Origin of the sequence: Bacillus sp. AM 13(2015) (genome assembly GCF_001518755.1) — a bacterium.
GTDB lineage: Bacteria > Bacillota > Bacilli > Bacillales > Bacillaceae > Bacillus > Bacillus safensis.
The window spans coordinates 115,344-173,014 of the sequence record NZ_LKCP01000070.1; the positions used below are offsets into that span (position 1 = coordinate 115,344).

Annotated in this window: 54 protein-coding genes and 1 pseudogene (2 of these 55 cut by a window edge); 48 read left to right on the top strand and 7 right to left on the bottom strand. The window is 39.8% G+C overall.

The features are described from left to right. A protein-coding gene (locus AOQ70_RS11955) for a CDP-glycerol glycerophosphotransferase family protein (protein ID WP_059376462.1) crosses the window boundary here: on the bottom strand, nucleotides 1-2,800 show its 5' portion. The gene continues 206 nt to the left of window position 1, outside the view; the window shows 2,800 of its 3,006 coding nt (coding positions 1-2,800); its start codon is at nucleotides 2,798-2,800; its stop codon lies off the left edge, out of view. Between the two features lie 309 nt (nucleotides 2,801-3,109). On the opposite strand from AOQ70_RS11955, the gene AOQ70_RS11960 reads away from it, so the two are divergent. Both AOQ70_RS11960 and tagH read left to right on the top strand, forming a co-directional pair. Continuing rightward, the gene (locus AOQ70_RS11960) at nucleotides 3,110-3,937 is read left to right on the top strand and encodes an ABC transporter permease (protein ID WP_059376465.1); all 828 of its coding nucleotides are present in this window, start codon (nucleotides 3,110-3,112) and stop codon (nucleotides 3,935-3,937) included. Nucleotides 3,938-3,956: 19 nt separating this feature from the next. Further along, on the top strand, nucleotides 3,957-5,558 hold the full coding sequence (gene tagH / locus AOQ70_RS11965; RefSeq protein ID WP_059376467.1) for a teichoic acids export ABC transporter ATP-binding subunit TagH: 1,602 nt from the start codon (nucleotides 3,957-3,959) through the stop codon (nucleotides 5,556-5,558). A 225-nt stretch (nucleotides 5,559-5,783) separates the two neighbouring features. On the opposite strand, the gene galU is transcribed toward tagH, so the two are convergent. Next, complete coding sequence (gene galU / locus AOQ70_RS11970; RefSeq protein ID WP_008343198.1) at nucleotides 5,784-6,665, bottom strand: UTP--glucose-1-phosphate uridylyltransferase GalU; 882 nt, start codon at nucleotides 6,663-6,665, stop codon at nucleotides 5,784-5,786. Nucleotides 6,666-6,935: 270 nt separating this feature from the next. Here galU and wecB point away from each other — a divergent pair, with 270 nt between their 5' ends. Then, a complete protein-coding gene (gene wecB, locus AOQ70_RS11975; protein ID WP_059376470.1) occupies nucleotides 6,936-8,075 on the top strand; it encodes a non-hydrolyzing UDP-N-acetylglucosamine 2-epimerase in 1,140 nt (379 codons plus the stop codon). A 33-nt stretch (nucleotides 8,076-8,108) separates the two neighbouring features. On the opposite strand, the gene tagU is transcribed toward wecB, so the two are convergent. Then, nucleotides 8,109-9,029 (bottom strand): polyisoprenyl-teichoic acid--peptidoglycan teichoic acid transferase TagU, encoded by a 921-nt coding sequence (gene tagU, locus AOQ70_RS11980; RefSeq protein WP_041087989.1) that lies wholly within the window; start codon nucleotides 9,027-9,029, stop codon nucleotides 8,109-8,111. 182 nt (nucleotides 9,030-9,211) lie between these two features. Here tagU and AOQ70_RS11985 point away from each other — a divergent pair, with 182 nt between their 5' ends. From AOQ70_RS11985 to AOQ70_RS12050, 14 genes are all read left to right on the top strand, one after another. Then, nucleotides 9,212-9,535: a hypothetical protein gene (locus tag AOQ70_RS11985; protein ID WP_059376471.1), complete on the top strand. Its 324-nt coding sequence runs from the start codon at nucleotides 9,212-9,214 to the stop codon at nucleotides 9,533-9,535. Nucleotides 9,536-9,559: 24 nt separating this feature from the next. Next, nucleotides 9,560-11,668, top strand: a complete 2,109-nt coding sequence (locus tag AOQ70_RS11990) for a SpoIID/LytB domain-containing protein (RefSeq protein WP_034281125.1) — start codon at nucleotides 9,560-9,562, stop codon at nucleotides 11,666-11,668. A gap of 23 nt (nucleotides 11,669-11,691) precedes the next feature. Next, nucleotides 11,692-13,182 (top strand): N-acetylmuramoyl-L-alanine amidase, encoded by a 1,491-nt coding sequence (locus AOQ70_RS11995; RefSeq protein ID WP_059376473.1) that lies wholly within the window; start codon nucleotides 11,692-11,694, stop codon nucleotides 13,180-13,182. Nucleotides 13,183-13,384: 202 nt separating this feature from the next. After that, nucleotides 13,385-13,984, top strand: a complete 600-nt coding sequence (locus tag AOQ70_RS12000) for a hypothetical protein (RefSeq protein WP_228280141.1) — start codon at nucleotides 13,385-13,387, stop codon at nucleotides 13,982-13,984. A 199-nt stretch (nucleotides 13,985-14,183) separates the two neighbouring features. Beyond that, nucleotides 14,184-14,843: a sugar transferase gene (locus tag AOQ70_RS12005; protein WP_034281119.1), complete on the top strand. Its 660-nt coding sequence runs from the start codon at nucleotides 14,184-14,186 to the stop codon at nucleotides 14,841-14,843. Between the two features lie 18 nt (nucleotides 14,844-14,861). Next, nucleotides 14,862-16,313 carry a teichuronic acid biosynthesis protein TuaB gene (gene tuaB, locus AOQ70_RS12010; protein WP_059376475.1) on the top strand — a complete coding sequence of 484 codons (1,452 nt, stop codon included), beginning with the start codon at nucleotides 14,862-14,864 and terminating at the stop codon, nucleotides 16,311-16,313. Then, nucleotides 16,310-17,494, top strand: coding sequence for a teichuronic acid biosynthesis protein TuaC (gene tuaC, locus AOQ70_RS12015; protein WP_059376478.1), 1,185 nt, complete (start codon nucleotides 16,310-16,312; stop codon nucleotides 17,492-17,494). The genes tuaB and tuaC overlap by 4 nt, the downstream gene beginning before the upstream one ends. 79 nt (nucleotides 17,495-17,573) lie before the next feature. Next, nucleotides 17,574-18,911 carry a UDP-glucose 6-dehydrogenase TuaD gene (gene tuaD / locus AOQ70_RS12020; RefSeq protein ID WP_039181836.1) on the top strand — a complete coding sequence of 446 codons (1,338 nt, stop codon included), beginning with the start codon at nucleotides 17,574-17,576 and terminating at the stop codon, nucleotides 18,909-18,911. Between the two features lie 14 nt (nucleotides 18,912-18,925). Then, on the top strand, nucleotides 18,926-19,855 hold the full coding sequence (locus tag AOQ70_RS12025) for an NAD-dependent epimerase/dehydratase family protein (RefSeq protein ID WP_059376479.1): 930 nt from the start codon (nucleotides 18,926-18,928) through the stop codon (nucleotides 19,853-19,855). A gap of 39 nt (nucleotides 19,856-19,894) precedes the next feature. Then, nucleotides 19,895-21,352, top strand: coding sequence for a teichuronic acid biosynthesis protein TuaE (tuaE, locus tag AOQ70_RS12030; protein ID WP_058837532.1), 1,458 nt, complete (start codon nucleotides 19,895-19,897; stop codon nucleotides 21,350-21,352). A gap of 72 nt (nucleotides 21,353-21,424) precedes the next feature. After that, on the top strand, nucleotides 21,425-22,102 hold the full coding sequence (gene tuaF, locus AOQ70_RS12035) for a teichuronic acid biosynthesis protein TuaF (protein ID WP_058837533.1): 678 nt from the start codon (nucleotides 21,425-21,427) through the stop codon (nucleotides 22,100-22,102). A 24-nt stretch (nucleotides 22,103-22,126) separates the two neighbouring features. Then, nucleotides 22,127-22,882: a teichuronic acid biosynthesis protein TuaG gene (gene tuaG / locus AOQ70_RS12040; RefSeq protein WP_058837534.1), complete on the top strand. Its 756-nt coding sequence runs from the start codon at nucleotides 22,127-22,129 to the stop codon at nucleotides 22,880-22,882. A 16-nt stretch (nucleotides 22,883-22,898) separates the two neighbouring features. Then, the gene (tuaH, locus tag AOQ70_RS12045; protein ID WP_156414531.1) at nucleotides 22,899-24,098 is read left to right on the top strand and encodes a teichuronic acid biosynthesis protein TuaH; all 1,200 of its coding nucleotides are present in this window, start codon (nucleotides 22,899-22,901) and stop codon (nucleotides 24,096-24,098) included. Nucleotides 24,099-24,232: 134 nt separating this feature from the next. Continuing rightward, on the top strand, nucleotides 24,233-25,300 hold the full coding sequence (locus tag AOQ70_RS12050; RefSeq protein ID WP_034660156.1) for a glycosyltransferase family 4 protein: 1,068 nt from the start codon (nucleotides 24,233-24,235) through the stop codon (nucleotides 25,298-25,300). 35 nt (nucleotides 25,301-25,335) lie between these two features. Here AOQ70_RS12050 and AOQ70_RS12055 read toward each other — a convergent pair whose 3' ends face one another. Continuing rightward, complete coding sequence (locus AOQ70_RS12055) at nucleotides 25,336-26,427, bottom strand: LCP family protein (RefSeq protein ID WP_059376481.1); 1,092 nt, start codon at nucleotides 26,425-26,427, stop codon at nucleotides 25,336-25,338. Beyond that, nucleotides 26,412-27,080 carry a YigZ family protein gene (locus tag AOQ70_RS12060; RefSeq protein ID WP_012011434.1) on the bottom strand — a complete coding sequence of 223 codons (669 nt, stop codon included), beginning with the start codon at nucleotides 27,078-27,080 and terminating at the stop codon, nucleotides 26,412-26,414. Before AOQ70_RS12060 ends, AOQ70_RS12055 begins: the two co-directional genes overlap by 16 nt. 221 nt (nucleotides 27,081-27,301) lie before the next feature. Between AOQ70_RS12060 and AOQ70_RS12065 the strand changes: the two genes are divergently transcribed. The 24 genes and pseudogenes from AOQ70_RS12065 (at nucleotide 27,302) to AOQ70_RS12180 (ending at nucleotide 49,401) form a co-directional block, all read left to right on the top strand. Further along, a complete protein-coding gene (locus AOQ70_RS12065) occupies nucleotides 27,302-28,477 on the top strand; it encodes a sensor histidine kinase (protein ID WP_003213166.1) in 1,176 nt (391 codons plus the stop codon). A 64-nt stretch (nucleotides 28,478-28,541) separates the two neighbouring features. Beyond that, nucleotides 28,542-29,231, top strand: a complete 690-nt coding sequence (gene degU, locus AOQ70_RS12070) for a two-component system response regulator DegU (protein WP_008348273.1) — start codon at nucleotides 28,542-28,544, stop codon at nucleotides 29,229-29,231. Nucleotides 29,232-29,447: 216 nt separating this feature from the next. Then, nucleotides 29,448-30,291, top strand: a pseudogene (locus AOQ70_RS12075) (DegV family protein). 120 nt (nucleotides 30,292-30,411) lie between these two features. Then, on the top strand, nucleotides 30,412-31,809 hold the full coding sequence (locus AOQ70_RS12080; RefSeq protein ID WP_142352185.1) for a DEAD/DEAH box helicase: 1,398 nt from the start codon (nucleotides 30,412-30,414) through the stop codon (nucleotides 31,807-31,809). A 49-nt stretch (nucleotides 31,810-31,858) separates the two neighbouring features. Further along, nucleotides 31,859-32,152 (top strand): late competence development ComFB family protein, encoded by a 294-nt coding sequence (locus AOQ70_RS12085; RefSeq protein ID WP_059376485.1) that lies wholly within the window; start codon nucleotides 31,859-31,861, stop codon nucleotides 32,150-32,152. A 26-nt stretch (nucleotides 32,153-32,178) separates the two neighbouring features. Continuing rightward, nucleotides 32,179-32,835, top strand: coding sequence for a ComF family protein (locus AOQ70_RS12090; protein ID WP_231730869.1), 657 nt, complete (start codon nucleotides 32,179-32,181; stop codon nucleotides 32,833-32,835). A 56-nt stretch (nucleotides 32,836-32,891) separates the two neighbouring features. Then, nucleotides 32,892-33,311, top strand: coding sequence for a TIGR03826 family flagellar region protein (locus AOQ70_RS12095; protein WP_039181808.1), 420 nt, complete (start codon nucleotides 32,892-32,894; stop codon nucleotides 33,309-33,311). Nucleotides 33,312-33,390: 79 nt separating this feature from the next. Continuing rightward, the gene (gene flgM / locus AOQ70_RS12100; RefSeq protein ID WP_024423620.1) at nucleotides 33,391-33,654 is read left to right on the top strand and encodes a flagellar biosynthesis anti-sigma factor FlgM; all 264 of its coding nucleotides are present in this window, start codon (nucleotides 33,391-33,393) and stop codon (nucleotides 33,652-33,654) included. A gap of 18 nt (nucleotides 33,655-33,672) precedes the next feature. Beyond that, nucleotides 33,673-34,155: a flagellar protein FlgN gene (locus tag AOQ70_RS12105; protein ID WP_059376486.1), complete on the top strand. Its 483-nt coding sequence runs from the start codon at nucleotides 33,673-33,675 to the stop codon at nucleotides 34,153-34,155. 15 nt (nucleotides 34,156-34,170) lie between these two features. Next, on the top strand, nucleotides 34,171-35,691 hold the full coding sequence (gene flgK / locus AOQ70_RS12110) for a flagellar hook-associated protein FlgK (RefSeq protein WP_058837539.1): 1,521 nt from the start codon (nucleotides 34,171-34,173) through the stop codon (nucleotides 35,689-35,691). A gap of 9 nt (nucleotides 35,692-35,700) precedes the next feature. Then, entirely contained in the window at nucleotides 35,701-36,609 is a 909-nt protein-coding gene (gene flgL, locus AOQ70_RS12115) for a flagellar hook-associated protein FlgL (RefSeq protein WP_058837540.1), read from the top strand. A 46-nt stretch (nucleotides 36,610-36,655) separates the two neighbouring features. Continuing rightward, nucleotides 36,656-37,234, top strand: a complete 579-nt coding sequence (locus tag AOQ70_RS12120; protein ID WP_041088049.1) for a DUF6470 family protein — start codon at nucleotides 36,656-36,658, stop codon at nucleotides 37,232-37,234. A gap of 28 nt (nucleotides 37,235-37,262) precedes the next feature. After that, entirely contained in the window at nucleotides 37,263-37,697 is a 435-nt protein-coding gene (fliW, locus tag AOQ70_RS12125; protein WP_041088051.1) for a flagellar assembly protein FliW, read from the top strand. Continuing rightward, nucleotides 37,691-37,915 carry a carbon storage regulator CsrA gene (gene csrA, locus AOQ70_RS12130; protein ID WP_008360181.1) on the top strand — a complete coding sequence of 75 codons (225 nt, stop codon included), beginning with the start codon at nucleotides 37,691-37,693 and terminating at the stop codon, nucleotides 37,913-37,915. The genes fliW and csrA overlap by 7 nt, the downstream gene beginning before the upstream one ends. 158 nt (nucleotides 37,916-38,073) lie before the next feature. Further along, nucleotides 38,074-38,415, top strand: a complete 342-nt coding sequence (flaG, locus tag AOQ70_RS12135) for a flagellar protein FlaG (RefSeq protein WP_039181788.1) — start codon at nucleotides 38,074-38,076, stop codon at nucleotides 38,413-38,415. A 20-nt stretch (nucleotides 38,416-38,435) separates the two neighbouring features. Beyond that, complete coding sequence (locus tag AOQ70_RS12140; protein ID WP_059376489.1) at nucleotides 38,436-39,965, top strand: flagellar hook-associated protein 2; 1,530 nt, start codon at nucleotides 38,436-38,438, stop codon at nucleotides 39,963-39,965. 17 nt (nucleotides 39,966-39,982) lie between these two features. Further along, entirely contained in the window at nucleotides 39,983-40,387 is a 405-nt protein-coding gene (gene fliS, locus AOQ70_RS12145; RefSeq protein WP_039181781.1) for a flagellar export chaperone FliS, read from the top strand. Further along, nucleotides 40,384-40,725, top strand: coding sequence for a flagellar protein FliT (locus AOQ70_RS12150; protein ID WP_059376491.1), 342 nt, complete (start codon nucleotides 40,384-40,386; stop codon nucleotides 40,723-40,725). The genes fliS and AOQ70_RS12150 overlap by 4 nt, the downstream gene beginning before the upstream one ends. Nucleotides 40,726-40,738: 13 nt before the next feature. Further along, nucleotides 40,739-41,119 (top strand): hypothetical protein, encoded by a 381-nt coding sequence (locus tag AOQ70_RS12155; RefSeq protein WP_039181775.1) that lies wholly within the window; start codon nucleotides 40,739-40,741, stop codon nucleotides 41,117-41,119. 33 nt (nucleotides 41,120-41,152) lie between these two features. Then, entirely contained in the window at nucleotides 41,153-42,838 is a 1,686-nt protein-coding gene (locus AOQ70_RS12160) for a methyl-accepting chemotaxis protein (protein WP_047201869.1), read from the top strand. Between the two features lie 188 nt (nucleotides 42,839-43,026). Beyond that, nucleotides 43,027-43,590: a ribosome hibernation-promoting factor, HPF/YfiA family gene (gene hpf / locus AOQ70_RS12165; protein WP_024423608.1), complete on the top strand. Its 564-nt coding sequence runs from the start codon at nucleotides 43,027-43,029 to the stop codon at nucleotides 43,588-43,590. A 198-nt stretch (nucleotides 43,591-43,788) separates the two neighbouring features. Beyond that, the gene (gene secA, locus AOQ70_RS12170) at nucleotides 43,789-46,314 is read left to right on the top strand and encodes a preprotein translocase subunit SecA (RefSeq protein WP_034281086.1); all 2,526 of its coding nucleotides are present in this window, start codon (nucleotides 43,789-43,791) and stop codon (nucleotides 46,312-46,314) included. Between the two features lie 67 nt (nucleotides 46,315-46,381). Next, nucleotides 46,382-47,483 (top strand): peptide chain release factor 2 gene (prfB, locus tag AOQ70_RS12175; RefSeq protein ID WP_098677688.1). Its coding sequence is split into 2 segments (ribosomal slippage): nucleotides 46,382-46,453 and nucleotides 46,455-47,483, totalling 1,101 coding nucleotides; the frame shifts between segments, so codons are not numbered across the junction. A gap of 124 nt (nucleotides 47,484-47,607) precedes the next feature. Next, nucleotides 47,608-49,401: a M3 family oligoendopeptidase gene (locus AOQ70_RS12180; RefSeq protein WP_059376492.1), complete on the top strand. Its 1,794-nt coding sequence runs from the start codon at nucleotides 47,608-47,610 to the stop codon at nucleotides 49,399-49,401. A gap of 16 nt (nucleotides 49,402-49,417) precedes the next feature. Here the strand turns inward: AOQ70_RS12180 and AOQ70_RS12185 are convergent, their stop codons facing one another. Further along, nucleotides 49,418-50,152, bottom strand: coding sequence for an alpha/beta family hydrolase (locus AOQ70_RS12185; RefSeq protein WP_059376496.1), 735 nt, complete (start codon nucleotides 50,150-50,152; stop codon nucleotides 49,418-49,420). 189 nt (nucleotides 50,153-50,341) lie between these two features. Here AOQ70_RS12185 and AOQ70_RS12190 point away from each other — a divergent pair, with 189 nt between their 5' ends. The 5 genes from AOQ70_RS12190 (at nucleotide 50,342) to AOQ70_RS12210 (ending at nucleotide 54,892) form a co-directional block, all read left to right on the top strand. Beyond that, on the top strand, nucleotides 50,342-51,190 hold the full coding sequence (locus AOQ70_RS12190) for a YitT family protein (protein ID WP_059376498.1): 849 nt from the start codon (nucleotides 50,342-50,344) through the stop codon (nucleotides 51,188-51,190). A 48-nt stretch (nucleotides 51,191-51,238) separates the two neighbouring features. Then, on the top strand, nucleotides 51,239-51,568 hold the full coding sequence (gene cccB, locus AOQ70_RS12195) for a cytochrome c551 (RefSeq protein ID WP_039181758.1): 330 nt from the start codon (nucleotides 51,239-51,241) through the stop codon (nucleotides 51,566-51,568). Between the two features lie 381 nt (nucleotides 51,569-51,949). Further along, nucleotides 51,950-52,636, top strand: coding sequence for a cell division ATP-binding protein FtsE (gene ftsE / locus AOQ70_RS12200; protein WP_024423601.1), 687 nt, complete (start codon nucleotides 51,950-51,952; stop codon nucleotides 52,634-52,636). Beyond that, entirely contained in the window at nucleotides 52,629-53,519 is an 891-nt protein-coding gene (gene ftsX, locus AOQ70_RS12205; RefSeq protein WP_039181755.1) for a permease-like cell division protein FtsX, read from the top strand. Before ftsE ends, ftsX begins: the two co-directional genes overlap by 8 nt. A 110-nt stretch (nucleotides 53,520-53,629) precedes the next feature. Next, on the top strand, nucleotides 53,630-54,892 hold the full coding sequence (locus AOQ70_RS12210; RefSeq protein WP_059376501.1) for a murein hydrolase activator EnvC family protein: 1,263 nt from the start codon (nucleotides 53,630-53,632) through the stop codon (nucleotides 54,890-54,892). Between the two features lie 49 nt (nucleotides 54,893-54,941). Here AOQ70_RS12210 and AOQ70_RS12215 read toward each other — a convergent pair whose 3' ends face one another. Further along, nucleotides 54,942-55,682, bottom strand: a complete 741-nt coding sequence (locus tag AOQ70_RS12215; RefSeq protein WP_024423598.1) for a sulfite exporter TauE/SafE family protein — start codon at nucleotides 55,680-55,682, stop codon at nucleotides 54,942-54,944. Between the two features lie 153 nt (nucleotides 55,683-55,835). On the opposite strand from AOQ70_RS12215, the gene ctpB reads away from it, so the two are divergent. Both ctpB and AOQ70_RS12225 read left to right on the top strand, forming a co-directional pair. After that, nucleotides 55,836-57,284 (top strand): carboxy-terminal processing protease CtpB, encoded by a 1,449-nt coding sequence (gene ctpB / locus AOQ70_RS12220; protein ID WP_059376506.1) that lies wholly within the window; start codon nucleotides 55,836-55,838, stop codon nucleotides 57,282-57,284. 344 nt (nucleotides 57,285-57,628) lie between these two features. Next, the coding region annotated (locus AOQ70_RS12225) for a swarming motility protein SwrAA (RefSeq protein ID WP_059376508.1) crosses the window boundary (this coding region is incomplete at its 3' end): on the top strand, nucleotides 57,629-57,671 show 43 of its 305 nt. 262 nt of the annotated region lie beyond the right edge of the window.

A 57,671-nucleotide genomic window follows, 5' to 3' on the forward strand; every position in this document is an offset into this window, starting at 1 on the left:
TGAGTGAAAAATCATCATCTTTTAAAGAAGATATTTCATTGAAAATTCTTTCGCAGTTTTTGTTATCAGTATACGTTAGAATTAAATCTCTTCTTTCTTCGACAAATAATTTCTCCCGGAAACCATTATGAATCGTATGAATCATCTCATTCACTAAGCTTGTTTGATCTTCTACAATTTCACCTAGGAAAGTTTCTTCCTTACTTCTTAAAATACCCTTATTGAAAAATTCTTCAAAATCAAAATGATAATATATAACTGGTTTTTTCATAAAACTTACATCAAATGAAACACTAGAATAATCGGTAATAAGGAGAGAGGCTCTCATTAATAATTCTTGAACGTTTACTTCACCCAATTCCAAAATAGACACTACATCACTCTTATATTTGTTGAAATAAGAGATATATGGCTGCATTCGATAATGTGGATAAAATAAGAGTTTCACTCTATGTTTTTTTAATTCTTGAAGCAGTTTTTCATCTTTTAGAATCGAAATATATTTCTCGTAATAATCCGATTTTAAGAAAGTTTCTTCTGTATTTAGCCATTCTCTCCATGTTGGCATGATTAAAATCTCTCTATCACCATTATGATCGGTTGTTTTAGAATTAGCTAAATGATCAAATCTTGATAAGCCAGTCACCTTAACCTCTGATTCTTTGTAACCAAAATGATCCATCATCATTTTCTTTTCATAAACCGAGCTGACACAAACTATATGAAAAGGATATTGATAGAAAAATCGATGATATTCAGCTGATTTTCTTCCCATTACACCGTGTTGAAGAAAGATTCTTTTTGCTTTCTTCGTATGTTGATATTGTGGTATTTTAAATGGAAGGAAATATTCTAGATCATGAGAACCGATAAAGTGTGTAGCTTGTAGTGTTTTTTCAATATGTTCAGGTGAGCCAATGATCAGTACGTTTCCAAGATGTTCGATATTTCGAATATCTTTACTTCCTTCTTCAATAGCATAATAAACTTCCTTATCAGGATGCTTTTCTCTGCAATATTTGAAAAAGTGATAACCTGTATCTTGAGCAGTATCTGGTCTTTCTCCTATAATCCAAACTTCTTCTCTGCTTTCACTAATTTGATCCTCAGAAATAGAAGATTTAAAGGGAAGTACTTCTAGTTTCAAATTTCCCTTTGGTGTCGTTGATGAAAAGTTAAAAATCTTATTATTATCGTTGCCTTTATATTTGATAATAGAAAGATACTTGTCTTTCTTATAAGTATACTTAACAAATCCTAGACGTCTATTAAATGAAAATTTTTCTGTATCGAATCTTATAAAGAAATCCCAAACGCCTTTTTCTTCAGGAAGTGTGGATGTATCAAATAACACTTTGAACCCACAGTACGTATAGTCTTTCTTGTCCCGTTTATAATGATAAGCAAAAGTTAAGTCTCTTTTATTTTGTACGGGAATGGTTATTTCTTTTAAAGATGCGCGTTCTTTTAGGACTAATGAGCGCTTAACAGAATCTGAATGAGGCATTTCTAAGCCTCTTAAGATAGCAGCGCCTTCAACTTTTAAGTAGTGACCGCGTATTTTTTTAACTTGATAGAGATTTCTTACGGTTCTTGCTTTTCTAACTGTAAAACTCAAGTTTTGACTGGCGGTTCGATGTAGTCCTACTTCAAAAGGCACTTTCTCAAATATATTAAGAACGTTATTTTCATCAAAAGTCAAAGAGTGATTTGTGACTTTGGCGAAAATAGTCTTCTGGCTTTTTTTATTTGTTAATAAAAAGAGCCAGTCAGATTGTTTCTGACTACCTTCTTGTAAGGCTTCAATGATGCGTTTAAAAGGTATCTTTAAAATAAAATCTTCATCATTTATACGTTTCATTCTAGTTAACACAGTACTCTCTGTGTCTTTGTTATTCATCATGTGAATTTCAGAAACATGATGATCTATTAATGCTAATTGTTCACTTGCTATAGATATTTTTGCAGTCATCGTTTGATTTTGAATATAGCTCTCTTTAAAAGAAACAAGTAGACTCTCTTGTTTGACATATAATATCAATCCACTATTCTTCTTTTTAAATTGACATTGAAAGAGATGATCAGCAGTCTTAAATGAATTTGTAGAAACCAATTTTTTTCTGTCTTTTATAAACGATCCTAGTAACTTACCCTCTACTTCTTCATAAAAATGAATTTGCCAGATACCCTCATATAAATTATGAAGGCCAAGTGAACTTAAATCTACGTGTGCAGACCAAATTCCATCTTCTGAAATTGAATCAACAGGAAATAATATTTTATCCTTTGAAGGTACTCTATGAAATGAAATAAAGAATTTCCTTTGATCTAATGGAGCATCAATGTCTAAAATGTTTGAAACACCATTTATTGTGAGAGTATAATTTTCAAGCATGAAATCAATCAAATTGGTTTTGTATAAGTTTGTTCTTTTTTTAGCATTTAAAATTTCGAATGTTATTTTTGTTTGTAAGTTTTCATTGCTTGTTCTTTTAATTAGTACAGCCAATTCTCTATGCAGAATCTTTCTTTGCCATTTGTGATGAACGGCATATTGTAGCGGAGTGAGCATTCCAACTTGATCTGCTACGAAGATACTGAAAGAGGAACCTTTTAGAGGGAGAATGTCTTTAGCACGTATTTCTGCTACGTAAAAACCATCTTTATTCTGCTGTAGAGGAAAATCAAATGTTTGATTATCACGAATGAAATTTATTGTTTTTAGGTCTTTTTTATCATATGAATGTATGAACAAAGATAAGATAGAGTTACTAGTTAAAATACTTTCTAAAGAAACCATAGTCTCTCTCCTTAAAATCTAGTTAATAATCTATTTATAATGAGTAAAAATAATACTGAATAACTATAATATGGATATTCAATTAATATAGTCTGATTATATAGTCAAGATAGTTTAACATACATTATTCTGAAATGTAAATATCATCCCAAATTTGCTTATAACCTATGATCAAGCAAATAATTCCTATACTTATGAAGGATAGCATCTTTGTTTTGTCTTTAAAGTGAAAAAATAAACAACATCTGTTACAATTATGAGCGGTGCTTTTAATTTTGGTACTCAAAACTTTTGTTAAGGAAGATAACAATGAACGCAATGTTGACGATACTAAAGGAGCAAATTAGCTCATTTCCGCTGATTATGCGACTTGCTGTTTATGAAACAAAATCAAAATATCAGATGAATTATTTAGGTGTTTTATGGCAGTTTTTAAATCCATTGATTCAAATGCTGGCTTACTGGTTTGTTTTTGGTATGGGTATTCGAGGAGGGCAGCCAATTGTCATTGGCGGCGTGGAGGTTCCATTTATCATCTGGATGCTTGCCGGTTTAATCCCTTGGTTCTTCATTAGTCCGACCATTCTTGATGGATCAAACAGTGTGTTTAAACGCATTAATATGGTATCGAAAATGAATTTTCCGATTAGTGCGCTGCCGTCTGTGGTGATTATGTCCAACTTGTTCAGCTACTTTGTCATGATGGGCGTCTATTTAATCGTGCTGATTTCCTATGGCATCTACCCTGACGCGCATTGGCTGCAATATATATACTATTTTATTTGTATGATCGCGTTTATGTTTTCGTTTAGTTTGTTTAATTCCACGATTAGCGTACTCGTGAGAGACTATCAATTTCTTTTACAATCCGTGACACGATTACTATTCTTTTTGCTGCCGATTTTTTGGAATATCTCAGAAAAGCTCACTGGAGACAAAGCGTGGATTGGGGACATATTAAGATTGAACCCTCTTTTCTACATTATTGATGGTTTTAGAAATAGTTTGTTAAAGGGAGAATGGTTCTTCCATGATGTCAAATACACACTTTATTTTTGGCTGATCACGCTTCTTCTTTTAACAGCCGGTTCATTGCTTCATATGAAATTTAGGGATAAATTTGTCGATTTTCTTTAAAAAGTAAGGAGATTATACGATGAAACTAAAGGTTTCGTTTCGAAACGTATCCAAGCAATACGTCCTATATAAAAAGCAGTCAGATAAGATTAAAGGGCTGTTTTTTCCTAATAAAAATGAAAAAGGTTTTTTTGCTGTCCGTGATGTGTCCTTTGATGTATATGAAGGCGAGACGATTGGTTTTGTGGGGATTAACGGATCTGGAAAATCGACAATGTCGAACCTTCTAGCGAAAATCATTCCACCGACAAGTGGTGAAATTGATATGGACGGCCAGCCATCGCTAATTGCCATTGCTGCAGGGCTGAACAACCAATTAAGCGGAAAAGACAACATTCGTTTAAAGTGCTTAATGATGGGACTGACGAATAAAGAGATAGACGAGCTTTATGAAAAAATCGTAGAGTTTGCGGATATTGGTGACTTTATTGACCAGCCTGTAAAGAGCTATTCAAGCGGAATGAAATCCCGTCTTGGTTTTGCCATTTCAGCACATATCGATCCAGATATCCTTATTATTGATGAAGCACTGTCTGTTGGAGACCAAACCTTCTATCAAAAATGTGTGGACCGCATTACAGAATTCAAAGAACAAGGAAAGACGATCTTTTTTGTCAGTCATTCTATTAGCCAAATCCAAAAAATCTGTGATCGGGTGGCTTGGATGCATTATGGTGAACTTCGTATGTTTGATGATACGAAAAAGGTCGTGAAAGAGTATAAGGAGTTTGTTGATTGGTTTAACAAGCTTTCCAAGAAAGAGAAACAAAAATATCAAATGGAACATAAGGAAGGCAGAAAAGGCGTACAAAAGACAGAAAAGGTGTCTCGTTATCAAGATAACGGAAAACGGCGCTCATTGTTCGGACCCGCATTTCAAGTGACAGTTTTAGCGGCCTTAACGATTTTGCTTGCCTTATCAATGTTTTCGGATCGCCCGCTTCGTACACTGGCGACATTTGGTGCAATTCCATCAGATAAGATAGAAGCGCCTCAGTCGAAGAACCCGGAAACGAAGGGGGCGCCCGATATGAAAAAGGTGGATCAACAGATGATTGTCACGGCTGATCCACTCAAGGTTTACAAAGACCAAGCCATGAAAAAAAAGGCTGATGTCACTTTGCCATTTGGACAAGAAGTACAGGCTGTGGCTGAAAATAAACAAACCGTTCAAATTAAAATAGCGTCAGAAACGTATTTTGTTAAACCTGATGCGCTTCAAAATGCAGAGGATTTAAAGTCATTATCCATTGGACCAGGACAGTTTAATTCCTATGTATCGCCTGCATCAGCAGGTTCATATGAGTATTTACTTTCTTTCCTTGGAAAAGAAGAGTCTGTGCTAAAGCAAAGAATGCAGACGCTGAGCTCGATCAAAAGTGATCAAGGAGATACGATTGAGCGTTTGACCACAGAGAAAACTGACTATGTTATTCAAAATGGTCAGGCAAACACCATTGTGTTTCGAGAGGTGATGTCCATCTCTCCTTCAACACTTGGGCTGACAGAACAGAATGTCTGGATGAATGAGAAACAAACGAAATTCGCAGTGAAGGGCGAAAACAATCTGTTTGTCATTGATAATGAACAGCATACACTGACTATTTCAGTCATGAATTAAAAAAGCTGCCGATGCCGGCAACTTTCAGCGTGTAGGCAAACCCTCGCATTCGGTGTCAGGTCTGCGCTCCGGTGCTCACGAATGTCAAATTCGCTCTGCTCCTGTGCTCGTCCTTCCTAGACTGCAAAGGTTTTCTATCACGCTGAAAAGAAGACAAAGGGCTAAAATAAAGATCATTTTAGCCCTTTGTCAATAATTTGAAAGCTGCCGATACCGGCAGCTTTTTTAGTTCACTTCTTCTTTTTCGAGAAGCTGTTTCATAAATGGAATGAGTTTCTTTTTCAATTCTTCATCCTGAAGAGCAAACTCAAGCGTCGTTTCGATGAAGCCTTGCTTCTCGCCGACATCGTATCGTTTCCCTTCGAAATCATAGGCAAATACGCGCTGAATGTCATTCAGCTTTTGAATGGCATCTGTCAGCTGAATTTCTCCGCCTGCACCAATTTCTTGCTGATCGAGGTACATAAAGATCTCTGGCGTAAAAATGTAGCGCCCTAAGATGGCTAGGTTCGATGGTGCTGTTCCTTGCGGCGGTTTTTCAACAAAGTTTTTGACTTGATAGCGGCGTCCTTCTTGTGTAAGTGGGTCGATGATCCCGTAGCGATGCGTATCGCTGTCTGCTACTTGCTGAACCCCGATGACTGATGAAAGAGTTTTTTCATATTCATCCATTAGCTGACGCAGTCCAGGTGTTTCGGCTTGAACAATGTCATCACCTAATAAAACAGCAAAAGGTTCATCACCGATAAAGTTACGTGCACACCAAACAGCATGTCCGAGTCCTTTTGGCTCTTTTTGACGTATGTAATGGATGTCAGCAATGTTAGAGGATTTTCTCACTTTCTCTAAAAGCTCGCTCTTTCCCTTTTCCTCAAGATTGCGCTCTAACTCTGGTGCAAAATCAAAATGATCCTCAATAGCTCTTTTCCCTTTTCCAGTGACGATAATAATGTCTTCGATTCCTGATTCAACAGCTTCTTCAATAATATATTGAATGGTTGGTTTATCAACGATTGGAAGCATTTCTTTAGGCATTGCTTTTGTTGCAGGGAGGAAACGTGTTCCGAGACCTGCAGCTGGTATAATGGCTTTACGTACTTTTTTCAATGAACTTTGCACCTTCCTTACATATAGAAAAAATGATTTGACTTCATTTTTCATCTTTCATAAAGTGTAACTTACAAATGATAGAAATGACAAATGATTTACGATAAATGCATGATTCTGATTCAATATCTATTGTAAAGAGTTTTTGTAAATTTTTATGTTGAAAAGAGTAAAGGGGATGTAAAAATTGAAAATAGAATGATTAGGATTCGTTTCTATTCTTTTGTATAATACACTTATGATAAATGAGAAGGAAAGAGGCATCGACTATTGAAAACATTACATGTAATGACTGTATTCGGGACGAGGCCTGAAGCGATTAAAATGGCACCCCTTGTCCTTGAGCTAAAAAAACATCCGCAAATCAAATCCTCAGTCACTGTGACTGCACAGCATCGGCAAATGCTTGATCAAGTGTTGAAAGCCTTTAACATTCAACCAGATCATGATTTAAATATTATGAAAGAACGCCAGACATTATCTGAAATCACATCAAATGCACTATTGAAACTAGATCAATTATTCCAAGAGGAAAAACCTGATATTGTCCTTGTTCATGGAGACACAACTACAACCTTTGCAGGAAGCTTGGCCGCATTCTACCACCAAATTTCTGTCGGTCACGTTGAAGCGGGTTTAAGAACACACAATAAATACTCGCCGTTCCCTGAGGAATTGAACCGACAAATGACAGGCACAATTGCTGATATTCATTTTGCTCCTACAAAAGAGGCAAAGCAGAATCTTTTAATTGAAAATAAAAAAGAAGAGACGATTTGTGTGACGGGGAATACTGCGATTGATGCATTGCAAACAACGGTTACAGAGCAGTATCAACACCCTATTTTAGAGAAAATAGGCACAGATAAAATGATTTTGTTAACGGCTCATCGCAGAGAAAATCTCGGCCAGCCGATGAAAAACATGTTTAGAGCGATTAGACGTATTGTAGAAGAGTTTGAAGATGTTCAGGTTGTCTACCCTGTACATTTAAACCCTGCTGTTCGTGATGCGGCTCAGACAGAATTCAGTGATCTTGATCGTGTGCACTTAATTGAGCCGCTTGAAGTTGTTGATTTCCATAACTTCGCTGCTGCCTCACACTTTATATTAACGGATTCTGGCGGTGTACAAGAGGAGGCGCCTTCTCTAGGGAAGCCAGTACTAGTGCTGCGCGATACAACAGAACGCCCTGAAGGTGTGAAAGCTGGTACGCTTAAGCTCGCGGGTACAGATGAAGAGACCATTTACAACATGGCAAAACAGCTGCTAGTCGATCAGAAAGAGTATGACAACATGTCGAAGGCGTCTAATCCATATGGTGATGGACAAGCGTCAAAACGAATTGTCGAAGAGCTTCTCCATCGTTTTGGATTAAGCGAAGAAAAACCAGTTCCATTTCAATCATAAAAAAAGAAGACTACATTTCTGTAGTCTTCTTTTTTACTGCTCTAGACTTTCCTTCAATTCCTTCTTCACTTTAGCCAGACTGCTGTCATCAAGCTGGTAGTAATAAATGTTATTGATACGTGCGCCTGATCCTTTCAACTCGTGCTGCTCCACATGCTGTCTTGCATCACGATAATCATTCATCATCGTCCACATATCGTCAAATGACATGTTTGTCTTCATATTATTTTCCACGACTTTGAACATATCGCCGAATTTCGTAATAGATGAAATGTTGGCACCTTTTGCAATGATGCCTTCAATAACTTGGCGCTGTCTTTGCTGACGTCCGAAATCACCTTTTGGATCTTGCTTTCTCATTCTCGTATAGGCAAGGGCTTGATCCCCGTTCAGGTTAATCTCTCCTGTACCAAATGAATGGCCATCATAGCTAAATGCAAATGTGCTGTTCACCGTAATGCCGCCAAGTGTATCGACAATATCCTTAAAGCTTTCCATATTGACTTTAACGAAGTAATCAACAGGTACATCAAGCAGTTCCTCTACAGTATCTGCTGCCATTTGTGTACCGCCGAATGCGTAGGAATGGTTGATTTTATCCATTGTGCCTTTTCCGACAATTTTCGTATACGTATCACGCGGGATGCTCACCATTTCGGTCGTTTTCGTTTTCGGATTTACTGTCATGTATATTAATGTGTCTGCACGACCTCGGTCATTTTTTCGTTCATCGACACCCATGACTAAAATAGAAATCGGGTCTTTCTTATTTAAATCGACATCTTTGTCACGCTTATCTGACTTCTTTAAATTCTCCTGAATGCCTGCGACGGTCGATGCTGCTGTGTTCCAAAGATGATATGCGTATCCGCCAGTTGCTAATACGAATAAGCCAATAATCGATAAAACAATCCAAAGAACCTTTTTCTTCTTTCTTTTTCTTTCAGCTCTCATAATGTCCCTCACCTTTTCTATGATTCTTCCATGATTATAGGTTTACGAATCTTGATAAACAAGTTATTTTTTTACTCTGAACCTAGATATAGACGTTGTAACAAAAAAAAGGTTTCAAAAAACCTTAAATTTACCTTAAAATAATAAGTTATAAGACGATACAAAGACATGAGGTGAAAAAAATGAAGAAAATCGTCGTTTTACCGTTCTTAATACTGCTACTAGGTATCGTGCTCACAGCATGTGGAACGGCTGAGCAGTACACAGGAGAAAACAAGACAAGCAGTTCAACTCCTCAGGTGCTGGAAGAGAAAGCTGAATTTATTGGAATGGCTGATGCACATACAGTCGAAGTGAAAAAAGTGAATACGACCTTAAGCTATGAATTTACGGATAATTTTAAAGATGTGTTAAATGAATTTAAACCTGGAGACACAGTAGAAATCTCTTACTTTATTAATGACAGTGGTCAAAAGGAAATCCAGAAGATTGAAAAACAGAAGTAAAAAAGATGGGCGGGATGAACAAAATTGAAGAAAACAGGCGTTACACTAATCGTTCTCATGATACTGACTCTACTAGTTGCACCCTTTCAGTCTGCCATGGCAAGCTCGGCAATTTCAGTGAAATTGTCTAATTATATCGGAAACAAAACAAGCATGGATATCTCAACAACTGGGGAATACAAGCTATCAGGATCAAATGTTGCTGTGACGAAAAGATATGACGGCAAAAATCGCTATGAAGTAGCCAATAGCATTGCATCTGCTGGCTGGAAAAATCCTTCAACTGTTGTCATTGTCAGTCGTGATGCATTTGATCATGCAATTTCTGTATCACCGTTAGCATACAAACTGGGCGCACCTATTTTGTATACGAATATTGAAAAACTGACGAAAACAACAGAAAACCAGCTGAAGAAAATGAAGCCGGATAACATTCTGATTGTCGGAAATACGAAAAGCATTTCAACAGCTGCTGAGAAATCTATTAAAAAGTATGGCAAAGTCAGACGTATTAGTGGAAAAGACAAGTTTGAAATCTCCCAAAAAATCGCTAAAGAAATGGGTAACTATAAGCAAGCTGTCGTTGTCGGCGGGAACTCATTTATGAATGGGATTGCCATTGCATCCTATGCATCGAGAAAGGGATACCCTATCCTGTTAACAAAAAAAGATTCCATTCCGTCTTATAGAATGCCAAGTAAAGTGATCATCATCGGCAGTACGAAAAGTACTGGACAAAAAGTTGAAAATCAAATCAAAAAAACCTCACAGGTGACAAGAATCAGCGGTGCCAATCGCTATGAATTATCTGTGAATATTATAAAGAAATTAAATATTAATGCAGATAAAGTTTATTTGGCGAAAGCCTCTAGCTATATTTATGCTATGCCGCTGTCGCAATTGGCTGCAAAATCTAACAGTACCGTTGTGTATGTGAAACCCGATTCTGTCACAGCGTCTTTAAAAGCACTGTTGAAGGAAAAAGGTACATATGCTTATCATCTTGCGGGCAGCACAAGTGCGATTAAAGATAGCTTGAAAAATTCCTTAGCCAAACAAGTTTATCTGAAAAAAAATCAAAACTACCAATTGAATATTTCTAACGGAAAAATTTCATTAAAAGGCATAAAAACGTATAACACAGTAAGAGTTGTTCCTGAGAAATATTCAACAAAAAATGTCCTTCAAATTGCAGGAAAGCCGTATTTAGGCAGCGTAAACTTTGCAATTGAATCAGGGTATATCAGGCCGACTCTCGAAAATATTCCATTTGAAGACTATTTAAAAGGTGTAGTGCCAAATGAAATGCCTGCAAGCTGGAATGTTGAAGCGTTAAAAGCACAGGCAGTTGCCGCTAGAACGTATTCTGTGAAAAGTATTGGAAAAGTCGTCCCTGATACAACAGCCTTCCAAGTCTATGGAGGATATAACTGGTACACAAATTCGACAAAAGCTGTCGATGCCACAAAAGGAAAGGTTCTGAAATACAACAATCAACTCATTTCAGCAACCTATTACTCTAGCAATGGCGGTTATACAGAGGCAAGTGAAGAAGTATGGGGAAATGCACTGCCATACTTAGTGGCCAAAAAGGATCCAAAAGATCCAGTCAATCCATGGACACTGAAACTCTCTAAAAAACAACTCGGCACGACATTGACTGCTAGTACAGCAGCATCTGAGTGGTCTAAAGCAAAAGAGACAAATGCAGCTGACCTTGCTGGCCTGAAATCATGGCTGCTTAAAAACAAAGAAACTGCTGCATCTGATATGAAAATCGCATCCATCTCAAGCCTGACGTTCTCAGGGAAAACAAAAGGCCAGCGTGCGAAGACGGTATCGATCAAACTGACATACCATCTGAAAAACAAAACAGGCACATATTCGGTGAACAAAAGCACAACGGCAAGTATGAAGATGACCGAGTTTCGATCAGTCATGGGCGCAACAAAGGTGAAAAGCACGTTTGCGTCAGTCAAAAACAACACAAATGACTTCACGATTTCAGGAAAAGGATATGGCCACGGCATTGGTATGAGCCAATACGGAGCCAAAGCGAGAGCTGAATCTGGAAACTCATACTCTTCCATACTCTCGTTCTACTATCCAGGTACAAAACTAACAAACTATTAAAGGGTAAAAGGAGGACATAGAAGATGCGCTCATTGATGAAAACAGCCATCCTCAGCCTCATCGCCATTTTCGTTATCGTTCCAACAGCTTTGGCAGACAATTCAGTCACAAGAATTGATGGCGGGAGCAGATATGCCGTAGCGGCAAACGTAGCGAAAAAAGGATGGGGAACTGCAAGTACAGTCGTTTTAGTAGGGAAAACTGCGTATGCAGATGCAACAGCAGGGATTCCACTTGCACATCAAAAAAATGGACCAGTTCTTTACACAAACAGTAAAAGCCTTTCGGGTGATACAAAGAAAGCCTTAACTTCATTAAAAACAAAGACGGTGATCGTTTTAGGCAGCACATCAAGTGTGTCAAACAACGTGGTCAACCAAGTGAAGAAAATGGGCATCTCCACACAGCGTATTTCAGGAAAAAACCGATATGAGCTATCTGCTAATATCGCGAAAAAAATGAAAAAGCCAGCAGGCGTCGTTGTCGTTGAGGGTTCTTTCTATGCACATGGGATTGCAATTGCACCTGTAGCTGCTCAAAAAGGATTCCCGATTCTATACACAGATAAAAAGGGACTTCGTTCTGAAATCGCTTCTGTTGCAAAAGCAAGCAATGTGAAACAAACCATTGTAGTCGGCGGAGAGAATTACGTCACAAAAGCAGCTTATAACCAATTGAAATCTCCAACGCGAATCAAAGGCTCGACTCGTTATGATGTCGCGGCAAATATTGTGAAAAAATACAATATGAGCGTCAATAATACCTATGTAGGAAGAGGATTTGGCTATGCCACTTCATCTTCTGCTGCTGGCATTGCGGCGAAGCAAAACAAAGCATTGCTTCTAACGAATGAAAAGACGCTGCCAAAAGTAACAAGAGCAACAGTGAGCAGCAAGAAAATCACTAAATTTACTGTCGTAGGAAGTACAAATACTGTCACACCAACTGTTGTAAATCAGCTGAAAAACCCTGCTGTTGGGAAAAAAGTATTCATTGACCCAGGTCATGGCGCGCATGATTCAGGAGCTGTAGGTTACGGATTATATGAAAAGAATTTGAATTTAGACGTAGCAAAGCGTTTAAATACGAAATTAAACAACGCTGGTGCACTCGTGACTATGTCAAGAACATCAGACACATTTGATAGTCTTCAAACACGAGTGAGCAAAGGTGCCAATGCGAAAGCGGATATCTTCATTAGTGTCCATGCGAACTCAAATGATAACAGCAGTGCAAATGGAACAGAAACATACTATGACAAAACATATGCGGCTGCAAACAGCCTGAAGCTGGCGCAAAACATCCAGCCAAAAATGGTTAGTGCACTAGGGACAAGAGACCGTGGTGTGAAAACAGCTGGCTTCTACGTCATTAAATATTCTAAAATGCCGAGTGTTCTTTTAGAAACTGGTTTTGTTTCTAGTCCAGTTGATTCAAACATCTTGAAATCTGCTACGTATAAAGATCGTTTAGCGTCAGGCATTTCAAGCGGTGTGTCAGGTTATTTTAGATAAGAAAACACAAACCTGAGGGGTGCCTCAGATACTCCTCTTAGGCTGCTCGAGTAAGAACTCGGCAGCCTTTTTTTAAAAGTCCACGAAGAAACATTGTCAAGTTAAAAATACATTTCATTTTTGGCTATGTTTGTTATAATTGAAACATAGAAGGTGAATGGTTTACGCATAAATCTTCAGCAAACCGACAAATCATGAAGAGGTGACGATCTTGAAAAAATTAATCACAATGCCGTTTCTCGTATTGCTTCTAGGAGTATTGCTCACAGCGTGCGGCACAACAAATCAATCAAGCGATAACAAAAAGGATGACAGTCAAAAAGAAACAACTGAAGCAACCGATCAAAACAAAGATAAGGCTGCAGACGAAAAATCAGAAGATGATCAATCATCAAAAAATGAAAAATCAGATGATCAAAGCAAAGAAACAGCTGCTCAAACAGAAGAACCAGCAGGTCAATCTGATGAAGAAGCAAAAGACAGCTCAAGCAAAGAAATTACAAAAGAAGAACCTGCTAAAGACCAATCAAAAACTGACTCAAAATCTGACTCTAAAACAAAGAAAGAATCAACAACTAGTAAGAAAAATGAAGTCACCAAAGAAGGCACATATGTCGGTTTGGCTGATGGACATACAATTGCTGTCAACATTGATGGAAAAGAAGTAGCGATTCAATTCGGAAATACCTTTTCTAAACAAGTGAACAGCTTAAAAGAAGAATCAAAAGTAAAAGTAACCTATACAAAAGATGCAAATGGAACACTTCGATTGAAAACGATCGAATCTGTAAAAGCAAAATAAAGAAAAGACCCAGAGACCCGCAGAATTGCGGGTCTTTTTTACGTTGAAAAGGGCATAACTTGATATAAGTGCACATTCTTAACACAGTTTTACAAGACTTAACAGCCCATTTACATTTGCTTAATGTTGCTCTGCTAAACTGACTTTCATAGAACATCTCTTTACACAACAACTACTTTGAATGGTGAGGTGCAGGTCAGTGAGTGCAGAGAAAGCGATGAATCTTTACAGAGAATATGAAGTGAGACGAAATCACTCTTTTGCCTTAACAGAACATATGGTTCGTTATTTATTTGCAAAACGTTTCATAGATTTAATGTTCTCGTTCATCGGATTGATGTTGAGTACGCCAATCATTTTGCTGTTTGCTCTTTTGATTAAGCTAGAAACACCAGGGCCAGCCTTTTATATGCAGGAAAGGGTCGGGAAAGACGGTGTTTACTTTAAATTATGGAAGCTCAGATCGATGAGAACTGACGCAGAAAGCGGAGGAGCGAAATGGGCTCAAAAAAACGACCCGCGTATCACCAAAGTGGGGGCATTCATCCGTAAAACAAGAATTGATGAACTTCCGCAATTTATCAACGTGTTAAAAGGAGAAATGAGTATCGTAGGTCCTCGTCCGGAAAGACCGATGTTTACCGCAGAATTTAATCGGACGATTCCAGGCTTCACAAAAAGATTGGCAGTAAAGCCGGGGCTGACAGGTCTTGCTCAAGTAAATGGCGGATATGAAATGAGTCCAAGTGAAAAATTAACACACGACTTACAGTATATTCAAAACTTGACATTTTCTCTCGACACGAAGATTATGGTAAAAACGTTAAAAGTCATCATGACTGGTGACGGAGCCAGATAAGTAAAGTAGGGAAGAGAAATGGCAAGTATGAAAAAACGCATGCTAGGCGGGGCAAAATGGACAAGCTTGTCCGCATTGATCATCACCATTATCCAAATTGCACAGTTCGCCTTTTTAGGGAATGTGATGTCACTCAAGGAGTTTGGACTCGTTGGCATGATCACAACTGTCACAATATTTACGCAGATTTTACTTGATCTAGGAATTGGGGCAGCGATCATTCAAAAGGAACAAACGACAGAACGTCAATTATCTACATTATATTGGATCAACTTGCTCACAGGGATTATCTTGTTTTGTCTGCTCATCCTGCTAAGCCCAATGATAGCCGCTTTTTATAACCGGCCAGAGCTAGAGGGTCTGCTCAAGCTATTATCGATCATGTTTCTGATCGCACCGATTGGCCAGCAGTACCAGTATATGATGCAAAAAGACTTAGCCTTTAAAACATTAAGCACCATTGAAGCTATTGCGACCATCATATCGCTGCTCGTTTTACTCGTTTTCGCCTTCTTCATGAATCCGATTATCGCCTATGTCATTTCTCAAGTGCTGCTGCAATCAGGAAAAGGTCTCATGTATGCAGCGGCTTATTGGAAGAAGTGGCGTCCAGTACCTGTTTTTGCATTAGGAGAGGTGAAGGAATTTTTCTCATTCGGTGCATTCCAGCTCGCATCCAGACTGGTCAACCGAGCAGGATCAAACATCGACATGATTTTAATCGGCCGATTTCTTGGAGCGGAGGCGTTAGGTATTTACAGCTTGGCGTATCAAATTGTGACGATACCCGTACTGAAGATAAATCCGATTGTGACGAGAGTGGCTTTCCCAGTTTTCGCAAAAAGTCAGCGTGATCACTCCATGCTGCGTGAGGGCTTCCTCAGTATGACGAATATGCTCGCATTGGTTAGTTTTCCATTATTAATCGGCCTTGCTGCCGTATCAGACAGTTTTATAGAAGTCGTGTTTGGAGAGAAATGGCTAGTAGCGGTTCCGGTTTTAAATATATTGTGCATTGTCGGCCTGCTGCGTGTGTTGATGAATCCAAACGGTTCCATACTTCTTGCAAAAGGGAGAGCGGACTTAGCCTTTTATTGGGATACGGGGATGCTCATCGTGTATGGCTACGCATTATATGCAGGTGTCATGACAGGCAGTCTGCTCACAGTAGCTTGGATTTACTCAGGTGTCAGCCTGCTCAACTTTATTGTCGGTAGATGGCTCATGGCATATGTCATTCAGCTTGATATGAAGGTGTATTTAAAATCACTTGGAAAGCCTGCTATCATGACACTGCTTATGGCGATCTGTGCGATAGCTTTACATCAAGGAATGAAGCTGACATCAGCAGATATTTCACTTCAATTACTTCTGACTGTTTGTGTCAGTGCTGCATTGTATGGCTTGTTGCTCATCAAAATGTATCCCCAGGCTGCAGGCAAATTATTGAGAAGAGGTCGTTCGTCATGAAGGTACTATGGCTGACAAGTGTATATCCTAGTGAAAAACATCCGAGTGAGGGCGTATTTCATGAAACGCAAGTCCAGGAACTGCTCAAACAAGGAATAGAAGTGACTGTCATTTGTCCTAATCCAGAGAATCCGCCGGTTTTACGGATGCTCAAGGCATCCTATCGGCAGAAAAAAGAGCTGCCTGAACAGGAAGTGCGGAACGGAGTGACAGTTTACAGACCGTCTTATCGAGCGCTCCCTGGACAGCTGAAATGGGCACAGCCGAGTAAACGAATAGCGGCTTCCGTTCTCCGGGCAATGCAGCATCATCAGCTGTCACCAGATTTCATCCATGCGCATTTTGCCATGCCGTCTGGCGGAGCGGCGGCTGTCATTCAGAAAGAAACGCAAATCCCTTATCTTCTGACCTTACACGGCAGTGATGTGAACGTATATCCGAGCTATAGCAAAGGGGCACAGGCAGCCTTTGAAACGGCGGTGAAGCAGGCGTCTGTTGTTCTGACAGTGAGTGAGGAGCTGGCTAAAAAGACAAATGATATGACGAAGGTAGAAGCTAAATGTCTTCCGCTTGGTATTCCGCTCCAATCATTTTCCAGAACGGATGAAGATCAAAAAGGCATCAGAAAGCACTTAGGTTTACCGCTTCAAGATAAGCTCGTTGTTTTCGTCGGGCGTTTAGTGAAAGAGAAGGGCTTGCTTGAATTAGCTGATGCTGTCAGCAGCATGGAGGGTGTGAAAGCAGTCTTTGTCGGAAAAGGCCCCCTTGCAAAGGAGCTCACGGAACGGGCGGGAGCATCTATTATACTCCCAGGGCAGGTACCGAATGAGCAGGTAAGAGACTACTTAATGGCAGCTGATCTGTTTGCACTCCCTTCCTACAGTGAAGGAATGCCAACCGTCGTACTAGAAGCGCTCGCTTTAAAAGTACCTGTCATTGCAACACGGGTTGGTGGTCTCCCATCCTTATTTTCTACCTATCAACACCTGCTCGTTGAGCCACGTTCGGCGAGTCAGCTGAAAGAGGCGATTCACGCCTGCCTCTATGAAAACAGATGGAATGAGCAAGTGAAAAGCGATCTTCATGAAATGGTTCATACAGGATATTCATCAGAACATAATGCGAAGCATCTCATTCAGCAATATGAGAAGGTGCTCAATCAATCAACATCCATCGTTTAAACAGTATGAAATGTGCAAAGAATGATAGATAGATAAACAGCTTGGAACGGACAATATGCTTTTACTGAGAGGATGAAAAATGTTGAAGAAAATTGCTGTGATTGGAACAGGGTATGTCGGGTTAGTATCGGGTACTTGTTTTGCTGATATCGGAAATCGTGTCATCTGCTGTGACATCGATGAATCAAAAATCAACAGCTTAAAAAGTGGTGTCGTTCCCATTTATGAACCAGGTTTAAAGGAATTGATTGAAAAGAATACAGAAGAAGGAAGACTGTTTTTTACAACGAATATTACTGCCGCTATTAGGGAATCAGAGATTATCTATATTGCCGTAGGGACACCGATGACACCACAAGGGGAAGCGGATTTAACGTATGTGAAAGCCGTCGCTCAAACGATCGGTGAACACCTGAATGGCTATAAAATCATCGTCAATAAAAGCACAGTGCCCGTTGGAACAGGCCGTCTCGTTCAAGCCATTGTGGAAAAAGCATCGCGCAGCAAATATCCCTTTGACGTCGTATCCAATCCAGAGTTTCTCCGAGAAGGCTCTGCAATTCAAGACACGATGAATATGGAGCGGGCGGTCATTGGTTCAACAAGCACTCATGCTTCCACCATCATCAAAAGGCTGCATGATCCGTTTCAAACAGAAGTTGTGGAGACCAACTTAGAAAGTGCTGAAATGATTAAGTATGCTGCAAATGCCATGCTTGCCACAAAAATCTCTTTCATTAATGACATTGCAAATATTTGCGAAAGGGTGGGTGCTGACGTTGAAAAAGTCAGTGAAGGAGTTGGATTAGACAGCCGCATCGGGCATAAATTTTTAAAAGCAGGCATTGGATTTGGGGGTTCTTGTTTCCCGAAAGACACAATGGCTCTTCTCAAAATTGCCGAAACATCCGGGTATCGGTTCAAGCTGATCGAATCTGTCATTGAAACGAACAACAACCAAAGAGCCCACCTTGTCAGCAAACTGATGAGTGTGTTCGGTGATATTAAAGGAAAAACCATTTCTGTCTTAGGTCTTGCATTCAAACCGAATACGAATGATATGCGTTCCGCACCTGCATTAGATATTATCCCAATGCTGAGAGAGCTAGGTGCTTTTGTAAAAGCCTATGATCCGATTGCTTATATAGAAGCTGAGCGAGAGCTTGGTCCGCAGGCGGTTTTCAGCAACGACCTGTATGAAACAGTAAAAGATACCGATGCCTGTCTCATCCTAACAGAATGGGATGACGTACAGAAGATGGATAAAGACCAGATCAAGCAGCTGCTTCGTTCGCCAATTGTAATTGATGGAAGGAATTTGTTTGATCCAGCAGAAATGAAAGAGAGAGGATTTATTTACCAGTCTATCGGCCGCCCAAGTGTATGGGAAGCAGAATTGGTATCGAAGGCACAATAACAGGGGGAGCTTGGATGAAGAAAGTATTGGTTACTGGGGGAAGCGGATTTATTGGATCACATACGGTAGAGGCTTTACTAGAAAAAGGCTATGAGCCCATCGTTCTTGATAACTTTTCAACTGGATCTCGAGAAAATATTGCCCATCTTTCCGTGAAATGCATAGAGGCAGATATCACAAAGCCAGCGACGATTGATTTGATCAAACAAATCGCGCCGGATTATATCATTCATCTTGCAGCACAAGTAAGTGTAGCCGTTTCCGTTCAGGATTTCGTTTATGACGAAGAGGTCAATATCAAAGGATCTCTGCACGTCATGAAAGCTGCGGCTGAAGCAGGAGTGGAAAAAGTCATCTTTGCCTCATCAGCAGCTGTCTATGGAGACCCGGTGTATCTGCCGGTAGACACCGCTCACCGGCTGAAGCCTGGTTCACCTTATGGCTTAGCAAAACTGACAGTAGAGCGGTATTTAGAAATGGCAAAATCACTTTATGATGTGGACTATTGTATTCTTAGGTACAGCAATGTATATGGTCCTCGCCAAGACGCACTTGGCGAAGGTGGTGTTGTTTCTATTTTCTCTGATAAGTTTGCAAAGGATGAGGCCCCTTTTATCTTTGGAGATGGGGAACAAACAAGGGACTTTATCTATGTGGGTGATCTAGCAGCAGCGAATGTTGCGGCATTAACAGCCCAATCAAACGTTTGTTTAAATATTTCGTGTGGTCATTCCATCACTGTGAATGAACTGTTTCAAACGATGAAACGGGTAACGAGATCACAGCTTGAACCGATTTACAAGCCGCAGCGTGCAGGAGATATCGTGCATAGTACATTAGCAAATGAGGAAACGAAACAAGTCTTAGCTTGGGAGCCTGTTGTGAGTTTACAGGAAGGTTTGGCTCGTACCATTTCCTACTATAAACAGGAAGTCAAGGCTTAATCCCTCAAATCGGATGGGTTGCTTAGGAGGAAAATGGGTATGAGCGTGAAACAAACAGCATGGCAAATCATGATCGGATGTATATTATTTGCAGCAGGGCTAGGACTTGTACAAATGGCGTCTGCGCAGCCCATCGGGTTAAAAAAGATCGTCGCTATTCCGGTCCTGCTTTTGATCCTGACGGCTTTTCTCGTGTTAATGAAGCTATACATGAACGGTGAGCAAGTGTTCATGTCAGCCATTTATCTTTTAATTGCATTGACCTTTCTCAACAACGCTTTCTTTTCAATTAGTGCTGGGTTCTTTAGTCTTTTTCTCTACCGTATTATGCTCATTGCTGCTTTTGCTTTATTCATATGGCGGATGAGAGATAAGGGGACGTACATATCGCAGTGGCAGCAGATTCGTGTAAAAGGGATTCTTGGTTTTTTCGCTGCATGGTTTCTTTATGGGCTCATCTCACTGCTGTGGGCTCATTCGGTGACAGACGGTCTCAAATATATGTCCCTGCTTGCGATGGGGATGGGGTTTGTCTTTCTTGTGGTCATGTACATCCAGCGAATGGATCAAGTGGTCACCTTTTATAGCATTTGGCTCGTCATGACTGTATTTGTCATGGGGATAGGGTTTTATAATCACTTTACTTTGAACCATTTACCGAATACTTCATTGTATCTTGGGCCGGCGTATAAACAGCACTATCCTACAGCTGTCTTTTTTAATCAAAATGACTTTGCGACGTTTTTATCGATTAGCTTTTTCTTATATTTAGCGTGTATGCGGCAAATGAAAAATGGTTATATCAAAGCATTTGGATTATTTGGCGCCATTGCAGCACTGTATCTCATTTTGTTAACAGAATCCCGCGCAAGCCTGCTTGGCATATTTGCAGGAGCCGCCATCTATGTGTGGCTGCTCCTGCCGCGCTTTCTCAAAAAGTGGTCACTCATCGCAGCAGGCGGACTTGGTGTCATCTGTATCGCGGTTTTTTCAGCCAAGATTTATTCAGTCTTTTATGACTTGTTTCTCGCTTCTCAGGTCGCGCATTCTTTTAGTGAACCACTCCCATCTAACATTGCGAGAGCGAATTTGATCAAAAATGCATGGCATTTCTTTACGGATTCATACGGATTTGGTGTCGGAGCGGGGAATGTGTCTTACTACTTAGCCCACTTTTCAATCTTTGATACAGATCAAGTGGTTGAAGTGCACAATTGGCTGCTGGAAGTGATGACGAACTTTGGATTTGCGGTCATGCTGGGCTATATCTCCGTCTACGCTTATCTCATGTTCACACTGTATAAACAATACCAATGGGCTGACACAAGATCAGCAAAAATGATCATTGAAGGTTTGTTCGCTGCCATGCTGAGCTTTCTCGTTTCAAGTATCAGTCCTAGTTCTGTCTCGAATTTATATTTCCACTGGGTCTTTTTAGGCCTCGTGATCGCAGCGGTGAATATGTTGAAAAACAAACAGCGGTTTAAGACTTGGTAAACCGTGTGTGATGCTGCGCTGGTATGGCTACACTAGTGAAAAAGCAAATACGTCAATGTTGGGAGAATGAACATGTCTGGTTTCATATCTAGAATAGGGAAGCGAATCAAAAAGTATATCGTATGGCTCGTACTGCTGCCTGTCGTATTAGGCGCTTTTGGATTCTTTTTTGCCAAAGGAACAACGCAGCAGTCTAGTTACACAGCTGCTGTTACTCTCACGCTTGGTAAATATGATGACGGAGTGTATAACAATATGGCTGAAGTGACATCTCTATTAAAAAGTGATGCCTTTCTGAATGAAGCACTCAGTGACATCAAAGAAGAAGAAAGGCAGGATGTGAAAAGCCGCCTCATCCTCACCAATCAATCAGATACACAATTACAGCTGTCCTTCACAGATGCTGAGAAGTATCATGCTTTAGCTGTCGTGAAGCAGGTGTCGGATACATTTCTGAAGCAAGATAAAGCATTATTTACAAAAAGGCAGCAGGTGATTGAAAGTAGATTATCTGCTCTGGAAGACGAATCTGTCAGCAACGATTCCAAAGTAGATAAAGAACGATTCTTATATGAATTGGAGTCTACAAAGCTTGGAATGAAGCAGGCGAAGATTGTTGACCCTGCTCAAGTTCTTGATGAAGGCAATAAAGGCATGTCAGCGAAAAAGCGTGCACTGCTTGGACTTGTCATTGGCTTTAGTATCTCGCTCATGTTTGTGGTCTTGCCCGAAGTGTTCAAAGAATCTTAATGATGAACTGGAGATGAGTCTTAGGTGAACAATCAACCGTTAGTATCAATTATTACACCGGCCTATAATGCGGAACGTTATTTAACGGATACAGTTCATTCCGTCCTTGCCCAAACCTATTCCAATTGGGAACTGATCATCGCAGATGATTGTTCAACAGATGGAACAAGGAAGCTGCTTGGGGACTTAAGTGAAGCAGACGACAGAATCAACGTCATTTATTTAGAGCAAAATGGGGGAGCCGCCATCGCTAGAAATACAGCCATCAAACAGGCAAAAGGCCGCTTTATTGCTTTTTTAGACAGCGATGATAAGTGGAAAGAGACGAAGCTCGAAAAGCAGGTAGACTTCATGCTGACAAACGATTATGCCTTTACATTCACAGCATATGATATTATCGCAGAAAATGGAGAACCATTAGAAAAAACCGTCACTGCACCAGCAAGATTAACTTATGATGAAGCTTTGAAAAATACCATTATCGGCTGTTTAACGGTGATGCTTGATGTACAGAAGATCGGACATATAGAAATGCCGAACATCCGCACAAGACAGGATTTAGCTACGTGGCTGTCCATATTAAAAAGAGGATTTACAGCCTATGGTATGAGTGAACCGCTCAGTGAATACCGCATCGTTGGAAACTCGATCTCTAGTAACAAGTGGAAAGCAGCGAAAAAAACGTGGTTCGTCTACAGAGAAATTGAGCAGCTTCATTTTGTCAAAGCATCTTGGTGTTTTATGCACTATGCGACAAATGCTGTGAAGAAGCGCTTATAAACAGAAGGGAAAAAAGGTGATAAAGGTGAAAGCAGACTCGATCATACATGTTATCGTAGCGACGGGAGAATGGGGACAGGACGGCTTGAGGTACAGACGGCATCGACTGGCGGAATTTCTAGCATCTGATCCAGAAACGAAAGAGGTCATCTGGGTATGCCCATCTGCATCCCGTCATAAAGCTCCCTTTCAGCCCATAACCGATCGAATGAAGCAATTGACCATTCCTGATGTGCTTAAGAACAAATTATTTCGCTTTGGCCGATATCAAGACATGTTCTATATTCATAAATTGTCCCCACTTCTTGAGCATTTGCGGCAGGAAGAAAAGAAGGGAATCGCTGTTTGCTTATGGTATACGTTTCCGGGCTTTCCGCTCTTATCTTCTTTATTTGAATGGAAACATATTGTCTATGACTGCAGTGACCTGTGGGGAGAGCCGATAAGCGGCAAAAATAATTTGCTTTCTTATATGAGGCAGCGTGTCATTGTGAAAGCAGAAAATCGAATCATCAAATACGCACACAGTATTACATGCTCTTCTCAATACTTACACGATCAAATTAAAAAACGTCTCATGGGTGAACCGAAAGATGTCTTTACAGTGGAAAATGGCGTTGAGTACGATGTGTTTGCCAAAAGCAATCTTCCATGTAAGGAGGATGTGCTGGGAGGAAGAGAAGGAACTGTTCTTGGCTTTATTGGAGGCATCAAGCCGAAGCTGGATTTTGACATGATAGCCGAAGCTGCTCGCATGCAGCCTGATTGGACATTTTTATTTGTCGGTCCGGATGGAACAAATGGCGATCCATCTTTTCAGTATGCACTTAAACTGCCAAATGTGATTTGGACAGGTGCTGTTGCACCAGAAGAAGTGCCTGCGTATATGAAGCTGATTGATGTAGGCATGATGCCATACAAACAATCTCCTTACAATCAAGCCGTGTTCCCGCTCAAGCTATATGAATTTTTAGCCGCAGGAATACCGGTTGTCGGTTTAAATCTTCCGTCAACGGAAAGGCTAAAAGAGAATGATGTGTATGAATATTTAGAGGGCGAAGATCCTAGACTCTTCGTGGAAGCCTGCCAAAAAGTGATCAGCAAAAAAGACGACATGGACTATAGACATCTAAGACAAAGCCGTGCGAAGAAAAAAGATTGGCACGCGCTGTTCACAAACATGGTGGAACTAACGAATATTAAAGAAAACGCATAATTCATCAGGGATTGTGCGTTTTTATTTGTTTCTTCTTTACAGGGGAAGCTTGTGATCATCCTCTATTCAATTGTATAATGGAAAGAGCGGCCAATATACAAAATACAGATTTCAATTTAGAAGGAGACTGACCTATGGATTACGAACGCGCCTTATTAGCGTTTTTTGTCTCTCTGGCTACAGTTTTAATTGTGACACCAATCGTCAAAAAGTTTGCAATTAAGATTGGTGCAGTGGACCAGCCGAATAAACGAAAAGTTCATGATAAAGTAATGCCTCGAATGGGCGGTTTGGCAATTTTTATTGGGGTAGCGGCTGGAGCATTAGCAGGCGGGCTGTTTCTACATAATAAAATTACAGCAATTTCAGTTGGTGCCGTACTTATCGTCATTCTAGGTATATTTGATGATAAATATAATTTAAGTGCAAAATTCAAATTTCTCGTACAAGTTCTTGTTGCTTGTCTGATTGTAAGCACAGGCTTAAAAATGGACTTTTTCTCTGTTCCTTTCTTAACAGATCGAATTGAGTTAGGCTGGATGGCATATCCCCTAACCGTGTTATGGATTGTCGGAATCACAAATGCCATTAATTTAATTGACGGCCTTGATGGACTGGCTGCCGGTATTTCTGTCATCGGTTTATCAACCATTGCCGTGATGGCATTTTCAGCTGATAAAATTTTGATTCTTTCTTTATCCCTTGTTGTCATTGGTAGTACCATCGGCTTTCTTTTTTACAACTTTCATCCGGCGAAAATTTTTATGGGTGACACCGGTTCGCTTTTTTTAGGCTATATGATTTCGGTACTGTCACTATTAGGGCTATACAAAAGTGTCACTTTGTTTAGTGTTGTTGTTCCAGTGATCATCTTAGGTGTCCCTATTTTCGATACCACCTTTGCCATTATTAGGCGAATATTAAACAAACAGCCGATCTCAGCACCCGACAAATCTCATATTCACCATAGACTGATGGCCTTTGGCTTGTCCCATCGCATGGCTGTCATCGTGATTTATATGATTGGCTTAGTCTTTAGTCTAAGTGCAATTTTGCTGACAAGCGCCACCATTTGGTTATCACTGATCATTATCTTTTTACTGGTCATGTTCATGCAAGTGATTGCAGAAGTCACAGGCTTAGTGAATGAAGAATTTAAACCATTTACGAAATTTTATAAACGAATGGTCAAAAGGCAGTAAAAAACAGCCCGTTCCTAGGAACTGGGCTGTTTTTATTATTGTCCAGGTGTGCTGGTCGATGAGTTAGTTGTATCACTTGACCCTGTTTCACCAGAGGATGGATTGGTTTGTGAATCTGTTTCAGTTGAAGATTCAGCAGGAAGCTTTAAATGCGTCCGTAATTCATTTTGGACGTTAGCTAAATTGGTCGGATCTGGCTCAAAGTAATACGTGCGATTTGGCCCTAAATAAAGGTCTGATCCCTTAATAGAAAGTGTTTCTGTGTCGTCTCCTTTAAATCCGCTGTAGATTTGCTGAAGCGCAAGACCTTCTGTGATACGGAAATTGGTCGTAATGTGATCACTGACCTCTTTAGCGATGTTATCGACGTTCGCAATGTTATTTGGCTTCGCCATTTGATCAATCATTGCACGTAAAATTTGTTTCTGACGATCGTTACGTCCGAAATCACCGCGTGGATCTTGTTTTCTCATCCGTGCGTAAGCAAGTGCTTCTTCCCCGTTTAAATGCATATTGCCTTTTTTGAAGTAAATCTTTTTCGATTTTTTAACATCACTTTTTTCATTGAAGTCAAATGGAACATCGATATCAATTCCGCCGACTTCATCAATGACATCCTTGAATCCGTCGAAATCAACGGTTGCATACTTATCAATCGGAATATGCAAGAATTGTTCGACAGTTTCGATCGTTTCGTCTTTACCACCTTTAGCAAATGCTGCATTAATCTTTTCTTTACTTCCTATTGTATCACTTGCAAGCTGTACGCGTGTGTCACGAGGAATACTAACCATTTTCATCGTTTTGTCTTGAGGGTTAATCGTTGCGACAATGAGTGAATCTGAACGGCCATGATCACCCTTTGTGGCATAATCCTCAATTCCGACAAATAATACAGAGAAAGGTTTTTTCTTAATATCAATGACAGCATCACGAAGATTCGATTTCTCTCCACGGTTTAGTTCATCATATGTTTTGTCAGCAGCTTGAAGAGTATTGACGATTTTATATACTGCGAATCCGCCCATGCAGATGATAAGTAGCAAAAATAAGACCAGAATACGTTTGATAATTCTCTTCTTCTTACTCTTTTTCTTTCGTACACGCACTTTTACTCGTTGTGCCATTCATCTGTCTCCTTTATCGGACCAATGTCCTTTTCTAAATAAATCAATTCGCCTTCTTTTGTAACACTCTTTCCATTTGTCAGCTCAGTCATCCACTCAATGAACTGCTCTGTTTGTGTTTCTTCGACATATGTCTCAAAAATAACATCTTCTGCATAATGGATTTCTTTTAACTGAAAAGATGAGGCTCTAAGCTCATTCTCTACCTTTCCAAGCCATGTATAATCTATTGTTGTGTGCATTGTACGCATTAAACAACGCTCTACCATTCCAACATGGTTGATAGCTTCTGATACAGATTTTCCGTAGGCACGAATCAATCCACCGGCACCTAGCTTGATACCGCCGAAATAACGAGTGACCACAACGACTGTATCTTTCAGCTTCCGTTTTTTTAGCACTTCAAGCATTGGCACACCTGCTGTACCACTTGGTTCACCATCATCATTCGCTTTTTGAATGAGGTCATGTTCACCAATGAGATAGGCTGAACAATTATGTGTGGCATTCCAATGTTGTTTTTTAATGGATTGTATAAATGCTTGTGCTTCTTCTTCTGAGACAGCACGCTGTATATGACAAATAAAACGTGATTTTTCAATGACGATCTCATGCTCGCCACGACTTTTTACTGTAAGATAGCGATTCAGCAAAAGACACACCCTCCTGACAAGCAAATTGTAAGACTAGTGAAAATTTGCATTGGTTTTAGAATTTTACAGCGTATTTTGTTATGATGATAGGAGCGGAAAAAGGGTCGTCATAAAAACTTCAAGATTTATACGCATTCTTTCATTATAATTCGACATAAAATGCAGATCAATGACATTTATAATAAAAAAAGATGACATCACTGTTACGGGAGGGAAAAGCCATGACAACACCCAAAATGGATCCGAAATTATTGGATTCAATCATCATGAAAATGCTAAGTACAGTTGATGGCAGCAAGGACGAAGTATTTAGAATAGGCGAACAGTCCCGTCAACAATATGAAAGCCTAGTAGAAGAGCTGAAGCAAATCAAGCAGCAAGTAAACGAAGTAATTGATTTTGGGGATAAGCTGGAAGTCCATACAAGACATGCTAGAAATCGCTTATCTGAGGTCAGCAGAAACTTCAACAAATTCAGCGAAGAAGAAATACGGGAGGCCTACGAAAAAGCACATAACTTGCAGGTCGAACTCACCATGATTCAGCAGCGCGAGAAGCAGCTGAGAGAAAGAAGAGACGATCTGGAAAGACGATTACTAAGCTTGCAAGACGTCATAGAACGCTCTGAAACCCTTGTGAGTCAGATTACAGTTGTTCTCAACTATCTCAACCAGGATTTACGCCAGGTCGGCGTTTTACTTGAAGATGCTCAGGCAAAACAAGATTTTGGGCTCAGAATTATTGAAGCCCAAGAAGAAGAACGCAAAAGAGTGTCTCGGGAAATTCATGACGGCCCTGCTCAAATGCTGGCAAACGTGATGATGCGTTCCGAATTAATTGAACGGATTTTTAGAGACCGCGGTACAGAAGAAGGCTTTAAAGAAATTAGAAGTCTCAGACAGAATGTGCGAAATGCACTGTACGAAGTAAGAAGAATCATTTATGATTTAAGACCGATGGCTTTAGATGATTTGGGTCTGATTCCAACACTGAGAAAATACTTAAACACAATTGAAGAATATGATGGGAAAACCAAAATTACGTTCCAATGCCTAGGTGATACAGAAAGCGAAAGAATTGCTTCTCAATTTGAAGTAGCACTGTTTAGACTAGCCCAAGAAGCTGTCACAAATTCATTAAAGCATTCAGAAGCTGAAGAAATCTCTGTCAAAGTAGAAGTAACGAAAGACTTTGTGACCTTAATTATTAAAGACGATGGAAAAGGCTTTGATATGAAAGATGTGAAAACAAACAAAAACAAATCCTTCGGTTTACTTGGCATGAAAGAACGCGTAGACTTACTGGAAGGTAAAATGACCATAGACTCAAAAATAGGTCTAGGGACATTCATCATGATTCGCGTGCCGCTAACATTGCAAAATAAAATTGTAAAATAGAGTCAAAAGACATATTGACCATAAAGTTCAGGTGTAGAACAATAAACATGGGGAGGCGTAGCTTGTGACTAAAGTAAATATTGTAATTATTGATGACCACCAATTATTCCGTGAAGGTGTCAAACGGATTTTAGATTTTGAACCTACTTTTGAAGTAGTTGCAGAAGGAGACGACGGTGACGAAGCTGCACGTATCGTAGAACACTATCATCCGGATGTTGTCATTATGGACATTAATATGCCGAATGTAAATGGTGTTGAGGCTACAAAGCAGCTTGTTGAGCTTTATCCCGAATCAAAAGTCATTATTCTATCTATTCATGATGATGAAAACTATGTAACACATGCATTGAAAACAGGAGCGAGAGGCTACCTGTTAAAAGAAATGGATGCAGACACACTTATCGAAGCAGTGAAAGTTGTAGCTGACGGGGGCTCTTATTTACATCCGAAAGTCACTCATAATTTAGTAAATGAATTCCGACGCCTAGCAACTAGCGGCGTTTCAGCACATCCACAGCACGAGGTATATCCTGAAATTCGCAGACCACTTCATATCTTGACTAGACGTGAATGCGAAGTTCTTCAAATGTTAGCTGACGGAAAGAGCAACAGAGGAATTGGTGAATCGCTCTTTATTAGTGAGAAAACAGTCAAAAACCACGTGAGTAACATTTTGCAAAAAATGAATGTAAACGACCGTACACAAGCTGTTGTTGTAGCTATTAAAAACGGCTGGGTAGAAATGAGATAATGTTCCGGACAAGTACTCCTTTTTCGCCTGTTTTTTGTTCTCTCACATTTTAGCTGGAGGGAAATAATAGACAGGGTAAGGAGTCTTTTTCGGATATAGCGGGCTTGCCTATTGATTAGGCAGGCTTTTTTGATTACTATTATAAATCTAATGAAAAAATGATCATTCTTTTAAAATAAAAAAGAGTAACTTAACGAATAAGGAAGGTATTTAAGAATGAAAATAGCCGTTGTAACAGACAGTACTGCTTATCTACCACAAGAGCTACGTGATAAATATAATATTCATATGATCCCCCTCAACGTCATCTTTGGCAGTGAATCATACCGTGAAGAAATAGAAATGGACTGGAAGACATATTATGAAGAAATCAAAAAACACAAAGATCTTCCAACAACCTCTCAGCCTGCTTTCGGTGAATTAATAGCCTTATATGAAAAACTAAGTGAAACATACGACGCTGTGATTAGTATTCACCTTTCAAGTGGAATTAGTGGAACGTATAATAGTGCTGCCTCAGCGAATGATCTAGTTGACGGGATTGATATTTATCCGTTTGATACAGAAACAAGCTGTATGGCACAAGGTTTTTATGTGTTAGAAGCTGCTGAAAAAATCCAAGAAGGTGCTTCTTTAGAAGAAGTGTTAGCACATCTAAATTACCTGAAAGAAAGTCAGCGGGCGTATTTTATGGTAGACGATTTAACTCATTTGCAAAGAGGCGGCAGATTAAATGGTGCACAGGCTTTTATTGGAAGCCTCTTAAAGGTAAAGCCTATTCTGCATTTTGACAACAAGCTAATTGTCCCTTTTGAGAAGATTCGCACACGTAAAAAAAGCCATTTCACGTATTTTTGAATTATTTGATGAAGATGCATCACGTGGTGTTCCGATGAGAGCAACACTGATACATGGTAATAGAGAAGAAGAAGCAGAAGAATTAATTGCGCACTTATCAGAAAAATATCCTCATGTTGAATTTTATAAAAGCTACTTTGGTGCCGTGATCGGCACCCATCTAGGTGAAGGCTCTTTAGCTCTTGGCTGGGTAATTAGATAATTCCTAAAAAACCTCTTTTCGTATAGAAAAGGGGTTTTGTTTTTCTATTTTAACTGTTGGACGAAAGGTCATGTCTTTGCGCATAATAGGCAAACATCAATTGAAAGGTGTTTGGTGAAGTTGAATATGGATAAAGCAATGGAACTAATGCGGCAGCTGCATTCACGCCATTTGCTCACCGCCGAAACAAGGTGCCCACAGTCCAATTTGGATTGGTTGGAGGAGAAGGGCTTAGTCAATCGAACACCTGCCATTGAGAGGAAAGCAAATGGTTTTACATGCTGCCGGTGCGGTGTATCACACAAGCGGTACTTTGCTCACTCTCCATGTGAAGTGTGTCAAAAGGATTGTGTGTACTGTAGATCATGCATCATGATGGGAAAAGCAACTGAATGTGGGTTTCTTTATGAATGGACAGGTCCACAAAAAGTAGAAACATATCGAGCTGAATTAACATGGCAGGGAGAGCTGTCTAAAGGACAAAAAAGAGCGTCAGAAAAAATGATTGAAGCTATCAAAAGCAAATTTGATCTGCTTGTTTGGGCGGTTTGCGGGGCAGGGAAAACGGAGGTGCTTTTTCACGGAATCGAATATGCGTTAAATCAAGGAATGAGTGTCTGTATTGCGACCCCTAGAACAGATGTTGTGCTTGAACTCGAACCACGACTTAGAAAAGCATTTCAAGGGATGACAATAGCCGTACTTTATGGAGGCAGTTCTCAAAGGTTTCAGATTGCACCGCTAGTGATCGCCACAACCCATCAGCTGATGAGGTACAAAAATGCATTTGATGTGGTCATTGTAGATGAAGTCGATGCCTTTCCTTATTCAATGGATGAACGTCTCCAATTTGCTGTTCTAAAGGCGATGAGAAAGAACGGAGGGGTTAGGATTTATTTAAGTGCGACACCCTCTAAAAAAATGACGAGAGAGGTTTCTAGTGGAAAACTGGAAGCGATAAAAATTCCTCTGCGTTTTCATAAACAACCATTACCCGTACCGACCTTTCATTGGATTGGACATTGGAAAAAGAAATTAAAAAAGAATCAGCTACCCCGTAAAGTGATGAATTGGATGCAGAGACATATTGCAAATAAAAGAAGAGTATTACTTTTTGTTCCTTCAATTGCTACCATGAAGAAGGTAACGAAAATTCTTCGAGAACACTCCTTAAACGTGGAGGGAGTATCTGCCGATGATCCAGATAGGAAACAAAAGGTTCAGCACTTTAGAGATTACCTATACGATGTACTAGTTACAACTACTATTCTAGAAAGAGGCGTAACCATTCCAAATGTTCAAGTGGGGGTATTAGGTTCGGAATCTACTATTTTTACAGAGAGTGCACTTGTTCAGATTTCTGGAAGAGTAGGCAGACACCCGGATTATTGTACAGGAGACGTTTTCCTTTTTCATTTTGGTTTAACGAGAAGTATGAAACAAGCAAAGAAGCATATCGTTAAAATGAATGATACGGCTGCAAATGAGTTTTCTGAAAAACAGTGTGGGTTCAACTAAATCATGGTACATTATATTCACAATACACAAATGGCAGGAGAGACAAAATATGCTACTCAATGCAAAAGAAATACTACTCAAGGAAATTCTCTATCAATATCTCAACCAATTAAACATGATTTGTCATTGTGAAAAGTGTATCGAAGATGTATTAGCAATTTCACTGAATCAAGTGAAACCACAATATATAACAGACATCGATAAAATATCTTACAGTAAATCTGAGATGGTGGATAAACAGAAGAATACTGCTATGCTGGTTATTCTGACAGAAGCAGCTTCCAAGGTCTCCACATTTCCAAGGTGTGAAAATCGTCTGCTGCTGAACAAGGAAACCAATTGAATTGCCAAATTTGCGAGGGACATTTTGTGCCTGCTTTTACATGGAAATCATTCCTACTATTAAATGATGATCGTCTTTGTGTAGCATGTAAGAATGACTTAGTAAAGATTGAGCGTCCTATTTGTCCAACGTGTGGAAGGGCGCAGTCAAATGACCAAATGTGTCAGGACTGTGATAGATGGAATGAACGCCCTGATTCTACTAAAGTCCTTGTGAAAAATAGATCAGTTTATACTTACAATGAATTGATGAAAGATGTCCTTGCCCGCTTTAAATTTCGGGGTGATACGGCTTTAGTTGAGCTGTTTAAACGAGATGTACAAGCAGCATTTAAACATTCCTTCAGCATAAAAGAACCACTGCTGATTCCGATCCCTTTAAGTCATGAAAGACTAAAAGAAAGAGGATTTAATCAGTCCGTCATCATCGCTTCCTTGATAGGTAAGCCAATATTGCAGCCACTCGTGAAAATACATCAAAGTAAGCAGTCCAAAAAAAAGAAAAATGAACGCCTAGATCAAAAAGGATTGTTTCAAATAAAGCATACAGATGTGATTGTTCAAAGGGATATTATATTAGTTGATGATATCTATACAACGGGAGCAACCATTTATGATGCAGCAAGAATTTTAAAAGACGCAGGTGCCAATAGTGTTTCTTCTTTTACGTTGATACGTAGTTAAAAATCATGATAATTAACCGATAATAAGAAAAGAAAATAACGTAAGGGGTTTTGGTTATGAATCAATTGGCAAACTGTCCACAATGTAATCAGCTATTTTTAAAAACCACCATCCAAACGGTTTGTAACAAATGCTATGAAGAAGAAGAACGTTCTTTTGATATCGTATATAAATTCTTGAGGAAGCAAAGTAATAGACAATCAACCATCGCTGAAATAGTAGATGCAACTGAAGTTGATGAAGAATTAATCTTGAAATTTATTCGTTTGAAAAGACTGCAAATTAGTCAATTTCCGAATATTAATTATCCTTGTGAAAGATGTGGCAAAGCGATCAGGAAAAACAAGCTATGTAGCCAATGTGAACAGGATATTCATTCGCAAATCAGCCAAATGAACCAAGAAGAAGAGCGTAAAAGGGAGATTGAATCTAGGAAAAAAGACACCTATTATGCCATTAATCCTAAAAACGACTGATTCCCTAAACTAAGTTGCAGTTTGGTCGATAAAATGGATAGAATCAAGACAGACTGTAACGGAAAGCGAGAGGAATCCCGTGAAAATTAATCGATATGGAACACAACCAGTAAATCCTTACAAGAAAACATATGAGAAACAAACGTTGCAATCGAATCAAGCAAAATCAACTGATAAAGTCGAAATTTCTAAAAAGGCAATCGAAATGCAAAAGGTGCCGAATATTATGAGAGAACGTCAAGATAAAATTGACCAAATTAAAAAAAGCATTGAAGCCGGAACATATCAAGTAGATACAAAAGGCATTGCAGATAAAATGCTGAATTTTTATAAACAACAATAACAAAAGGGAGCAGCGTGAATGTCAGTTAAAATAATTATTGAAGAACTGCATCGTCTCTATGGATTGCATGAACAGCTATTAAAGTTGTCTAAGGATAAAACAGAAATGCTGAAAAGCAATGAGATTGATGCTCTTTCAGAGGTTCTGAATTTAGAGCAAAAGTATATTCAGGCCATTTCTCAATTAGAAGAAAAACGAATTGAAGCTACCGTTCAATTTTTACAAAGTGATCAATCACCAACCATCACTGTATGTATCGAAAAGGCTGAAGGTACAGATCAAGAAGAGCTCATTTCATTATATGAGAAACTAAATGACATCATGGTGGAACTAAAAGATGTAAATGAACTGAACAAGCAGCTTATTCAGCAGTCACTTCAATTTATTTCACTGACATTCGATCTCGTTAACCCCAATAAAGAAAATATGAATTACGGACAAAATGGTCTTGAGAGTTCAAAGCCTAAACAGCAAAGGGCTTTGTTTGATTCAAAGGCGTAAACAAGGAGGATACCAATGGGTTCTACATTCATGGGACTAGAAACGGCAAAAAGAGGAATCACAGCCCAGCGAGCAGGGCTTTATGTCACATCAAACAACGTCTCCAATGCAAATACGGATGGCTACTCAAGACAAAGAGTGACCTTTAAAGCAGAAAATCCTTATCCAGTCCTTTCTGTTTATGATGGAAAGACGTATGGTCAAATGGGAACAGGTGTACAAGTTGGAACGGTTGAAAGAATTCGAGACAGCTTTTTAGATCTACAATATAGAGATCATAACAACAACTTGTCTTACTACTCAACGAAGTCAGATGCCCTTTCACAGATGGAAGGGGTTATGAATGATTTGACGGATGAAGGCTTGAACAGAGCTTTTGATAACCTATGGAAATCATTACAGGTCTTATCAGAAACAAAAAATGCTGATACAGCTTCTGCACGTACAGTTGTTAAAACAAGTGCACAGGCTCTAGTTGACCAATTCCGTCTGCTCAATTCTTCTTTAACAACGGTACAAAAGAATTTGAAAACGGAACTCGATTCAACAGCCAAAGATGTAAACACTCTTTTATCTCAAATAGATGAAGTGAACAAACAGATTGCAGCTGTTGAGCCAAATGGATATCTTCCAAATGATCTTTATGATACACGTGATACTTTGGTAGATCAATTATCCTCACTTGTTGATATTAAGGTCAGCTACAATCCACCTGGCGGTAATGCACTTAAAATTGCTGAAGGAACTGTCAACATCGACATTATCGGTGCAAATGGACAATCTGCTGGAAACATTTTGAATGGTATTACAAATGAAAAGTCTGAACTGCAAATCTCTTACGATAATACTACGGGACTTGTTAACTCACTTCAATTCGGAACAACAACTATTGCAGCGGATCAATTACAAGTAAACGGTAAAGTAAAAGCACTTGTTGAGGCTTATGGCTACATGTCAAACGGTGCTGAAAAAGGCATGTATCCAGATATGCTTGCAGAACTGGATGAAGTAGCACAAGTATTCATGGATACATTTAACGATGTACATAAACAGGGGTACACGTTAACTGGTGCAAGTGGACAAGACTTTTTTGATATCGAGAATAACAATGAGTTGAATAAAGGTTTGGCAGCTCGTATTAAAGTGAGCGATGTCATTTTAGCATCAACAGATAATATTGCAGCATCTCTCAATCAAACTCAAGGTGACGGTTCGAATGCTACGAAATTAGCTAATATACAAGACTTAAAATTACCAATCGGCGGAAATACAACGACCATTCAGGATTATTACCAAAATGTTATTGCTGAGATGGGGGTACAAGGGAAAAAGAACATGACGCTTGAAAGCAGTTCAGCTGCTCTTGTCAATTCAGCCAATGAACGTAGAATGTCGACTAGTGCTGTCTCCATCGATGAAGAAATGACGAATATGATCCAATTCCAGCATGCATATAATGCGGCTGCGAGAATTATGACATTACAAGATGAAGTACTGGATAAGGTAATAAACGGCATGGGTGTCGTAGGAAGGTAGGGATAACGGATGCGAGTCACACAAGGTATGATTTCTCAAAACTCACTTCGAAATATTAGTAAAAGTTACGAAAAACTTTCTAAAATTAATGAGCAGGCACAAACAGGAAGACGTTTCACGAAAACGTCTGATGATCCTGTTGCAGCAGTAAAAAGCCTTCAATATAGTACTGCCTTGTTTCGAAATGAACAATATAAAAATAACTTAAATGAAGCACAAAACTGGATTGATACATCTGAAACAAGTGTCACTGAAATCATTGATATTATGTCAAATATACGAGATAAAGTGCTTGATGCGGCAAATGGAACAAAGCAGCCAGAAGATTTAGAAGCTATCGGAGTGGAAATTGGTCAGATGAAAAATCAAATCATCGATGCAATGAACACTCAAATGCTAGGTAAGTTCGTATTTAATGGGACGAATACAAATGTTAAACCAGTTGTTGAGAATGCAGACGGAACGTATACATTTAACTTCGAAAATTATACAGATGCGAATGCTGTTCAAGCGAATATTTCTGATGGGATTACTTTAAATGTAAACTCAAATCCAATCTCAGCGTTTGGTGGACAGGCCAACGGTCAAAATGTCATTGAAATGCTGACTGATTTAGAAAATTCATTGAAAAATGGAACATTCGCGAATTCTGATGATGCATTAGGAAGTATCGATCAGTTTAAAGAAGTGATGAGTGCTGAGCGATCTGACCTAGGAGCGCGTTCAAATCGTGTTGACTTAGTAGCAAGCCGTTTGACTTCACAATACCAAGTATTGAAAAATGCTAAATCAGATAATGAAGATGTTGAAAGTGAAAAGGCAATTCTTGATCTTCTTCAACAAGAGACGGTGAATAGAGCTGCTTTAGCGACAACAGCTAAAGTCATTCAGCCATCCCTTGTTGATTTCTTAAGATAATAAAAAGCATCCGTAGGGTGCTTTTTTGCATCATGGAGGTGAACATATGCAAATCCCTAGATTGTTAATGCAGCAAACCTATGCAAAGCTTCAAATGTCGACAACTCCTTCTCGCCAAGAAGTAGAGCAGCCACGAGCGGACCTTGAGATTCAGCAACCGCGAGCTGTCATGAATATCAAAAGGACACCATCGAAATTAACCATTGATCAAACCGAGGCATTTGCCGATATGGACATCAAGTCGATTTTTAGACGTTCTGAGGAATGGGCAGCTGAGGGGAAGCGTGCTGTTGGAGAAGGAATGGGCCGAAGAGCGGAAGAAGGAAGTGAACTTATCAAGATCGAGAATGGCGGGAATGCGATTGCTGAGTTTGCCAAGATCAACGGCAGTCCTCCAGCAAAACAATTCACCATTGGTGTGATACCTTCATTCTTTAGTGTGAAAATTCACTATCAGCCTTCTGAGCTTCAAATTGATGTGGAGCCGCAAAAAGCTGTCATAGAGGCAACACCTCATAAACCAATCGTTAACTACCAGCCAGGTAAGGTCAATATTGATATGTTACAATACCCAGAATTAAAAATAGAAGTTGACGAAACGGGCCAAAATGGTGATAAGGTATAGTTAAGAAAAACGAAAAAGGTCGTGAATTATGATCATTCAAACAAAATACCATGGTGAAGTGACAATCAAAGAGGAGCAAATCATCAACTTCTCTAACGGGATACCAGGATTTCTGGATCAAAAACAGTTTGTCATTTTGCCTTTATCAGAAGAATCTCCGTTTTTAGTTCTTCAATCATTGAAAAACGCAGCATTAGGCTTTATCGTCAGCAGTCCGTTTTTATTCTTCAATCAATACGAATTTGATTTAGACGAAACGGTTGTAGACATTCTGGAAGTAGAAGATGCCAATGATGTGGAAGTAATGGTTATTTTAACAATGGAATCATCTATTGAAAAAACAACAGCTAATTTAAGAGCGCCTATTATTGTGAACCGGAAAAACATGAAAGCCAAGCAGGTGATTTTGCATGATTCAGCCTATCATACAAAACATTTGTTAGAGGTGGCATCCTCATGTTAGTGCTGTCTCGTAAATTAAACCAGTCAATTCAAATAGGCGATGATATTGAAGTCAAGATTATTTCAATCGAGGGCGATCAAGTGAAAGTCGGGATTGAGGCTCCTAAGCACATCGATATTCACAGGAAAGAAGTGTACCTGTCTATTCAAGAAGAGAACAATCGTGCTGCGAGCTTATCCTTAGATCTCCTCTCTCAATTATCCTCACAAAAAAAGTGAGGATTTTTTTGCATTCAGCTGTCCTTCTCCGTGTGAAAGCGTTCCGATACAGATGTTCATGATCTATAGGAAACTTTAACAAATCGGTCCATCTATATTTAATTTGCAAATTCAAAGCCGATATAAAAGATAGATTAAAGCACAGGAGCTGAATAACTATGTCTGTTGGTAAGTTGACATCACTAGAGCCAATTATCGATGCATTTCAAACCCGTGTTTCTAATAACCAGAATGACAATGTAAACTCTGACTCACAAGCAAATGGCAGGGCTGTTTCAAAAGAAGAAATTGAAAAAACGCTTCAAGGCGCAAACAAGCTGATTGAACCTACTCAATTTCATCTTCAATTTGAATTACATGAAAAACTCAATGAATATTATGTCAAAGTCGTAGATAACCAAACAGAAGAAGTTATTAGAGAAATTCCTTCCAAGGAATGGCTTGATTTCTATGCGGCAATGACAGAAATTGTCGGTTTATTTGTAGATAAAAGAATGTAAATGAAGGGAGAACATAAACAATGGTCAATCGTATTACTGGATTTTCAAATGTGTTCGATATTGATGAAATCGTATCAAAGCTGATGAAAACGGAGCAGGCACCACTTGATACAATGACGCGCCAAAAACAAACACTTGAATGGCAAAGAGACAGCTATCGCGAGGTTAATTCGAAAATTAAAGAATTAGATGATTTGATCAACAGTTTAAAGTTAAATCTTCCAAGCACATATGGTGCCAAAAAGGTGACAAGCTCTAATGAATCTGCTGTCACAGCAACTGGATCAACAAATGCGACCTCTGGCTCTATTCATGTCACTCAGCTAGCGACAGCTTCCGTCTTCAAATCTTCTGGTACATCTGGATTTACACCAACAAACGGAACGTTTACGTTTGAAGTGACGACACCAGATTCGACAAAACCAAAAATGGTGACAATCAATACTTCTGATACCGACACAATTGATGACATCGTGAAAAAGCTGAACAGCGCACAATTAGGTGTGACGGCTTACAAAGGCCAAATCTCTGATGGCACTAACTACGTGGATACAATTGCTCTTACTTCTCGGACAACGGGTGAAGGCGTCAGTATTAAAGCAGCTGATGGCAATTCGGCTTCATTTTTAACGCAATTAGGATTCCAAGTAGATGGAGATAACAAATTAGTTGCGACCACTCAAGGACAGAAGGCGCAATACGAGATTAATGGTCTGAAAATGGAGAATAACAACAATACATTCACACAGGCTGATATTACGTACGAGCTTAAAGCAACCACAGATAAGCCCGTCAGCTTAAACGTTTCAACAGATGTTGATGCCATATATGATAAAATCAAACAATTTGTTGATAAATATAACGAACTCGTTGAGCAGATTAATGGAAAAGTCAATGAAAAGAAAAACAGAGACTATCATCCATTAACGGCTGAAGAGAAAAAAGCGATGTCTGAAAAAGAAATAGAGCTATGGGAAACGACCGCGAAGTCTGGCTTGCTGAGAAGTGATTCCATTTTACGATCTGGTGCCTCTAAAATAAGAAGTGATTTGTATGCTAATATTACGACAAGTGATGGGGATAAAATCCAACTCACACAAATCGGTATTTCGACATCATCCAGCTATAAAGATGGCGGGAAGCTTGAATTTATTAAGGGTAGTGATGGAGTAGAGAAATTAAAAAAAGCCATTGAAGAAGACCCGGAGAAGGTCAGACAAATGTTCATCTCGGGTAGTTTAATTGTGGATTCAAAAGATAAAGACAAAGCGCAGCAGCAATATCAAGAACAAGGAATCATTTATCGTGTCAAAAATTCCTTATCAGCCTTAACGAAAAGTATTCAAAAAAAGGCTGGCAGCACAACAATGGAATCAAAGGAATACGGACTGGGTAAGGACCTTGATTCTTTGACAAAACGAATGAGTACATTCCAAGATCGCTTAAAAATGGTTGAAGCCCGTTACTACAAAAAGTTTAATGCCATGGATAGTGCAATTCAAAAGCTAAACAACCAATCTGGCTACCTTTCTCAACTGCTTGGACAATAATTGGAGGTTTATAACATATGGCAATACAGAACCCTTATGCCGCCTATCAGAAAAATTCTATTGAGACCGCAACACCTGCCGAGTTGACGCTTATGCTTTATGAAGGCTGCTTAAAGTTCATCAGAATAGCGAAGCATGCCATTCAAAAAGAGGATGCAGAAACGAGAAACTTGAACCTGAAAAAGGCTCAAAACATTATTCAAGAATTAAATGTCACCTTAAATCGTTCCTATGACGTATCAAAGAGTATGGCAAGTATGTATGATTACATTTATCGCAGACTGATAGAAGCTAATCTTCAAAATGACGAAGAGATATTGAATGAAGTAGAACAGTACGTAACTGATTTCCGTGATGCGTGGAAGGAAGTCATTCAAACCGATCGAAAAGGCCGTCACCACTCTATCGGGGGCTCTCTATGAGTATTGTGGACCAGCTGCATGATCAAACATTAAAAATGGCAGCCGAAATAGCGGGAAATCCGCAAAGTGAGACACTGGTTGAAGACTTTGATGCCTTTTTAATTGAGAGAGACGAATTAATGAGAGATATAAAGCATGAATTGACGGATCAAGAAAAAGAGAAAATCCGAGAAATCATACAAACAGATCAAGAGATGGCGAAGCAATTAACGGTTATCCAAAATGGGATAAAAGCAGATATTCAAGCCATTCAAAAAAAGAAAACAAAACAGCTGAATTATCAAAATCCATACCAGCCCATAACAAGTGACGGCGTATATTACGATAAACGGAAATAAATAGGTGAGACCTGTGGCGTATCGTTCAAATGACTATATTTTATTAACCACATATTATGAACTTCTATACACGATAGAAGAGAGTCTAAAATATTTAGATGAAATTGAGAAGGATTTTGACAAAACAGAAGGGGATCGGATCTTTAATGATCTGATCCATGCCTTCTTTCATTTAGACACAACACACCCCCTTCTGCTTTCAATTATTGAAAATGAACACTTTGCCAAAACGATTCGTTCGTTTGATCAAATATTTTTAAGTTTTGATATACTAGCTTTCTATACATTCCCTTCAAATCACTTCCAATCATTCCTGAAATCATATTTTATACCTGAATATAGAAAGTGGATGGATGAAATACATGCCTGTATGAGGCCGTATGTCATTCATTAATTTTTGTCCAATTCAGACCATTCGGAGGAAATTATGAGACTAAAAAATCAATTTTTATTTGGGCTTATTGTCATATGTGTATTGTTTGTCAGTATGTTAGGATTCTCAAGCTTTCTCTATTACAAAACAGATCAATCCTATAAAGCGTTATTAAGCAAGGAAGTGAAGCTTTATCAGACCTCGCTGGAATTAGAGGCGCTTCTGCAAAAGCAGGAAGCACAGATCAAAACATATGTTGTCGTCCAAGATGCTGAAAATTTGCAGAAAATTGAGCAAACATATGAAGATATTAATAAAAAAACAACAGAAGCTTCGAAATTAAGTACGGTCAAACAAGCAAAAAATCTATTAGATCAAATCTCAGAAAAAAATTATCTCTACTACACCTCAACGAATCGATTATTTAATTCATTAAATATGCAAAATCAAAAAGAATTCAACACCCGCCTCACTCAAGAATTACAACCTATCGAACAAGAAATACATACCTTTACAAAAGAATTCGCTCAAAACCAGTTAAAACAACGTGATCAAAAAATCAATCAGCTCAATCAAGATAGTAATCAATTATTGCTTACACTCATTTTGGTCAGTGCAGCGATTATTGTTGGCTTTCTGGTGATTGGTGTCAGATTCGTTCATCGCATGACAAAACCAATTGTTTCTGTCACAAATGCCGCAAGAAGGATGGCAGATGGTGACCTGACCCTTGAAGAGATTGAAGTGACCTCTAAAAATGAGATTGGCCAGCTCGGCACAGCCTTTAATCAAATGACGGCTCATTTGCGTCAGCTTATTTTGCAGGTGCAAAGCGGATCAAGACAGCTTGCTGATTCTGCTGCTCAATTTGAGGAAACCATCAGTCAAACGATATCGGCTAGTGAGCAGACATCTAGCTCGATCGAACAGGTCAGTGAAGCTTCACGTGAACAATCAGATGCGGTCGGAAAAGTCGCCTCTGCCATTCAAGAAGTATCGACTGGCATGCAAAATGCAGCTGTACACACGTCCGATGTTTCGGGTCACTCAATTTCAGTGACTGAAAAGGCTGAAGAAGGTGCCGCTCTTATTCAACAATTTGTGAAACAAATGAGTTCTATTAAAGAATCTGTGAATGAACACCATTCCACAATGGCCAATGTACAAGCTCAGTTTACAGGCATTCAAGGTCTGTTAGGTCATATCCATGCCATTGCTGACCAGACGAATTTACTTGCTTTAAACGCAGCCATAGAAGCAGCAAGAGCGGGAGAACATGGAAGAGGTTTTGCAGTTGTAGCAGATGAAGTGAGGAAGCTGGCAGAAGAATCTAGTCAACTGACAGATCAAATTAGTCAATTACTCGAGAACGTGAACAAAGATACAGAAAGGTCATCGCAATCGATGACGAAGGTTGAGCGGGATGTAGCAGAGGGTGTAAAAGTATCACAATTATCTGAACAGAGCTTCCATGAAATCCTGGAATCTATTCGTGATATTTCAATGAAAGCCGAAGAGCTGTCAGCCACTGCAGAACAAATTTCTGCTAGTACAGAGGAAATTTCTCAAACGGTTGGTGTCATTGAAGAAGGTGCGAAACGAAACTCAGAAGAAACAGAATACATGTCTGCTGCTGTTGAAGAATCATTAGCGGCCAATGAAGAGATGAAAGCCGCTGCGGAGGATTTAAAATCCTTGTCTCAATCGCTGAAAACATCGATTTCATCTTTTACCATTTAATGTGCGCTGGTCTTTTTCAAGAATCAGACGAATATATATTCATCACCTATCAAGAAACAGTTGAAGCACCGCAAAATTCGACAAATTTCAATAAATATTCACATTTTTTTTACGTTTGAGCAGGAGAAAAGGAGGGAAAAGTAGAAATAGGTTTACATATCCTTAATTTTAAAGGAGGCGTTCTTTACATGAATTACAATGTCAGAGGAGAAAACATCGACGTAACACCTGCACTAAGAGATCATGTCGAGAAAAAAATTGGAAAGCTGGAGCGTTATTTTGAGACAGATGTTGATGCTTCAGTCAACGTGAACTTGAAGTTTTACAACGATCAAGAATCTAAAGTTGAGGTTACCATTCCAATGACTGATCTAGCACTTCGAGCTGAGGTGCATAATGAGGATATGTACAATGCAGTAGACCTAGCAGCCAGTAAATTAGAACGTCAAATTAGAAAGCACAAAACAAAAGTAAACCGTAAATTCCGCGAGCAAGGTGCGAAAAAGCACTTATTTGCTGGAGGAAATGGTACGGCTGAAGTAGCAGTTCAAGATGACGAAGAGATTGATGAAACAGAAATCGTCAGACAAAAACGTTTCAACTTAAAGCCGATGGATAGCGAAGAGGCCATTCTCCAAATGAACATGTTAGGTCATAGTTTCTTCGTTTTCACAAATGCTGAGACAAATTTGACCAATGTGGTTTATCGCCGAAATGACGGTAAATATGGACTCATTGAGCCAAACGCTTAAATATCAGTAGATGCTGATTCAAAAACAACCTAAATAAAGTAAACCCGTTCCTTTCATAAGGGGCGGGTTTTTTGTGCGAAATTATGGCAAATTCTTTGGAAATGAAAGAAGGTATGGTATGATAAATGCAGGAAAATATGGACCTGTCAAACTTTTGGACATGCCGAAAAATTGCATGAAATAGAGGAGCGTTATTATATGCTTGGAATCTTAAACAAAGTGTTTGATCCTACGAAACGTACGATCAGCCGATATGAAAAAAAGGCAAATGAAATCGAAGCTCTCGCTCAAGATTTTGAAAAATTATCTGACGAGGCTTTACGAAATAAAACGATTGAATTTAAAGAAAAACTTGAAAAAGGACAATCCGTGGATGACCTGTTGGTTGAAGCATTTGCTACGGTTCGCGAGGCTTCCCGCCGCGTAACAGGAATGTTCCCATTTAAGGTGCAGCTTATGGGGGGGATCGCACTTCACGAAGGCAACATCGCTGAAATGAAAACAGGTGAAGGGAAAACATTGACATCCACAATGCCTGTTTACTTAAATGCTCTTTCTGGAAAAGGCGTCCACATCGTGACAGTCAACGAATATTTGGCAAGCCGTGATGCGCAGGAAATGGGCAAAATTTTTGAATTCCTTGGTTTAACGGTCGGCTTAAACTTAAACAGCTTAGACAAAGATGAAAAAAGAGAAGCGTACGCCGCTGATATCACGTATTCAACAAACAATGAACTCGGCTTTGACTATTTACGAGATAACATGGTGCTTTACAAAGAGCAGATGGTTCAGAGACCACTTCATTATGCTGTGATCGATGAGGTTGACTCCATTTTAATTGATGAAGCGAGAACACCTCTTATTATTTCTGGACAAGCTGCGAAATCAACAAAGCTTTACGTACAAGCCAATGCATTTGTCCGTACATTAAAAATCGAAGATGATTTCACGTATGATATTAAAACAAAAAGTGTGCAGCTGACTGAAAGCGGAATGACGAAGGCGGAAAAAGCATTCGGCATCGAGAACCTGTTTGATGTCAAACATGTCGCGCTCAACCATCACATCGCTCAGGCGCTGAAAGCACATGTTGCGATGCAAAAAGACGTGGATTACGTGGTAGAAGAAGGCCAAGTAGTCATCGTTGACTCCTTCACAGGACGTTTAATGAAAGGACGCCGTTATAGTGAAGGTCTGCATCAAGCCATCGAAGCAAAAGAAGGTCTTGAAGTGCAGAACGAAAGCATGACACTAGCAACAATTACGTTCCAGAACTACTTCCGTATGTATGAAAAGTTATCTGGTATGACTGGTACAGCAAAAACGGAAGAAGAAGAATTCCGTAACATTTACAACATGCAGGTTGTGTCAATCCCGACCAATCAACCAGTAGTTCGTGATGACCGACCTGATTTAATTTACCGCACAATGGATGGTAAATTTAAAGCAGTGGCTGAGGATGTTGCGCAGCGCTATATGACAGGACAGCCAGTTCTTGTCGGAACAGTAGCAGTTGAGACATCTGAGCTTATTTCTAAGCTGCTTAAAAATAAAGGCATTCCTCATCAAGTGTTAAACGCGAAAAACCATGAGCGTGAAGCACAAATTATTGAAGAGGCTGGTCAAAAAGGTGCTGTGACCATTGCGACAAACATGGCAGGACGTGGTACAGACATCAAGCTTGGCGAAGGTGTAAAAGAACTTGGAGGTCTGGCTGTTATCGGGACAGAGCGTCATGAATCACGTCGGATTGATAACCAGCTTCGCGGACGTTCTGGACGTCAAGGAGACCCAGGGATTACCCAATTCTATCTATCCATGGAAGATGAATTGATGCGCCGATTTGGTGCAGAGCGAACGATGGCAATGCTTGACCGCTTTGGCATGGATGACTCTACACCAATCCAAAGTAAAATGGTGTCTAAAGCCGTTGAATCATCGCAAAAACGTGTAGAGGGGAACAACTTTGATTCCCGTAAGCAGCTTCTGCAATATGACGATGTGCTTCGTCAACAGCGTGAAGTGATCTACAAACAGCGTTTTGAAGTCATCGATTCCGACAACTTAAAATCAATTGTCATCAATATGATCCAATCTTCAATTGAGCGTGCTGTGGGATCTTATACGCCAAAAGAAGAGCTGCCTGAAGAATGGAAACTAGATGGTCTTGTTGAATTAATCAACACGAACTATTTAGACGAAGGTGCCATCACGGTCAAAGATATCTTCGGTAAAGAAGCAGATGAAATCACAACTTTCATCATGGATCGTATTAAAGAAAAATACGATGCAAAAGAAGAAACATTTGGCGAAGAACAAATGCGTGAATTTGAAAAAGTCATCGTTCTTCGTGCGGTGGATTCGAAGTGGATGGACCATATCGATGCAATGGATCAGCTGCGTCAAGGTATTCATTTACGTGCGTATGCACAAACGAATCCGCTACGTGAATACCAAATGGAAGGATTTGCGATGTTTGAGCATATGGTTGCTTCAATTGAAGATGATGTGGCCAAGTATGTCTTGAAATCAGAAATCCAAAACAACCTAGAACGCGAAGAAGTGGTTCAAGGTCAAACAACGGCTCATCAGCCACAAGAGGGCGATGAGGAGAAGACAGTGAAGAAAAAGCCGGTACGTAAAGTCGTAGACATTGGACGAAACTCTCCATGTCACTGCGGAAGCGGCAAGAAATATAAAAATTGTCATGGGAAGACAGAATAAGTAATGGAAAGAGGTGAAAACCTCTTTCTATTCATGTCAGCCCCCATACATCTATGAGGTGAAGGATATGGAATTAGTAGAAATTAGACAAGAGCTTGAAAATATGGCTAGCAGGCTAGCTGATTTTAGGGGGTCTCTTTGACTTAGAAACAAAAGAAGCCAAAATCGCAGAGCTTGAAGCGACGATGTCAGAGGCTGATTTTTGGAATGATCAGCAAAAGGCTCAAGGCGTTATCAATGAAGCCAATGCACTGAAGGATTCTGTGAATTCCTATCATGAGCTCAGTGAATCGCATGAAGAGCTGCAAATGACGCATGACTTATTAAAGGAAGATTATGACGAAGAGCTTCATGCAGAGCTTGAAAAAGAGCTGAAGAACTTAACGAAGCAATTTAACGAATTTGAGCTGCAGCTTCTCTTAAGCGAACCTTATGATAAAAACAATGCCATTCTGGAGCTTCACCCAGGTGCAGGCGGTACCGAATCACAGGACTGGGGTTCTATGCTTCTGAGAATGTACACTCGCTGGGCAGAGCGCAGAGGCTTTAAGGTCGAAACGCTTGATTACCTTCCAGGTGATGAGGCAGGAATTAAGTCGGTGACATTGCTGATCAAAGGGCATAATGCGTACGGTTATTTAAAAGCAGAAAAAGGTGTCCATCGTTTGGTCCGTATTTCTCCTTTTGATTCATCTGGCCGTAGACATACATCCTTCGTTTCATGTGATGTTATGCCGGAATTCAATGAAGAAATTGATATTGATATTCGCACAGAGGATATCAAGGTAGATACGTATCGTGCAAGCGGTGCAGGCGGACAGCACGTTAATACGACGGACTCTGCTGTTCGTATTACACACATTCCAACCAATGTCGTCGTGACGTGCCAAACAGAAAGATCACAAATCAAAAACAGAGAACGTGCGATGAAAATGTTGAAATCGAAACTTTATCAAAAACGGATCGAAGAACAGCAGGCAGAATTGGATGAAATCAGAGGAGAGCAGAAAGAAATTGGCTGGGGAAGCCAGATTCGCTCTTATGTATTCCACCCTTATTCTCTTGTGAAAGACCATCGAACCAATACGGAGATGGGAAATGTTCAAGCGGTGATGGATGGAGATTTAGATTCATTTATCGATGCATACCTACGTTCGAAATTATCATAAAAACTCGGCTTCTTGCCGGGTTTTTTTAATTGTGAGAAAATATAATGAATATAAAGGAATACTTACGACATACTGATTCTATATCCTTTGTATGATGAAATTAGCAAATAAAGGGGGAAATATTTTGGGATTAACACCATTGCAAGAAACGTGGGATTTAGATGCCTTTTTTAAAGGAGGCAGTTCTTCACCAGAATTTAAGACATACCTGCAAACCATTCAGCAGCTATTAGATGAATTACGACAAAAGGTGGATGCCTTTTCAAAAGAAGATACACACATTGAAAGCAAATTAACGTCTGTCCTTGACACGTATGAAACTACATATAAAAAATTGTCTCAAGCAGGTTCATTTGTATCCTGCCTCCAAGCTCAAAATACGAAGGATATGAAAGCAGGCAGCCTTCGAGGTACGATTGCCAAGCTAGAAGCTGATTTAGGAACTATCCTTGCACTATTTGATCAAGCGCTTGCTGCTATTTCTGCAAACAAGTGGGAAGAACTGATGAATTCAGCAGCCTTTTCAGATGTCCGCTACATATTAAATGAGCGAAGAGACCGTGTGAAGGATCAATTACCTGTTGAACAAGAAACACTGATTCAAAAGCTTGCTGTAGATGGGTACCATGCGTGGGATGAGCTTTATTCCAGCTTAGTGAATAAAATTACCATTCCGTTTGAACAGCATGGTGAAACGCAGATGATCTCTGTAGGCCAAGCGGAAAATGCTATGGATGATTCAGATCGTGAAATCAGAAAAGCCGTTTACCACAACCTAGAGCATGCATGGACGCAGGATGAACATTTATTTGCAAGTACGCTCAATCACCTTGCTGGTTTTCGTTTGCAAGTGTATGAAGCAAGAGGCTGGGATCACATTTTAAAAGAGCCGCTTGAAATTTGCCGTATGAAACAAGAAACCCTTGATACAATGTGGTCTGTGATTGATGGACATAAGCAGCCATTCATTGATTATTTACACCGAAAAGCTGAGATGCTTGGAGTGGATAAGCTGAGCTGGTTCGATGTTGGGGCTCCTATCGGCAGTGAGACCAAAATCTATCCTTATCAAGAAGCAGCTGCTTTTATTGTGAAACATTTCGCTGGATTTGGAGAAGAGCTCGCTGCTTTTACAGAAAAAGCCTTTAACGAACGCTGGGTAGAAGCTGAGGACCGTCCAAACAAACGGGTAGGCGGCTTTTGTACAAATTTCCCTGACAGCGGAGAATCACGCATTTTTATGACCTTCTCAGGTAGTCCATCCAATGTGGCGACACTAGCGCATGAGCTTGGTCATTCGTTCCATCAGGACGTGATGCAGGATGTTCGCATTCTGAATCGTAAATACGCAATGAATGTAGCTGAAACAGCGTCCACCTTCGCGGAAATGATTGTAGCTGATGCTTCATTAAAAGAAGCGGCAAATGAAGAGGAGCGTCTCAGCTTGTTAGAGGATAAGCTGCAGCGCAGTGTAGCATTCTTCATGAACATTCAATCTCGTTTCTTGTTTGAACAGCGATTTTATGAAGAGCGTAAACAAGGAGAAGTGCCGGCTGACCGATTGAATGAATTGATGGTCGAAGCGCAGAAGGAAGCGTTTGGTGACTCATTAGATGAATACCATCCTCATTTCTGGGCATCTAAGCTGCATTTCCATATCACGAATGTTCCATTTTATAATTTCCCATACACCTTTGGATACATGTTCTCGTTGGGGATTTATGCAAAAGCATTGCAGGCTGGTACATCGTTTGAAGAGAAATACATTGCATTATTAAAAGATACTGCTTCAATGACAGTGGAAGATTTAGCTAAAAAGCATCTAGGCGTTGATCTTACCCAAAAAGCATTTTGGGAAGAAGCCATTCGTTTGGCTGTAGCAGATGCTGAAGAATTTTTAGAAGTGACGAAAAAATAAAAATGAAAAGCTCCCATTATGGGAGCTTTTTTGCTGGCTTCAGCCAATCCAGCATTGTTTGAATGAGATCATTTTGCTGCGACAGGGCTGGAATGTCCGCCGGCTGATCTCCTTTTTGTTTGCCATACATGCCAAATTGCGCATGATTCCCGCCTTTTATTTCATGATAAACGGTTTGAGACGGCAGATTTGCTTTCGATTTTTTGATTTTCTCTTGTGTTGCCAGCCCATCCTTTTCACCTGAAATAGAGAGGACTTTTAGTGACGATTGTTTCAGGTCATCTGATGCTGGATAAGATGCTAGGAAAAAGAGTCCATCTAGCTTGCTCTGATTTTTTTCTGCAAACATAGCGGCAGCTGCCCCGCCAAGTGAATGTCCGCCAATATACCAGTGTTTGATCGTTTGATGATCTTTGATGATGTCCTGCGCTTTGTTTGGATTGAAGATCGCAAAGGAAAATGGCATGTCAGGGATAAAGACAGAGTAGCCTTTTTTCATCAGCGTATCCCCAATATAGGTATACGCAAGTGGTTCCACCTTTGCCCCAGGATAGAGAATGATGCCAGTATCACTTTTTGATGCTTCAAATGTATAAACATCGTTTTTATGTTCCACTTGCTCCATGTTCACCTGTTTTTTTAATGCTTCTGATGGTCCGTATGTAAAGCGGCTCCATGTATAGAAAGCACCAAAAGCTAAGATGATCAGTGCAAGTAATGTCATAACTGTTATCTTCAGTATTTTCTTCATCGCATGCCCCTTCTTTCTCATGTACATATTAAATATACCATCATTTACTCCTATGCCAACCGGCAAGTACGCTGATCCGTCTGTGTGATAAAGTATTAATCCATTAGCACTGCATTTGGCTGTTATTTACAATCGTTTTAAGAGGGCTTAAAATAGGTGTGCATTCAGAAGTAACGGAGGAAGAAAGACATGAAGCAGGGACATTCACAATTTTGGATCGAAGTGAAAAATTATTTGTTCATTTTAATCGGATCTGCCATTGTGGCGATTGGATTTAATACGTTATTATTACCGAATCAGATTGCAGCAGGCGGTGTGAGCGGAATTAGTACCATTATGCAGTCATTCGGCTTTGAAGCAGCGTATGTGCAATGGGGGCTCAATATTCCGCTGTTTATCGCTGGCTTTTATTTATTAGGTGGTACATTTGGAGTGAAAACACTCGTTGGCTCGATTTTTTTACCTTTCATGGTGTTTGTCACAAGACATATTGCACCTGTCACACATGAAGCGCTGCTGGCAGCTATTTTTGGCGGTGTGGTCATTGGAATCGGTATAGGGCTCGTGTTCCTTGGGAATGGATCAACAGGTGGAACGGCACTTGCTGCCAAAATCATCAATAAGTACACCGGACTCACGCTAGGCACATGCTTAGCGATGATGGATGGTTTGATTGTTCTGGCTGCAATGACAATCTTTGGAATCGAAGAGGGGCTGTACGCGGTTATTGGTGTGTTTATTTCGAGTAAAACGATTGATGTGGTACAGGCTGGCTTCAGTCATTCGAAAATGGCGATGATCATTACCGGGCATGAAGATGAGGTCAGACAGGCGGTTTTTGATCAAATTGACCGCGGTGTGACGAAGATCTCAGCAGTCGGAGGATATACCGATCATGACCGCCCAATTTTGATGTGTGTCGTTGGGCAGTCACAATTCACAAAGTTGAAACAAGTGGTGAAAGCAATCGATGCATCAGCATTTGTCATTGTAATGGATGCAAAAGAGGTGCTTGGTGAGGGTTTTAAAAGGGCATAAACAAGGATATAATAGCGTTGACCAAATGATTGTAAGGGAGGGAAATAGATGAAAAAAAGCGGATTAACGATGCTATTTGCATCAATGCTTCTTGTTCTGGCGGCTTGTGGAGGAAATTCAAGCAGCAGCGAAAAAGAAGGCAGCAAAAGTGCTTCATCTGTGAGCAGTGGTGAGGAGATCTATCAGCAAAACTGTATTGGCTGTCATGGGAAAGACCTATCTGGCGGAGGCGGACCAAGCCTGAAAGAAGTAGGGAAGAAATATAATGAAAGCCAAATCGCAGATATTGCGCAAAACGGTAAAGGCTCTATGCCAAGCGGAATGGTAGATGAGAAGCAAGCAAAAGAAGTAGCAAAATGGCTTGCAGAGAAAAAATAAAACCTTTGTCTAATCGACAAGGTTTTTTGTTTTTTATATGTAGAAAAAGACTTTTGGATAGTATGAAAACGCATTATATTAAATTATATTTAAAAAATAAGGGTATAAAGGCATGTTTTTCGATTTTGATTGTTCTATTTACCTTTTATTTATAAGTTTTGAAATATAAATGTAATACCATTGCGTCGATTCATGACGTATAATTGGAGTTGTTGAAAATGAGACGATTCAATTTTTTCATCTTTTTGGATGAAAAGGACATAAATTGCTAGTAAGTATCGAAGGGTATGTGCGTAACCATACATAACGTTTTTTGACGAGAAGTGTCAAAACATCATGATAAGCTGTTAGTCAGCGAATAAGAAAAGATTAGGTGATTACATGATTCAAATGAAGGAAGTCTACAAGATCTATCCTAATGGCGTAAAGGCGATCAATGGAATCAATGTCTCTATCCATCCAGGAGAGTTTGTGTATGTTGTTGGTCCCAGTGGTGCTGGTAAATCCACTTTCATCAAAATGATGTATCGTGAAGAGAAACCAACCAAAGGGCAAATCTTAATTAATAACAAAGATTTAGGTTCAATGAAGGAAAAAGAAATTCCTTACGTAAGAAGAGAAATTGGCGTAGTATTCCAAGATTTCAAGCTGCTTCCAACTCTTACTGTGTTTGAGAACGTTGCATTTGCTCTTGAAGTAATTGGTGAACAGCCTCATATCATTAAGAAAAAAGTGCTTGACGTTCTCGATCTGGTCCAGCTAAAACACAGAGCCCGCCAATTTCCTGACCAGCTGTCTGGCGGTGAACAGCAGCGTGTATCTATCGCTCGGTCGATCGTCAATAGCCCTGAGGTCGTCATTGCAGATGAGCCGACAGGAAACCTTGATCCAGACACTTCCTGGGAAATCATGAAGACGCTCGAAGAGATTAATAACCGCGGAACAACAGTGGTTATGGCGACACACAACAAAGAAATTGTAAACACCATGAAGAAACGCGTCATCGCAATCGAAGATGGAATGATTGTGCGTGACGAAGCAAGAGGGGAGTACGGAATTTATGATTAAAACTCTCTCGCGGCATTTACGTGAGAGCTTCCGTTCACTAGGAAGAAACACGTGGATGACTTTTGCATCAATTAGTGCGGTTACTGTCACATTGATTTTAGTTGGGGTTTTCCTTGTGATTATGCTCAACTTGAATAACATGGCATCGAACGCTGAAAAAGAAGTAGAAGTAAAAGTATTAATCGAATTAACGGCGAATCAAAAGCAGCAGGATGAATTAAAAGCAGAAATTGAAAAGATTCCTGAAATCAGTAATGTGAAGTACTCATCTAAGGATGACGAACTGAAAGCTTTGATTAAAAGCTTTGGAGAAAATGGACAATCCATGGGACTTGTTGATCAAGAAAATCCATTAAACGATGCGTTCATTGTGAAAACAACAGATCCTCACGATACACCAAAAGTAGCGAAGAAATTAGAAAACCTAAAGGGTACATATAAGGTAACCTATGGGAAAGAAGAGGTCAGCCGACTCTTTAATGTAGTCGGAGTAGCGCGTAATGTCGGCATTGTGCTCATTATTGGGCTGTTATTTACAGCTATGTTCTTAATCTCCAATACGATCAAAATTACGATCTTTGCTAGACGTAAAGAAATTGAGATTATGAAGCTGGTAGGTGCAACGAACTGGTTTATTCGCTGGCCATTCTTCATTGAAGGATTATTGCTTGGTGTATTTGGCTCCATTATACCTATTGCTCTATTGCTTGGCACGTATCAATATGCAGTGGGCTGGGTCGCACCGAGAGTACAAGGCTCATTTATTTCAATGCTTCCATACAACCCGTTTGTCTATCAAGTATCACTGATCCTGCTAGTGATCGGTGCAATCATTGGGGTATGGGGAAGCTTAACGTCTATCCGTAAATTCTTAAAAGTATAAATATATTTTGATGGCAGCACTCGAGGATTCTATAGAAGATGTGACCGGTTGATCCGATTCATCCGGTCGGCTCTTCATGTCGACAGTTGTCATGGGAGGGGAATATCGTTTTGAAAAGAAAGCTGATGATGGCTGGAATGGCAGCGTTTATTGGAACAACGTGGCTATACATTCCAGGGAACGAGAATCGTGCATTCGCATTCGAAGACCTAGATCAAAAACGTCAACAAATCGAAGAGAAAACATCGAAGACTGAATCAAACTTGAAGAAGAAGAAGTCAGAGCTGGCAAAGCTTGAAAAGAAAGAATCAAAGCTCAAGAAAGAAATTGAACAAATTGACCAAAAGGTAAGTACTGCAACTGAAAAAGTCGCTGAAAAAGAGAAAGAAGTTAAAAAAACAAAGCAAGAGATCAAGAAGCTGAAAAAAGACATTCAAGTCATTAATGAGCGAATTGAAAAGAGAAAAGCCATATTCAAAGACCGAATTCGTTCAATGCAAAAAAGCGGCGGTACGATCAACTATTTAGATGTGCTGCTAGGTGCTCGCAGCTTTAGTGATTTTGTCGGTCGTGTTGGGGCTGTCACAACGATTGTCGAAGCAGACAAAGACATGATTACAGAACATGAAAATGATTTAAAGCTGGTGGAGCAAAAAGAAGCAGAGCTAAATAATCAGCTAAGTGGACTTGAAACATCTCTGAAAGAGCTAGAAGCACTAAAAAAAGAATTATCTAAGAAGCACAAAGAAAAAGAACACATCTTAGGTGATGTGACAGATAAAAAAAATCATGCACATGATGAACTAGGCAAGCTTGAGAATGAACAAGAAATTCTTGCGAACCAAAAAGCGGCTGTGAAGTCTGAGGAAGCACACCGTCAAAAGGAAGAAGCGGCGAAAGCAAAACAGGCAGCTGAAAAAAATGCACCTGCACCTCGTAGCGGCGGCTCAGATCAAGTATCTGATACACCAGCAAACAGCTCAGGCTTTATTAAACCAGCTGCAGGGCGTTTCTCATCTGGCTTTGGCGGACGTTCTGGCGGAAACCACTTCGGATTAGATATTGCAGCAAAAGGCACAGTTCCTGTCTATGCAGCAGCATCTGGAACCGTCACAAACTCAAGCTACTCATCTAGCTACGGAAATGTTGTGTTCATTACGCACAATATCAATGGACAGACATATCAAACTGTATACGCCCACCTGTCTACAAGAAGTGTGTCAACAGGACAGAGAGTTGAACAAGGACAATTCCTTGGCTATATGGGAAATACCGGCCAATCGCATGGTCAGCATCTTCATTTTGAAATTCATAAAGGATTATGGAATGGCGCGAAATCAAATGCAGTCAATCCAGCGCAATATATCCGCTAATCAAAAAGCCGATAACATGACGTTATCGGCTTTTTTTGTCTAGATAGAATTAAAATAACAGCAGTAACCCGGCAATAATAGGTGTTAACAGAACAGCTGATTTCAATAAGAGCTTCGGTGCAAGGCGTGTGAATTTCGCGCCTATAAATGCGCCTAAGACGGTTCCAATTAATATTTGGATCAGCAAGATAAAATCAACATAGCCCTCTGAAATATATCCAATTCCACCGCCGATGGAAATCGGAATAATGACAAGCATCGTCGTGCCAACAGCTTGCCGAATCGACAGCTTCAGTAAAATCAAAAGTCCTACTTGAATAAACGGTGCAGACCCGATACCAAACATGCCTGACAGCATTCCAGACACAAGGCCTAAAATAATGCCTCTTGTCATCAGCTGGCGTGAAGAAAGCGGCTGCTGCTCAGCCTCTTCATTAAGAACAAATAGTTTGATCATCATAAAAACAGCGGATAAAAAAAGCATCCCTGCTGTTAAATAGTGCAGACTCTCTTCTGGAATAAAAGGAGCGACCTTAGCCCCGGCAAAAGAAGCAATACAAGCCAGAGCCCCGACAATCAAACCAGATTTCAACTGAATGTTCCCTTCCCTGTAGTGGCTATATGCACCTGATAGTGTCGTAAATGCCATAGCGGCTAATGACGTCCCGAGTGCTGTATGGATAGGGATATCAAAAATTAATGTAAGCAATGCGATGACAAATCCCGCCCCGCCTGCTCCTACAAAACCTAATAAAATTCCTAATAAAAGCATCGTCAAGATAATATACATAGCGAAGACTCCTTCTCAATCATAACAAAATAAAAATTACACCTAATAAAATGATTCGTCAAGCCTTCACGGGAGAATGTCTTTACATGAAATCCCTTCTTCTGGCATATAATAACTCAGGTCATCAGGAAGAGTTGAAGAAGGAGGCCAAATATGAAAAAACAAATCGCATCTATTATGGCAAGTGTCGTTCTCTTAATAAGTGCAGGTGTGATGACGCATAAAGAGGGAACTCATGCGGAGTCACCGCATGCAGCTGCTGCAATGGCTGGACAAGCTCAATCAAGTGATAAGGCGAAAGAGAATGGGATGGAAAAGATCGAGAAAGCCTATGACCTTATTTCGAATGAATATGTAGAGGAAGTGGATCGGCAAAAGCTGCTTGAAGGCGCGATCCAAGGAATGCTTTCGACGTTAAACGATCCATATTCAGTATACATGGACAAGCAAACCGCAAAGCAATTTTCTGATTCGCTTGATTCTTCCTTTGAGGGAATTGGGGCAGAAGTGGGGATGGATGAAGGAAAGATCATTATCGTCTCCGCCTTTAAAAAATCCCCTGCGGCAAAAGCGGGTCTAAAGCCGAAAGATGAAGTCATTAGCATTGACGGTGAACCTATGAAAGAAAAAAGCTTAAACGATGCTGTGCTGAAAATAAGAGGGAAAAAAGGAACTTCTGTCGCCTTAACAATTAAACGAAACGGGATTGAAAAAGAGCTAACGTTCCATATCAAACGAGAGGAAATCCCGCTTGAAACAGTGACTTCCTCTGTAAAAGAGGTCAATGGGCATAAAACAGGCTATATTGCGATCTCCAGCTTCTCTGAAGATACGGCGAAGGATTTCACGTCAAGCCTGAAACAGCTCGAGAAAAAGGGCATAGAAGGCCTTGTACTGGATGTGAGAGGAAACCCTGGCGGCTATCTGCAAAGTGTGGAAGATATTTTAAAGCATTTTATTACGAAGGATCAGCCCTATATTCAAATCGCAGAACGGAATGGCGACCGAAAACGATATTTTTCAAAACTGAAAGAACAAAAGCCTTACCCAGTCAATGTCTTAATTGATAAAGGCAGTGCTTCCGCTTCGGAAATACTTGCTGGAGCCATGAAAGAAGCCGGAAAGTATGAAGTTGTCGGTGATGTCTCCTTTGGAAAAGGAACTGTGCAGCAGGCGGTTCCGATGGGAGATGGAAGTAATATTAAATTAACGCTGTATAAATGGCTCACGCCAAAAGGCAATTGGATTCACAAAAAAGGCGTCGTACCGACAATTGCGATTCATCAGCCGGATTACTTTACCGCAGGTCCGCTTCAGCTAAAAGAACCGCTTCAGCTTGATATGAACAATGAAGAAGTGAGACAAGCCCAGACGCTGTTAAAGGGATTGTCATTTGACCCTGGCAGAGTAGATGGATACTTTGATGAAGAAACGAAAAAGGCCGTACTTGCCTTCCAAAGCACATACAATCTCGATAAATCAGGTGTCATTGATTTGAAAACAGCGGAAATGATGAACAAAATGGTGGATGAAGTGAAATCATACGAAAAAAATGACCTTCAATTACAGACTGCACTAAAAGCACTATATCTTAAAAAATAAAGAGGCGAATAATAGCCTCTTTTTTTTGGTTCATAAGTGTCATGAACATGTAATAATTTATGATTAAAAATAAATTATATCGAGAAATATATTCATTTATTTTACAAAAAACATAACATTCCTTCGATTTTACCCGATAACATATGTATATAAGAGACTTTCTGTTGATTTAAACATGTCATGAAAATGAAACTTTTGAAAGTTGTATGTTACATAAATAATTCTTACAATAAAAAGTAGCACTCATTTTAAATATTTTATTTTTTGCGGATATTCAGCTTGAGCATTAAGCTGTACCGAGGTTTGCGCTTTTCTTAAAAGAACTAGTAAATGGGGGTACACAATTGAAAAGGGCAAGTATTGTGAGAGAGAAAAAATATTACGAGT

What these genes read in the sequence shown, in the direction of transcription:
- AOQ70_RS11960 (WP_059376465.1), top strand. Translation starts at nt 3,110, where the DNA reads ATGAACGCAATGTTGACGATACTAAAGGAGCAAATTAGCTCATTTCCG.
- tagH (WP_059376467.1), top strand. Translation starts at nt 3,957, where the DNA reads ATGAAACTAAAGGTTTCGTTTCGAAACGTATCCAAGCAATACGTCCTA.
- tagU (WP_041087989.1), bottom strand. Translation starts at nt 9,029, where the DNA reads ATGAGAGCTGAAAGAAAAAGAAAGAAGAAAAAGGTTCTTTGGATTGTT.
- AOQ70_RS11985 (WP_059376471.1), top strand. Translation starts at nt 9,212, where the DNA reads ATGAAGAAAATCGTCGTTTTACCGTTCTTAATACTGCTACTAGGTATC.
- AOQ70_RS11995 (WP_059376473.1), top strand. Translation starts at nt 11,692, where the DNA reads ATGCGCTCATTGATGAAAACAGCCATCCTCAGCCTCATCGCCATTTTC.
- tuaB (WP_059376475.1), top strand. Translation starts at nt 14,862, where the DNA reads ATGGCAAGTATGAAAAAACGCATGCTAGGCGGGGCAAAATGGACAAGC.
- tuaC (WP_059376478.1), top strand. Translation starts at nt 16,310, where the DNA reads ATGAAGGTACTATGGCTGACAAGTGTATATCCTAGTGAAAAACATCCG.
- tuaD (WP_039181836.1), top strand. Translation starts at nt 17,574, where the DNA reads ATGTTGAAGAAAATTGCTGTGATTGGAACAGGGTATGTCGGGTTAGTA.
- AOQ70_RS12025 (WP_059376479.1), top strand. Translation starts at nt 18,926, where the DNA reads ATGAAGAAAGTATTGGTTACTGGGGGAAGCGGATTTATTGGATCACAT.
- tuaE (WP_058837532.1), top strand. Translation starts at nt 19,895, where the DNA reads ATGAGCGTGAAACAAACAGCATGGCAAATCATGATCGGATGTATATTA.
- tuaF (WP_058837533.1), top strand. Translation starts at nt 21,425, where the DNA reads ATGTCTGGTTTCATATCTAGAATAGGGAAGCGAATCAAAAAGTATATC.
- AOQ70_RS12050 (WP_034660156.1), top strand. Translation starts at nt 24,233, where the DNA reads ATGGATTACGAACGCGCCTTATTAGCGTTTTTTGTCTCTCTGGCTACA.
- AOQ70_RS12055 (WP_059376481.1), bottom strand. Translation starts at nt 26,427, where the DNA reads ATGGCACAACGAGTAAAAGTGCGTGTACGAAAGAAAAAGAGTAAGAAG.
- AOQ70_RS12065 (WP_003213166.1), top strand. Translation starts at nt 27,302, where the DNA reads ATGACAACACCCAAAATGGATCCGAAATTATTGGATTCAATCATCATG.
- AOQ70_RS12085 (WP_059376485.1), top strand. Translation starts at nt 31,859, where the DNA reads ATGCTACTCAATGCAAAAGAAATACTACTCAAGGAAATTCTCTATCAA.
- AOQ70_RS12095 (WP_039181808.1), top strand. Translation starts at nt 32,892, where the DNA reads ATGAATCAATTGGCAAACTGTCCACAATGTAATCAGCTATTTTTAAAA.
- AOQ70_RS12105 (WP_059376486.1), top strand. Translation starts at nt 33,673, where the DNA reads ATGTCAGTTAAAATAATTATTGAAGAACTGCATCGTCTCTATGGATTG.
- flgK (WP_058837539.1), top strand. Translation starts at nt 34,171, where the DNA reads ATGGGTTCTACATTCATGGGACTAGAAACGGCAAAAAGAGGAATCACA.
- flgL (WP_058837540.1), top strand. Translation starts at nt 35,701, where the DNA reads ATGCGAGTCACACAAGGTATGATTTCTCAAAACTCACTTCGAAATATT.
- AOQ70_RS12120 (WP_041088049.1), top strand. Translation starts at nt 36,656, where the DNA reads ATGCAAATCCCTAGATTGTTAATGCAGCAAACCTATGCAAAGCTTCAA.
- fliW (WP_041088051.1), top strand. Translation starts at nt 37,263, where the DNA reads ATGATCATTCAAACAAAATACCATGGTGAAGTGACAATCAAAGAGGAG.
- csrA (WP_008360181.1), top strand. Translation starts at nt 37,691, where the DNA reads ATGTTAGTGCTGTCTCGTAAATTAAACCAGTCAATTCAAATAGGCGAT.
- flaG (WP_039181788.1), top strand. Translation starts at nt 38,074, where the DNA reads ATGTCTGTTGGTAAGTTGACATCACTAGAGCCAATTATCGATGCATTT.
- AOQ70_RS12140 (WP_059376489.1), top strand. Translation starts at nt 38,436, where the DNA reads ATGGTCAATCGTATTACTGGATTTTCAAATGTGTTCGATATTGATGAA.
- fliS (WP_039181781.1), top strand. Translation starts at nt 39,983, where the DNA reads ATGGCAATACAGAACCCTTATGCCGCCTATCAGAAAAATTCTATTGAG.
- AOQ70_RS12150 (WP_059376491.1), top strand. Translation starts at nt 40,384, where the DNA reads ATGAGTATTGTGGACCAGCTGCATGATCAAACATTAAAAATGGCAGCC.
- AOQ70_RS12160 (WP_047201869.1), top strand. Translation starts at nt 41,153, where the DNA reads ATGAGACTAAAAAATCAATTTTTATTTGGGCTTATTGTCATATGTGTA.
- hpf (WP_024423608.1), top strand. Translation starts at nt 43,027, where the DNA reads ATGAATTACAATGTCAGAGGAGAAAACATCGACGTAACACCTGCACTA.
- secA (WP_034281086.1), top strand. Translation starts at nt 43,789, where the DNA reads ATGCTTGGAATCTTAAACAAAGTGTTTGATCCTACGAAACGTACGATC.
- AOQ70_RS12185 (WP_059376496.1), bottom strand. Translation starts at nt 50,152, where the DNA reads ATGAAGAAAATACTGAAGATAACAGTTATGACATTACTTGCACTGATC.
- AOQ70_RS12190 (WP_059376498.1), top strand. Translation starts at nt 50,342, where the DNA reads ATGAAGCAGGGACATTCACAATTTTGGATCGAAGTGAAAAATTATTTG.
- cccB (WP_039181758.1), top strand. Translation starts at nt 51,239, where the DNA reads ATGAAAAAAAGCGGATTAACGATGCTATTTGCATCAATGCTTCTTGTT.
- ftsE (WP_024423601.1), top strand. Translation starts at nt 51,950, where the DNA reads ATGATTCAAATGAAGGAAGTCTACAAGATCTATCCTAATGGCGTAAAG.
- ftsX (WP_039181755.1), top strand. Translation starts at nt 52,629, where the DNA reads ATGATTAAAACTCTCTCGCGGCATTTACGTGAGAGCTTCCGTTCACTA.
- AOQ70_RS12215 (WP_024423598.1), bottom strand. Translation starts at nt 55,682, where the DNA reads ATGTATATTATCTTGACGATGCTTTTATTAGGAATTTTATTAGGTTTT.
- ctpB (WP_059376506.1), top strand. Translation starts at nt 55,836, where the DNA reads ATGAAAAAACAAATCGCATCTATTATGGCAAGTGTCGTTCTCTTAATA.